This window comes from Pseudomonas sp. UC 17F4 (assembly GCF_900101695.1).
GTDB lineage: Bacteria > Pseudomonadota > Gammaproteobacteria > Pseudomonadales > Pseudomonadaceae > Aquipseudomonas.
This window is the reverse complement of the sequence record NZ_FNKV01000001.1, coordinates 3,601,919-3,659,589: the sequence shown is the minus strand read 5'-3', so window position 1 is coordinate 3,659,589 and position 57,671 is coordinate 3,601,919. Positions and strand designations below refer to the sequence as shown.

General features: G+C 64.4%; 43 protein-coding genes and 2 pseudogenes (1 of these 45 cut by a window edge). 16 read left to right on the top strand and 29 right to left on the bottom strand.

The features are described 5' to 3' along the window. The 6 genes and pseudogenes from BLR26_RS16820 to BLR26_RS16795 form a co-directional block, all read right to left on the bottom strand. Positions 1 to 1,288 carry the 5' portion of an aldehyde dehydrogenase gene (locus tag BLR26_RS16820; protein ID WP_093382848.1) on the bottom strand. 206 nt of this gene lie to the left of the window's left edge, so 1,288 of the gene's 1,494 nt are visible here — the first part of the coding sequence; it begins with the start codon at positions 1,286 to 1,288; the stop codon falls past the left edge of the window. Between the two features lie 16 nt (positions 1,289 to 1,304). Next, on the bottom strand, positions 1,305 to 2,468 hold the full coding sequence (argE, locus tag BLR26_RS16815) for an acetylornithine deacetylase (RefSeq protein WP_093382843.1): 1,164 nt from the start codon (positions 2,466 to 2,468) through the stop codon (positions 1,305 to 1,307). Further along, entirely contained in the window at positions 2,461 to 3,135 is a 675-nt protein-coding gene (locus BLR26_RS16810) for a DUF1028 domain-containing protein (RefSeq protein ID WP_093382838.1), read from the bottom strand. Before BLR26_RS16810 ends, argE begins: the two co-directional genes overlap by 8 nt. Positions 3,136 to 3,145: 10 nt before the next feature. Beyond that, entirely contained in the window at positions 3,146 to 3,556 is a 411-nt protein-coding gene (locus tag BLR26_RS16805; RefSeq protein ID WP_093382834.1) for a RidA family protein, read from the bottom strand. After that, entirely contained in the window at positions 3,556 to 4,872 is a 1,317-nt protein-coding gene (locus BLR26_RS16800) for a flavin-containing monooxygenase (protein ID WP_093382829.1), read from the bottom strand. The genes BLR26_RS16805 and BLR26_RS16800 overlap by 1 nt, the downstream gene beginning before the upstream one ends. Before the next feature lie 334 nt (positions 4,873 to 5,206). Further along, a pseudogene (locus tag BLR26_RS16795) lies at positions 5,207 to 5,413 on the bottom strand (transposase); the annotation flags it as partial. Between the two features lie 302 nt (positions 5,414 to 5,715). On the opposite strand from BLR26_RS16795, the gene BLR26_RS16790 reads away from it, so the two are divergent. Next, positions 5,716 to 6,276, top strand: coding sequence for a hypothetical protein (locus BLR26_RS16790; RefSeq protein WP_093382825.1), 561 nt, complete (start codon positions 5,716 to 5,718; stop codon positions 6,274 to 6,276). Here the strand turns inward: BLR26_RS16790 and BLR26_RS16785 are convergent. The 5 genes and pseudogenes from BLR26_RS16785 to BLR26_RS16765 all read right to left on the bottom strand — a co-directional run bounded on the left by BLR26_RS16785 (position 6,273) and on the right by BLR26_RS16765 (position 20,518). Beyond that, positions 6,273 to 6,906, bottom strand: a pseudogene (locus BLR26_RS16785) (IS5 family transposase). The gene BLR26_RS16790 and the pseudogene BLR26_RS16785 sit on opposite strands and share 4 nt — an antisense overlap. A gap of 90 nt (positions 6,907 to 6,996) precedes the next feature. Then, on the bottom strand, positions 6,997 to 8,184 hold the full coding sequence (locus BLR26_RS16780) for a beta-barrel domain-containing protein (protein ID WP_093382819.1): 1,188 nt from the start codon (positions 8,182 to 8,184) through the stop codon (positions 6,997 to 6,999). Beyond that, the gene (locus BLR26_RS16775; RefSeq protein ID WP_093382815.1) at positions 8,174 to 10,345 is read right to left on the bottom strand and encodes a type I secretion system permease/ATPase; all 2,172 of its coding nucleotides are present in this window, start codon (positions 10,343 to 10,345) and stop codon (positions 8,174 to 8,176) included. Before BLR26_RS16775 ends, BLR26_RS16780 begins: the two co-directional genes overlap by 11 nt. Further along, positions 10,335 to 11,609 carry a TolC family protein gene (locus tag BLR26_RS16770; RefSeq protein WP_093382810.1) on the bottom strand — a complete coding sequence of 425 codons (1,275 nt, stop codon included), beginning with the start codon at positions 11,607 to 11,609 and terminating at the stop codon, positions 10,335 to 10,337. The genes BLR26_RS16775 and BLR26_RS16770 overlap by 11 nt, the downstream gene beginning before the upstream one ends. Then, positions 11,609 to 20,518: an Ig-like domain-containing protein gene (locus tag BLR26_RS16765; protein WP_093382805.1), complete on the bottom strand. Its 8,910-nt coding sequence runs from the start codon at positions 20,516 to 20,518 to the stop codon at positions 11,609 to 11,611. Before BLR26_RS16765 ends, BLR26_RS16770 begins: the two co-directional genes overlap by 1 nt. Before the next feature lie 216 nt (positions 20,519 to 20,734). On the opposite strand from BLR26_RS16765, the gene BLR26_RS16760 reads away from it, so the two are divergent. Further along, entirely contained in the window at positions 20,735 to 21,256 is a 522-nt protein-coding gene (locus BLR26_RS16760) for a GNAT family N-acetyltransferase (RefSeq protein ID WP_093382802.1), read from the top strand. Here BLR26_RS16760 and BLR26_RS16755 read toward each other — a convergent pair. Continuing rightward, positions 21,241 to 22,212, bottom strand: a complete 972-nt coding sequence (locus BLR26_RS16755; protein WP_093382799.1) for a DNA-binding protein — start codon at positions 22,210 to 22,212, stop codon at positions 21,241 to 21,243. The two genes, BLR26_RS16760 and BLR26_RS16755, sit on opposite strands and share 16 nt — an antisense overlap. Positions 22,213 to 22,390: 178 nt before the next feature. Between BLR26_RS16755 and BLR26_RS16750 the strand changes: the two genes are divergently transcribed. Next, entirely contained in the window at positions 22,391 to 23,347 is a 957-nt protein-coding gene (locus tag BLR26_RS16750; protein WP_045202008.1) for a site-specific integrase, read from the top strand. Here the strand turns inward: BLR26_RS16750 and BLR26_RS16745 are convergent. Together BLR26_RS16745 and moaB are read right to left on the bottom strand one after the other, a co-directional pair. Further along, positions 23,338 to 23,811, bottom strand: a complete 474-nt coding sequence (locus tag BLR26_RS16745; protein WP_093382793.1) for a GNAT family N-acetyltransferase — start codon at positions 23,809 to 23,811, stop codon at positions 23,338 to 23,340. The genes BLR26_RS16750 and BLR26_RS16745 overlap by 10 nt on opposite strands. A 38-nt stretch (positions 23,812 to 23,849) precedes the next feature. Then, on the bottom strand, positions 23,850 to 24,389 hold the full coding sequence (moaB, locus tag BLR26_RS16740; protein WP_093387543.1) for a molybdenum cofactor biosynthesis protein B: 540 nt from the start codon (positions 24,387 to 24,389) through the stop codon (positions 23,850 to 23,852). A 212-nt stretch (positions 24,390 to 24,601) separates the two neighbouring features. On the opposite strand from moaB, the gene BLR26_RS16735 reads away from it, so the two are divergent. After that, positions 24,602 to 25,501 carry a LysR family transcriptional regulator gene (locus BLR26_RS16735; RefSeq protein ID WP_093382790.1) on the top strand — a complete coding sequence of 300 codons (900 nt, stop codon included), beginning with the start codon at positions 24,602 to 24,604 and terminating at the stop codon, positions 25,499 to 25,501. 3 nt (positions 25,502 to 25,504) lie between these two features. Here BLR26_RS16735 and BLR26_RS16730 read toward each other — a convergent pair whose 3' ends face one another. The 3 genes from BLR26_RS16730 to BLR26_RS16720 form a co-directional block, all read right to left on the bottom strand. Further along, positions 25,505 to 26,458, bottom strand: coding sequence for a Dyp-type peroxidase (locus BLR26_RS16730; RefSeq protein ID WP_093382787.1), 954 nt, complete (start codon positions 26,456 to 26,458; stop codon positions 25,505 to 25,507). 49 nt (positions 26,459 to 26,507) lie between these two features. After that, a complete protein-coding gene (locus tag BLR26_RS16725) occupies positions 26,508 to 26,957 on the bottom strand; it encodes a YMGG-like glycine zipper-containing protein (RefSeq protein ID WP_093382783.1) in 450 nt (149 codons plus the stop codon). An 83-nt stretch (positions 26,958 to 27,040) separates the two neighbouring features. Further along, positions 27,041 to 27,928, bottom strand: coding sequence for a putrescine utilization regulator PtrR (locus BLR26_RS16720; protein WP_093382780.1), 888 nt, complete (start codon positions 27,926 to 27,928; stop codon positions 27,041 to 27,043). A gap of 103 nt (positions 27,929 to 28,031) precedes the next feature. On the opposite strand from BLR26_RS16720, the gene BLR26_RS16715 reads away from it, so the two are divergent. Further along, complete coding sequence (locus tag BLR26_RS16715) at positions 28,032 to 29,423, top strand: aldehyde dehydrogenase family protein (RefSeq protein WP_093382776.1); 1,392 nt, start codon at positions 28,032 to 28,034, stop codon at positions 29,421 to 29,423. 12 nt (positions 29,424 to 29,435) lie between these two features. On the opposite strand, the gene BLR26_RS16710 is transcribed toward BLR26_RS16715, so the two are convergent. Next, complete coding sequence (locus tag BLR26_RS16710; protein ID WP_093382773.1) at positions 29,436 to 30,827, bottom strand: MocR-like pyridoxine biosynthesis transcription factor PdxR; 1,392 nt, start codon at positions 30,825 to 30,827, stop codon at positions 29,436 to 29,438. Positions 30,828 to 30,914: 87 nt separating this feature from the next. On the opposite strand from BLR26_RS16710, the gene BLR26_RS16705 reads away from it, so the two are divergent. Then, positions 30,915 to 31,376, top strand: coding sequence for a GNAT family N-acetyltransferase (locus BLR26_RS16705; RefSeq protein WP_045202028.1), 462 nt, complete (start codon positions 30,915 to 30,917; stop codon positions 31,374 to 31,376). Continuing rightward, positions 31,369 to 31,992, top strand: coding sequence for an FMN-dependent NADH-azoreductase (locus BLR26_RS16700; protein ID WP_093382769.1), 624 nt, complete (start codon positions 31,369 to 31,371; stop codon positions 31,990 to 31,992). Before BLR26_RS16705 ends, BLR26_RS16700 begins: the two co-directional genes overlap by 8 nt. A 34-nt stretch (positions 31,993 to 32,026) precedes the next feature. On the opposite strand, the gene BLR26_RS16695 is transcribed toward BLR26_RS16700, so the two are convergent. Then, positions 32,027 to 33,589 carry an arylsulfatase gene (locus BLR26_RS16695; protein ID WP_093382765.1) on the bottom strand — a complete coding sequence of 521 codons (1,563 nt, stop codon included), beginning with the start codon at positions 33,587 to 33,589 and terminating at the stop codon, positions 32,027 to 32,029. Between the two features lie 289 nt (positions 33,590 to 33,878). Here BLR26_RS16695 and BLR26_RS16690 point away from each other — a divergent pair, with 289 nt between their 5' ends. Beyond that, positions 33,879 to 34,757, top strand: a complete 879-nt coding sequence (locus BLR26_RS16690) for an alpha/beta hydrolase (RefSeq protein WP_093382757.1) — start codon at positions 33,879 to 33,881, stop codon at positions 34,755 to 34,757. Between the two features lie 265 nt (positions 34,758 to 35,022). On the opposite strand, the gene BLR26_RS16685 is transcribed toward BLR26_RS16690, so the two are convergent. The 3 genes from BLR26_RS16685 to BLR26_RS16675 form a co-directional block, all read right to left on the bottom strand. Next, the gene (locus tag BLR26_RS16685) at positions 35,023 to 35,340 is read right to left on the bottom strand and encodes a DUF2388 domain-containing protein (RefSeq protein ID WP_093382752.1); all 318 of its coding nucleotides are present in this window, start codon (positions 35,338 to 35,340) and stop codon (positions 35,023 to 35,025) included. Positions 35,341 to 35,408: 68 nt separating this feature from the next. After that, entirely contained in the window at positions 35,409 to 36,152 is a 744-nt protein-coding gene (locus BLR26_RS16680; RefSeq protein WP_045201988.1) for a hypothetical protein, read from the bottom strand. A 121-nt stretch (positions 36,153 to 36,273) separates the two neighbouring features. Next, positions 36,274 to 38,598 carry an FdhF/YdeP family oxidoreductase gene (locus tag BLR26_RS16675; protein ID WP_093382749.1) on the bottom strand — a complete coding sequence of 775 codons (2,325 nt, stop codon included), beginning with the start codon at positions 38,596 to 38,598 and terminating at the stop codon, positions 36,274 to 36,276. A gap of 341 nt (positions 38,599 to 38,939) precedes the next feature. Between BLR26_RS16675 and moaA the strand changes: the two genes are divergently transcribed. Further along, complete coding sequence (gene moaA, locus BLR26_RS16670; protein WP_093382746.1) at positions 38,940 to 39,944, top strand: GTP 3',8-cyclase MoaA; 1,005 nt, start codon at positions 38,940 to 38,942, stop codon at positions 39,942 to 39,944. 19 nt (positions 39,945 to 39,963) lie between these two features. On the opposite strand, the gene BLR26_RS16665 is transcribed toward moaA, so the two are convergent. Further along, the gene (locus BLR26_RS16665; RefSeq protein ID WP_093382743.1) at positions 39,964 to 41,112 is read right to left on the bottom strand and encodes a glycerate kinase; all 1,149 of its coding nucleotides are present in this window, start codon (positions 41,110 to 41,112) and stop codon (positions 39,964 to 39,966) included. Between the two features lie 110 nt (positions 41,113 to 41,222). After that, positions 41,223 to 42,323, bottom strand: a complete 1,101-nt coding sequence (locus BLR26_RS16660) for a sugar diacid recognition domain-containing protein (protein ID WP_045201980.1) — start codon at positions 42,321 to 42,323, stop codon at positions 41,223 to 41,225. Between the two features lie 161 nt (positions 42,324 to 42,484). Between BLR26_RS16660 and BLR26_RS16655 the strand changes: the two genes are divergently transcribed. Both BLR26_RS16655 and BLR26_RS16650 read left to right on the top strand, forming a co-directional pair. Further along, a complete protein-coding gene (locus tag BLR26_RS16655; protein WP_093382740.1) occupies positions 42,485 to 43,819 on the top strand; it encodes an MFS transporter in 1,335 nt (444 codons plus the stop codon). Between the two features lie 111 nt (positions 43,820 to 43,930). Continuing rightward, positions 43,931 to 44,938 carry an aldo/keto reductase gene (locus BLR26_RS16650; RefSeq protein ID WP_093382737.1) on the top strand — a complete coding sequence of 336 codons (1,008 nt, stop codon included), beginning with the start codon at positions 43,931 to 43,933 and terminating at the stop codon, positions 44,936 to 44,938. On the opposite strand, the gene BLR26_RS16645 is transcribed toward BLR26_RS16650, so the two are convergent. The 3 genes from BLR26_RS16645 to BLR26_RS16635 all read right to left on the bottom strand — a co-directional run bounded on the left by BLR26_RS16645 (position 44,916) and on the right by BLR26_RS16635 (position 49,923). Next, positions 44,916 to 47,495 (bottom strand): PAS domain-containing hybrid sensor histidine kinase/response regulator, encoded by a 2,580-nt coding sequence (locus BLR26_RS16645; RefSeq protein ID WP_093382733.1) that lies wholly within the window; start codon positions 47,493 to 47,495, stop codon positions 44,916 to 44,918. The genes BLR26_RS16650 and BLR26_RS16645 overlap by 23 nt on opposite strands. Beyond that, positions 47,425 to 48,588: a nitric oxide-sensing protein NosP gene (gene nosP, locus BLR26_RS16640; protein ID WP_093387540.1), complete on the bottom strand. Its 1,164-nt coding sequence runs from the start codon at positions 48,586 to 48,588 to the stop codon at positions 47,425 to 47,427. The genes BLR26_RS16645 and nosP overlap by 71 nt, the downstream gene beginning before the upstream one ends. Positions 48,589 to 48,741: 153 nt before the next feature. Then, entirely contained in the window at positions 48,742 to 49,923 is a 1,182-nt protein-coding gene (locus BLR26_RS16635; protein ID WP_045201972.1) for a porin, read from the bottom strand. Positions 49,924 to 50,262: 339 nt separating this feature from the next. On the opposite strand from BLR26_RS16635, the gene BLR26_RS16630 reads away from it, so the two are divergent. After that, positions 50,263 to 51,333: an enoyl-CoA hydratase/isomerase family protein gene (locus tag BLR26_RS16630; RefSeq protein WP_093382730.1), complete on the top strand. Its 1,071-nt coding sequence runs from the start codon at positions 50,263 to 50,265 to the stop codon at positions 51,331 to 51,333. A gap of 16 nt (positions 51,334 to 51,349) precedes the next feature. Continuing rightward, entirely contained in the window at positions 51,350 to 52,501 is a 1,152-nt protein-coding gene (locus BLR26_RS16625; protein ID WP_093382727.1) for an acyl-CoA dehydrogenase family protein, read from the top strand. Between the two features lie 84 nt (positions 52,502 to 52,585). On the opposite strand, the gene pedF is transcribed toward BLR26_RS16625, so the two are convergent. Continuing rightward, entirely contained in the window at positions 52,586 to 53,023 is a 438-nt protein-coding gene (gene pedF / locus BLR26_RS16620; protein WP_045201967.1) for a cytochrome c-550 PedF, read from the bottom strand. Positions 53,024 to 53,283: 260 nt separating this feature from the next. Between pedF and exaA the strand changes: the two genes are divergently transcribed. Further along, positions 53,284 to 55,155 (top strand): quinoprotein ethanol dehydrogenase, encoded by a 1,872-nt coding sequence (gene exaA / locus BLR26_RS16615; RefSeq protein WP_093382724.1) that lies wholly within the window; start codon positions 53,284 to 53,286, stop codon positions 55,153 to 55,155. Between the two features lie 78 nt (positions 55,156 to 55,233). Beyond that, positions 55,234 to 55,872: a pentapeptide repeat-containing protein gene (locus BLR26_RS16610; protein WP_093382721.1), complete on the top strand. Its 639-nt coding sequence runs from the start codon at positions 55,234 to 55,236 to the stop codon at positions 55,870 to 55,872. On the opposite strand, the gene BLR26_RS16605 is transcribed toward BLR26_RS16610, so the two are convergent. Beyond that, entirely contained in the window at positions 55,869 to 56,495 is a 627-nt protein-coding gene (locus BLR26_RS16605) for a response regulator transcription factor (RefSeq protein ID WP_093382718.1), read from the bottom strand. The two genes, BLR26_RS16610 and BLR26_RS16605, sit on opposite strands and share 4 nt — an antisense overlap. A 161-nt stretch (positions 56,496 to 56,656) precedes the next feature. Between BLR26_RS16605 and BLR26_RS16600 the strand changes: the two genes are divergently transcribed. Then, positions 56,657 to 57,322: a response regulator transcription factor gene (locus tag BLR26_RS16600; RefSeq protein ID WP_045201960.1), complete on the top strand. Its 666-nt coding sequence runs from the start codon at positions 56,657 to 56,659 to the stop codon at positions 57,320 to 57,322. The last annotated feature ends 349 nt before the right edge of the window (positions 57,323 to 57,671 follow it).

Here is a 57,671-nt window from a genome sequence, read left to right as displayed (position 1 = left end):
ACGCCGCCAGGCCATAGATGTGATCGTTGGCCATGGCCACCGCCTGGTCTTCGTCATCGAACACGCTGACCGCCAGCACCGGGCCGAACACTTCTTCGCGGGCCAGGGTCATGTCGGCGGTGACGCCGGTAAAAATCGTCGGCTCGATGAAGTTGCTCGAACTGTCGAAACTCAGCTGTCGACCACCACACACCAGTTGCGCGCCTTCAGCCTGGGCCTGCTCGATGTAGTGCATGATCCGCTGCGCCTGGCGGCTGTCGACAATGGCCCCGGCGCGGCTTGCCGGGTTCAGCGGGTTGCCCGGCAGCCACTGGCGCGCCTTGACGATCAGCCGCTCGATGAACGCGTCGGCGATCGAACGTTGCAGCAGCAGGCGCGAGTTGGCCGAGCAGACTTCGCCCTGGTTGAAGAAGATGCCGAACGCGGCTTTCTCGGCCGCCAGGTCCAGGTCCTGGCAATCGGCGAACACCAGGTTCGGGCTCTTGCCGCCGCATTCCAGCCACACCTGCTTGAGGTTCGACTGCGCGGCGTATTGCATGAAGTACTTGCCGACTTCGGTGGAGCCGGTAAACACCAGGGCATCGACGTCCATGTGCAGGCCCAGGGCGCGACCGGCCTCCTCGCCCAGCCCCGGCACCACGTTGAGCACGCCCTTGGGCAGGCCCGCTTCAATCGCAAGCTCTGCCAGGCGCAGCGCCGAGAACGGCGACTGCTCGGCGGGCTTGAGCACCACGCTGTTACCGGCGGCCAACGCCGGGGCGAGTTTCCAGGCGGCCATGTCCAGCGGGAAATTCCACGGCACCACCGCCCCGATCACCCCCAGCGGCACGCGGGTGATGGTCGCCAGGGCATTGCTGGCGGTCGGCGCCACCTGGTCATAGAGCTTGTCGAGGCTTTCGCCGTACCAGGTGAACACATGGGCCGCGCCCGGCACGTCGATGTTCCAGGCATCCATCACCGGCTTGCCCATGCTCAGCGAGTCGAGCAAGGCCAGTTCGGCGCGGTGCTCGAGCATCAACTGCGCCAGGCGCAACAGCACGGCCTTACGCTCGCCGGGCGCCATCTTTGCCCAGGGGCCTTGTTCGAAGGCCTGGCGGGCGCTGCGCACGGCCAGGTCAACCTCGGCCTGGCCGCAAGCGGTGACCTGGGCCAGCAATGTGCCGGTGGCCGGGTTGATCACCTCGAATCGTGCGCCACTTGCGGTCTGGCAGGCCTCGCCTTGAATAAATGCGCTGTCGATCAGGCGCTGCTGTTGCGCCAGGCTGGTCCACTGGTTGAAATCGTTCACTGCAGACTCCTTGTTGTTATCCGTTGTTGGAGAGGTATTCGGCCAGGCGATCCATCAGGCGGTCACAGGCCGCCATCTGCTCGACGCTGACAAATTCATCCGGCTTGTGACCCTGCTCCATGCTGCCCGGCCCGCACACCACCGCCGGGATTCCGGCCTCATCGAACAGGCCGCCTTCAGTGCCAAAGGCCACGGTGCTGAAGGCATCGCTGCCGCACAGTTGCGCGACCAGTTGCGCTGCGGAGCTTTGCGGTGCGGTGGCCAGGCCCGGGTAGGCCGAGATCGCTTCGAAGCGGATCGCCGTGTCAGCCTTGACCGCCTGCATGGCCGGCAGCAGGGTGTGCTGCGCGTAGGTGTGCAGCTCGTCCACCACCGCCTGCGGTTCGAACGCCGGCAAGGTACGCACTTCAAAGTCGAAGCGGCAATCGGCCGGGACGATGTTCAGCGCCGTACCGCCCTGGATCACCCCGACCTGCACGGTGGAAAACGCCGGGTCAAAGCGTTGATCGTGATGCTGCGGCGCGGCCAGGCGCTGGCCGATCTCGCCCAGGCGAGCGATCAGACGCGCCGCCTGCTCGATGGCGTTGACGCCATAAGGCGCATAGGCCGAATGGCACGGCGCGCCGTGTACATGGCAACGCATGGCCAGCTTGCCCTTGTGGCCAAGCACCGGTTTGAGCTCGGTCGGCTCGCCAATCAGGCACAAGGCCGGTTGCGCGATGCGCTGGGGCAGTACCTCGAGCAGGCTGCGTACGCCCAGGCAGCCGACTTCCTCGTCATACGAGAACGCCAGGTGCACCGGCCGGCGCAGCGGGCTTTTAAGAAACACCGGCACCGCTGCCAGTACCGAAGCCAGGTAGCCTTTCATGTCGGCGGCGCCGCGGCCGTACAGCTTGCCGTCGCGCTCGGTGAGGCTGAACGGCTCGACTGTCCACGCCTGGCCGTCCACCGGCACCACATCGGTATGGCCCGACAGCACCACACCGCCCGCCACTGCCGGGCCAATGCTGGCCAGCAGGTTGGCCTTGGTCCGCTGCGTGTTGTAGATCAGCTCGCAGCTCACACCCAGGCCGTGCAGGTAGTCGCGGACGAACTCGATCAAGGCCAGGTTCGAATCGCGGCTGACCGTGGCAAAGCCGATCAGGCTGGCCAACAATGCACGGCTGCGCAGCTCACTCATCGCCCGGCACTCCGTAGCTTGGCGCCAGGGTCGGGTTGAGGGCGCGGGTCAGGTAGTCCTGCAACTGCGGCTCATAGGCGTTCCAGAGCTTGCCCAATTCGCCGATGGGGTTGTCCTCAGCCCAGTCGACGCGCAGGTCAACGATCGGCCAGACCAGCTCGCCGACCACCGACAGCGCCGCCGAATGCACCGCCCCGGCTTCGCCGCCGGCGTCCTGGCCGGCCTCAAGGGCGGTCAGCAAACGCGCGGCCAGGCAGCCTTCGCTGCGCTCGAAGGCCTCGACCATGCGCTCGATCACCGCGCTGTTGGCCAGCAGGTTGCCGGCGGCCACGCATTGTTCGCCGGCCACGGCATGGTTGATGCCCAGCGCATGATTGCCGCTGAACACCGCGGTGCGGCCCTGGGCATCGACCACTGCCACCTGGCGGTACTGGCTGTAGCCGTTGCGGGTCAAGGCGCGGTCCAGGGCCTGGTGCGGCGCCAGGCCTTCGTCCAGGCCATCGAGGATCTGCGGGCCGAGGGCCGGCAAGGTGATGTTCTGGCTCGACACCGCACCGACGCCTGTGCGCAGCCACGGGCAGCGAGCACCGACGGCGATGCTTGAAGAGCTGATGGCAATGCCCAGCTGGCCGGTTTCGGCGCAGCGGCCAACGATGGAGAAGGTCATGGCACGCTCCTTATTCGGGGATGACCGCGATCACGTCGATTTCCATCAGCCACTGCGGCTGGCCGAGGGCGCTGACCACCAGGCCGGTGGAGATCGGGAACACACCCTTGAGCCATTTACCGACTTCCTGGTACACCGGCTCGCGATAGCGCGGGTCGATCAGGTAGGTGGTGGTCTTGACGATATGGCTGAGGTCGCTGCCGGCCTCCTCCAGCAGTTGCTTGACGTTGCGCATGGCCTGCTCGGCTTGCGCCCGCGGGTCACCCAGGCCGACCAGCTGGCCATTGAAGTCGGTACCCACCTGGCCGCGCACATACACGGTGTTGCCGGCACGCACGGCCTGGCACAGGTCGTTGTCCAGGGTCTGGTTGGGGTAGGTGTCTTTGGAGTTGAACATGCGAATACGGGTATGAGTAGGCATCAACGGGCTCCCATGAGGCTGGCTGGTTGGCTGGACGCTTGCTGTTCGGCCTGGCGCTGCGAAGCGTCGCGGTAATTGAGGTAGGTGCGCTGTTTGGCGATGTGATCGGCGATGTGCTTGGCGTCGTGCCACACCCCCCAGATAAACGCCGAGCCGCGCCGCGACAGCCAAGGCAGGCCGACGAAGTACACCCCCGGCTCGCTGGACACGCCGCGCTGGTGCCGGGGCTTGCCGTTGTCCTTGAAGGCGTCGACCTGCAGCCAGCTGTAGTCCACCGAATAGCCGGTGGCCCAGATGATGGTGCCGACCCCGGCCTTGGCCAGGTCGAGTTCCAGCAACGGTTGGGTCAGGCATTGCGGATCAGGGAGAATTTCCCGCGCTTGCGGCTCTTGCGGCAGGTCCAGGCCATTGCGGGCAATGTAGGCGTCGGCGGCATCGAGCAGCGCCAGGTAGTTCTCGTCGCCGCGGGCGATGTTCTCGGCCAGGTTGGCTTCAAAGCTGACCACGCCGTTATCAAAGCCCTTGGTCAGGCCGACCAGGGTCATGCCTTGTTGGGCCAGGCGGCGAAAATCCACGGTGTGGCCGCCGCGGGCACCGCTGACGGCGATAGTCACGTGCTCCTTGCCCGGCTGCATGGTCTCGGCATCCCACTCGCCGAGCACCCCCAGCCACCAGCAGAAGTCACGGTTGCGGTAGGCCCGTGGCGGCCGGTCGTGGGCGCCGACCGAGAGGTACACCTGCTTGCCGGCACGCTGCAGTTCATCGGCGATCTGCACCCCCGATGAGCCGGCGCCAACCACCAGCACCGCGCCTTCAGGCAACTGCTGCGGGTTGCGGTAGGCGGCCGAGTGCATCTGCAATACGTTCGACTGCTTCGGCGCAATCGGCGGGATCACCGGGCGCTGGAACGGGCCGGTGGCAACCACCACCTGCTGGGCCTCGATCACGCCATCGCTGGTGTGCACGGTGAACCCCGGACGATCGCTGTTGCGCAGCACCTGGGTAACTTCGACGCCAGTGCGGATCGGTGCGTTGAATTTGCGCGCGTAGGCTTCGAAGTAATCGGCCACCTGGTCTTTACCAGCGAAGGCGTCCGGGTCGAGGCCGTCGAACTCCAGGCCCGGGAAGCGGTCGTGCCAGGCCGGCCCATTGGCCACCAGCGAATCCCAGCGACCGGTGCGCCAGGCTTCGGCGATACGGTTGCGCTCCAGCACCAGGTGCGGCACGCCCAGGCGGCTCAGGTGTTCACTCATGGCCACGCCGGCTTGCCCGGCGCCCACTACGAGCGTATCGATCTTGGTTTTATTGGTTGTCATGTCTGCGCCCTACTGAGTTGTCCCACGCGGGTGGCCGTGGGAGGGTGTAGGTCGCATTCTGGGAGAGCGCGAAGAAAGGCGAAATTATGATTTTTGTGGTTGTTGGAGAGTAAAAAACTAAGGGCTGCGTTGCAGCCCTTCGCCGGCAAGGCCGGTTCCCACAGGAACCAGCTAGCTAGGTTCTGTACGAACAGAGATGTCGCAAACACCGCATGGAACAAGCCAGCGAGACCATAGCGACGTAGTGCTTCGGCGTCGTAGCCCTTGTCGGCAAGCAACCATTTACAGCGCTTACGCGGGCGGCCACGTTGGTTCGATGGAATGCTGACCTCGTCCAATAGGGAAACCGTTGATACACCGTTGACCACGGGCCAAAGCGCTCCGGCATATCTCGCCACGCAGCACCTGAGCAGAGCACCCAGAGCACGCCATCGAGCATCAGGCGGTCGCTCAGGCGGGGCCGCCCCCGGCCATGGGTTTCGGTGAAGAGATCAGCAACCACGGTCCAAGCCTCATCCGAGAGTTCGTAACGCTTTGCCATCACAGAATTTCTTTCCGTAGATGGCTGGAAACTCTACAAAATTTCAGCCTACGAGGGACGCCGATTGGGTTTCTCGGGATTTCGTACAGAGCCTAATGATGGGCGTTTTGACTTCAACTTGTGCCCGATGGCATGCCTGCAAAACAACTAAAAACGGTTTTTAAAAAAAAACACACACGCAAGAAAACGTTATAAAAAACTAGTAGTTTTATCAGTAGCGCCACCCCCGAAAAAGCTTAATTATTTCTACGCCCAAGGAAGAAAAACTTGAGCAAGAGACGTCCCGTCCAAAGGAGCACACCATGGCCAAGTCATTTATTGCCCGCTTATACGGCAAGGTTGATAGCAACCACCATAGCCGCATCCCCGTTACACTTTCAAAGTTTGTACGAGAGGTGGATTTTTACAACAACGTGAAATACAAGGTGGTCAATGATGACTGGCTAAATCTAAACTATCGGGACACCACCCCTGTCGAACTTAGATTTGAACATCAATACACTAACAACACGTACAGATTCATCATTGACTCAGGTGCCTTCGAAGGCTACACAATGGGCGTGGGTGAAAGCGGCCCCACTCTAGACATGGTCGGGGCCTGGAACAAAGTTTCATCCACTGACCCAACCACATTCTTTGAGATATCATACGATGGAAATATCGTAACCGGCGATCAACTCCCGGATACCGCTGGCTCCATTAAAATCCTGAACAACAACCGGAATGCATTGAAGTGGCGGCGACGCCCAGATGAAAATCCGAATGACTTTGAATATCCTAACTTCAATTATCAAATCGTGGATGGGGGTGACAATAACTTAGTACTTGAATTCTACCTTGAAATAACCAAGCGATTCGGCTAGGCACTGTACGAAAAGTAATGTCGTAGACATCGCTGCCAGCAGGCCAATGTGACCATCGCCGCATAGCTTTTCGCGAGCTTGCAGTAGCGTGTCGCCAGGCGGCGATGTTCCTTCAACCAGCCGAACAGCCGTTCGGTAAACTGGGTTTCGGATCGCTGGCTTGTCCGCCAGAAAGGATGAAGTGCAGTGGTACACCTCGAGCGTCGCAGACCATGTGAATTTTCGTTGTCAGCCCACCCCGGCTTCTCCCGAGTGCGTGGTCCGCTGGTTCTTCCGCTCCCCTTTTTGGCCTGCTCCAGATGAGGCCCGGGTCGCTTTGACTGCCGTCGAGTCAATGCACCAGGTGTCCAGATTGATCAGGCCTTGAGCGTTGAGTTTGACGTGCAGGCGCTTGAGCATCTTGTTGAAGGTGCCCTGGGTACGCCAGTCTCGAAAGCGGTGATAAACCGAGGACCAGGGGCCGAATCGCTCAGGCATGTCTCGCTATGCTGCGCCGGAGCAAAGTACCCACAACACACCATTGAGCATCAAGCGATCATTAGCTCTTGGGCGCCCAGTGCGCCGATGTGCAGTAAAAAGATCAGCGACTATTTCCCAATCAGCATCGGAAAGTTCGTATCGCTTGGGCATGGCAGAATCCTTCGCCTAAAAGGCGAGAACTCTACGGAAAATCAGGCCCCCAGAGGCCTCTACGACATTTCAAAGGTTTTCATACAGAGCCTAGTAAAGGCGCGCTTTGACCAGCGGCCTGATCAGATAATTGAGCACTGTGCGCTTGCCGCTGAGGATATCCACCTCGGCAACCATGCCGGGGATGATCGGCAGCACCTCATCGCCCTTCTTCAGCTGGCTGCCGTCGGTTTTGATCAGCACCTGGTAGTACGACTCTTTGCCGCGCGGGGTGTCTTCCTCGATGGTGTCGGCGCTGATCTGCTCCAGGGTGCCCTTGAGGTCGCCATAGATGGAGAAGTCGTAGGCGGTGATCTTGACCTTGGCCGGCATGCCCGGCACCAGGAAGGCCACGTCCCGCGGCTTGATTCGCGCCTCGACCAGCAGGCGCTCTTCTACCGGGATCACCTCCATGATCGCCTCGCCCGGCTGGATCACCCCGCCGCGGGTGTTGATCAGCACGGTGTTGACCCGCCCGCGCACCGGCGACAGGATCTCGGTGCGGCGCAACTGGTCCTGGCGTTGCTGGATGATCGGCTCCAGGGCGCTGAGGTCGGCCTTGCGCTGCGAGCGCTCGGTGTAGGCGTCCTGGAAGTAGGTGTTCTTCAGCTCGGTGAGCTTGCCGTTGAGGGTGGCGATGTCCTGGCTGAGTTTCAATGCCTCCATCTGGCTGACCGCGCGCTTGGCCACCAGCGGGCGCACCAGGTCGAGCTGGCTCTGGGCCAGGCGGATCTGCGCCTGGATCGAGCGGGTGTTTTCCAGCAACTTGCCGCGCCGCGACTTGAACAGCTCGCGCTCGGAGCGCGCCAACGGGCTGTCGGGGTCGACCCCGGGGCCGAACTCGATGCGTTCCTTGCCCAGCACCTCGGCATCCAGACGGGCGATCGCCGCGCGCAGGCCGTCGGCCTGGTTGGTCGACTCCTGGACGTTGGTCAGAAAGCGCGTTTCATCCAGGCGCACCAGCGGCTGGCCAACCTCCACCAGGTCGCCCTCCTTGACCAGCAGGCGGTCGAGGATGCCGCCTTCCAGGCTCTGGATCTTCTGGATGCGGCTGTACGGCACCACCCGACCATCGCCACGGGTGACCTCGTCGAGCTCGGCCCAGGCCGCCCAGGCGATAGCGATGAGGATGCAGGCCAGCAACAGCCACAACAGCGGCCGGTACACCGGGTGGGTCACCGCCAGCAGCGGGTCGGCCAGCTCGCGGCGCAGTTTCGCCGCCTTGCGCTCAGAGTCCATGTGCACCTCCTGCGGCCTGTGGGGCCTGTACCTGACTGCCCTGCACCACCTGGTCCAGCGGCCCATCCATGATCACCCGGCCCTGGCGCAGCACCACCGCGCGCTCGACCAGGGCAAGCATGCTTTTTTTGTGCGTGGTGATGATCAGGGTGCGTTTGCCCAGCCATTGCTGCAGGTAGTCGATCACCTGTTTTTCGCTGCTCTGGTCGAAGGCTGCGGTGGGTTCGTCGAGCAGCAGTATTGGCGGGTCCTGCAGCAGTACCCGGGCCAGGCCCACGGCCTGGCGCTGGCCGCCAGACAAACTGGCGTTGCCCTGCAGCGGCATGTCCAGGCCCAGCGAATGGCTGCGCACGAAAGCGCCGAGGCCGACGCCGTCGAGGGTTTCCAGCAGTTCGTCATCGCTCAGGGCGGCGCTTTCGAGGTTGAGGTTGTCGCGCAGGCTGCCCTGGAACAACGCCACCTCCTGGGGCAGGTAGCCAATACCGCGCTGGCGGTCGGCCGGGTCGATCTGGCTGAGGGCGACGTCATCGAGCAGCAGGCGCCCGGCCTGGGCATCGAGCAAGCCGCTGAGCAGGCGCAGCAGGGTCGACTTGCCGGCGCCGTTGCCGCCCAGCAGCGCTACCCGCTCGCCGGCCTGGATGGTCAGTGCCTGAATGTCCACCACCGGTGGGCTGTCACCGTGGCTCAGGCGCACGCCTTCAAGGCGAAAGTGCCCGTGCAGGTGCGGCTTGTGCACGAAGCGCTTGCCCTGGGGCCGCTCCTGCTCGGCGGCCATCAACTGGTCGAGGCCTTCCATGGCCACCTTGGTGTGCTGCCAGCGCCCGAGAATGCCAGCCGCCTGGGACAGCGGCGCGATGGCTCGCGAGGCGAGGATCGAACAGGCCACCAGGGCACCGACGGTCATCGCCCCTTCGCTGATGCGGTAGACACCGAACACCACCACGCCGACATAGCACAATTGCTGGACGATGCTCGAGGCGTAGCTCAGGCTCGAGGCCAGGGCGTGGGTTTTCATTGCCGTGCTTGAAAGCTCGCCGGTCAGGGTTTCCCACTGCTGCAGGCAACGGCCTTCGGCGCGGGTGGCCTTGACCGTTTCCAGGTGCTCGAAGGCTTCCAGCAGCACGCCGTTTTTCATCGCCCCTTCGCGCAGGTTCTGCCGCGACAGATTACCCAGCAGGCGCTGGGTCAGCAGCCCCGGCAGTACCATCAGCACACAGGCGACGATCGGAACCCAGACCACCTGGCCGCCGATCAGGGCAATGATCAACAAAAAGATCAGCACGAACGGCAAGTCGCTGATCAGCGCGGCGCTGGATGAGGTAAAGAACTCGCGCACCGACTCGAACTCGCGCACCTGGGTGCTGAAGGCGCCCATGGACGCAGGCTTGGCGGCGATCCGCGTGCTCAGCACCCGCGAGAACAACAGGCTGGAGAGCTGCAGGTCGAGGCGCTTGCCCAGCACGTTGAGCAAATGCCCGCGCATGATCCGCAGCACGCCGTCGAGGACAATCGCCAGGGCCACGCCGCTGGCCAGAATCCACAGGGTGTCGAAGGCGGCGTTGGGCACCACGCGGTCATATACCTGCATGGCGAACAGCGCCGAGGCAATCGCCAGGACGTTGGCCACCAGGGCGGCGGCGGCCACTTCGGCGTAAGAACGCCAGAGCTTTTTCAGCGGGCCGAAAAACCAGTGCTCGGGCACCGCCCTGGCGTAATCCCCTACCCGCTCGTCGGCGCGAAACCGGCACTTGGCGAACACCGCCGTGCCGCTGTACAGCGCCGCCAGTTCAGCCAGGGGCAAACGCTCGCCGCCGCCATCGCTCTGCGGTACCAGCACCTGAGCGTGCTCAGCGTCGAGCTTGACCAGCACCAGGCTGCGCCCGTCGTTGAGCAGCAACAGCGCGGGCAGCAGGTAGTTGTCCATCTGCGCCAGCGGCAGTTGATCGACCCGCGCGGTGATATCGGCGCGGCGCAAAGCCCGGGCGACCATGCGCAGCGGCAGGCGGCCGTACTCCAACGGCAAGCCGTCGACCAGCTCGGCATCGCCCAGCGGCCGCCCCAATTGCCGGCACAGCAACAGCAAGCCCTCGCGCAGCGGATCGTTGAGAGGGTCGTGGTTGAGCACCACGACGTTGTCGGCAATCCTGTTGTCAGCTTCCATTCAAGCGATTCTCCACCAGTGGGCCCAACAAGCCGACCTGTGCGGCCGCCCGGTACTCGATGCGTTTGCGTTCGATGTGCAGGTTGATCAGTTGCCGCTCGGCCTCGAAGCGTTCACGCTGGACGTTGAGCAGGTCGATCACATCGCGCCGGCCCACCTCGAACTGCTCGCGGTACAGCTCGCTGACCTGCGCCGACTCGGTGACCTGCTGCTGCAGCGACTTCTCCCGCCAACCCAGGGTTTCGCTGTTGTCGAACAAGGTCTGCAATTGGCGGCGGATGTCGCGCTGCATGGCATCGGCGGTAAAGCGCGCCGACTCCAGGCGTTGCTGCGCGGCGGTCGGGCGGCGGAAGTTGGACAGGCCCTGGAAGGTGTCCATGCGCAAGCGCAGGGCCACCACCGAGTCGCTTTCCGGATGCCCGCCGACTTCCCGGCGCAAGGCTGTGGCTTCGATATTCAGTTGCGGCAGCAACGACGCCTTGGCCTCGCGAACCTGGGCTTCGGCAACGTTGGCGTCTTCCAGCGCCTTGCGTTGCAAGGGCGCGTCGTGGATCACCCGGGTCAGGTCGCTTGAGGCCAGGTAGCGCTTGAGCGACAGCGGCTCGGGGTCGCTGAGGACATCGGGTTCCTGGCCAACCAGGAGGGCGTACTGGTTGCGGGCATCCTGCAGGTTGCCCTTCTCCAGCGCCAGTTGCTCCTGGGCCCGTGCCAGTTCAAGGTTGGCGCGGTCCAGCTCGCTGCGGTCGGCATAGCCGTCGCCGCCACGGTCTTCGGTCATCTGGCGGATGCCACCGAGGCGCTGCAGGTGCTCGCGCACCGCCTCGACCCGGCGCTCGGCCGCCAGTACATCCAGGTAGGTCTCGACGATATCCAGCGCGGCATCGTCGCGGGCCACCAGTAACGCCTGCGACAGTTTGCGCTGGGTGGCGCTGGCGCTGTCGACCTTGCTGTTGACCCGGCCCCAGTCATAGAGCATCTGCGAGGCGGTCAGGTCGTAGACCACATCGCCAAAATCGAACTCCTGCGGCCCGCCAGACACCGACACCGACGGGTAGTAGCCGCCTTTGGCAATCTCCACTTCTGTTCCGGCGCGATCGGCTTCGGCCATCGCCGAGCGCACCTCAGGGTGAATCGCCAGCCCTGCCCGGACCGCCTGGTCCAGTGGCATGGCTGGCGCAACCATCGGCAGGCCCAGCGCCAGCAGCCACAGGGCCACTTGCGCTTGCCGCCGTCCCTTGCGCGCGTACTGCATGCGCGCTGCCATCACACGACAACCTGAACCGTATTGTCCTCGACCAGCAAGATGTTGGCGCCAAAGGTGTAGACGTCGTAGTTGACGCCGTTGATCGCCTGGCTGGTCCCGGTGTTCACCGCCCCGACCACGTTCAGGGTGTCGTTGCTTTCACCGGTGATCTGCAGGGTGTTGTTGGCATCGGTAATGGCGTTGACCTCCGCTGCGGTCAGGGTCAGCACGCTGCCCGAATCGCCCTTGCCCAGGTCGATACGCTCGATATTGCTCAGCGTGCCGGCCCCCACCGAGTTGTAGTCCAGGTCGATGCCGTTGGCGAACAACAGGGTATCGAAGCCCGCCCCGCCGTCGATGCTGACAAAGTTGGTGGCGGTGATCTGGATGGTGTCGTTGCCGTCACCCGCCACCACATGATCGCCGGTGCCGACGTTGAAGATCAGGTCGCTGCCGGCCCCGCCATTGATATGCTCGGAGCTGCCGTTGGCCCCCGCCATCACGTCGTCGCCGGCGGTGCCGTTGACGTCGATCTGGCCAATGTTCAGCGACAGGCCGTTGGGCACCAGAGTGATGCCATAGGCGGCGCTGTCGTTGCCCTGACCATCGGTTGAGACAACGTTGAAGGAGATCTGCGAGCCAAGGTTGAGGATGTCGGTAATGTTCAGCCCCAACTGGGTGAGGACGCTCGGGCTCAGCAGGTTCAGGGCAAAGTGCCCAGTGCCATCGGCGTTGATTGGCAGCAGTTCGACGTTCAGCACCGGGGTGATAACGCGAATCACCAGGCTGGAACCGGCCTCGGTGGTACCGCTGAAGCCAAACCTGGGGTTCAGCGGGTTGAGGCTGACATCGACCCCGAAGCCGCCGATGGTCACCGGCTGCTCGATGCTGGCGCCAATGCCGATGCTGGCGACGTTGCTCGGGTTGCCGGCCGGGTCGCGGCCGACCACCGAGACCTGGGCACTGAGCAGTTGGTCCCAGCTGAAGTCGATGTCAAGGTCAGTGAGCAGGTTCAGCGACGCCAGCCCGCTGTTGTCGGCGGTTACCGTTACCGTAGCGACTACCCCGCCGACGGTCAGGTTGACGGTCAGCTCGGTGCCAGGTTCGGCTGAGATGGTCAGCAGGTTGCCGACCAGCGACAGCACCGGGGTGGCCGGCGGCACGGTGTCGATGGTGAACGGTGCCGGCGTCGAGGCGGCGCCGCCGTTGATGTCGGCCGTGACGGTCGAGGCGCCCTGCGGGAACGGCCCCTGCCCGCCTGGCGGGGTCAGGGTCAGGGTCACGCTGCCAGCGCTGATATCACCGGCCGTCAGGGTATGGCTGACCTCGGCTTCATAGCCGTTCTGGCCGGCGAACTTGACGGTGACCACCTGGCCGGCCTGCATGGTCGGCCGCACGCTCACGTTGACCTGGATGCCATCGCTGATTTCGGCGGCGTTGATCCAGGTATCGGCGGCTTCCGGCACGCTGATGGTTGGCGGCGCCAGGTCCGGGGCAATGACGCTGCCCGGGCCGCTGACGTTGCCGGCCGCATCCACCGCCACCGCCGACAGCAGCTCGCCGGTAATCAGTGGTGGTGCGAACGGCAGGCTGAAGTTGCCGCTGCCATCGACGTTGACCGTGATCGGGTTGGCGCTGTCGCCGTTGACCACGATGCGCACCTGGCTGTTGGCCTCGGCGGTACCGGTGAGCAACGCGCCGTCGGCACTGATGCTCAGCACCGGCGCGCCCGGTTCCACGCTGTCGACCGTGGTGGTTGCCGGCCCGCTGTCATTGCCGGCGGCGTCCTCGGCCACGGCATTGACCACGGTGCCGTTGGCCAGCGGGCTGGCCGGGGTGAAGTTCCAGTTGCCGCTGCCATCGGCGGTGGTCTCACCAATCGGGTTGCCGCCGCCATCGGTAAGGATGACCTTGGCGCCGATTTCGGCAGTACCGCTGATGACCGCGCCGTTGCTCGGGTTGATCACCGGTGCGGCAGGCGCCACGGAATCCACTGTGGTGCTAGCCGGGCCGCTGTTGTTGCCGGCGGCGTCCTGGGCCACGGCATTGACCACCGTGCCGTTGGCAAGTGGCGCGCCGGGGGTGAAGCTCCAGTTGCCGCTGCCATCAGCAGTGGTTTGACCGATCGGGTTGCCGCTGCCGTCAGTAAGGATGACCTTGGCACCGATCTCGGCGGTACCGCTGATGATCGCGCCATTGCTCGGGTTGATCACCGGTGCGCCAGGCGCCACCGCGTCAATGGTAGTGCTGACCGGCCCGCTGCTGTTGCCAGCGGCATCCTGGGCCAGCGCATTGATCACGGTGCCGTTGGCAAGTGGCACGCCTGGGGTGAAGCTCCAGTTGCCGCCGCCATCAGCAGTGGTTTGACCGATCGGGTTGCCGCTGCCGTCGGTGAGAATGACCTTGGCGCCGGCTTCGGCGGTACCGACAATGATCGCGCCGTTGCTCGGCTCGATTACCGGTGCGGCCGGCGCCACGGCGTCAACCGTGGTACTGACCGGGCCGCTATTGTTGCCGGCAGCATCCTGGGCCACGGCATTGATTACCGTCCCATTGGCCAATGGCGAGCCCGGAACAAAGCTCCAGTTGCCGCTGCCATCAGCGGTGGTTTGACCAATCGGATTGCCGCTGCCATCGGTAAGAATGACCTTGGCGCCGATTTCCGCGGTGCCGGTGATCACCGCACCATTGCTCGGGTTGATCACCGGCGCGGCAGGCGCCACGGCATCCACCGTGGTGCTGGCCGGGCCGCTGCTGTTGCCGGCAGCGTCCTGGGCCACGGCATTGACGACGGTGCCATTGGGCAACGGGCTGGCCGGGGTGAAGCTCCAGTTACCACTGCCATCGGCAGTGGTTTGACCAATCGGGCTGCCGCTGCCGTCGGTAAGGATGACCTTGGCACCCGCTTCGGCGGTGCCGCTGATCGCTGTGCCATTGCTCGGATCGACCACCGGCGCGCCGGGCGCCACGGCATCAACCACCGTACTGGCCGGGCCGCTGTTGTTGCCGGCGGCGTCCTGGGCGACGGCGTTGACCACCGTGCCATTGGCCAACGGCGGCAGCGGTGTGTAGCTCCAGTTGCCGCTGCCATCGGCGCTGGTCTGACCGATCGGGTTGCCGCTGCCATCGGTGAGGATCACCGTGGCATTGGCTTCGGCAGTACCGACAACAACTGCCCCGTTGCTGGCATTGATCACCGGTGTTGCCGGTGCCACGGCATCCACCGTGGTGCTGGCCGGGCCGCTGCTGTTGCCTGCGGCGTCCTCGGCCACGGCGTTGACCACGGTGCCATCGGGCAGCGGCGTGCCTGGCACGAAGCTCCAGTTACCGCTGCCATCGGCGGTGGTTTCACCAATCGGGTTGCCACTGCCATCGGTCAGAACGACCTTGGCGCCGATTTCGGCGCTGCCGCTGATGACCACGCCGTTACTGACGTTGACCACCGGCACCGCAGGCGCCACGGCATCCACCGTGGTACTGCCCGGGCCACTGCTGTTGCCGGCAGCATCCTGGGCCACGGCATTGACCACAGTGCCATTGGGCAGCGGGCTGGCCGGGGTGAAGCTCCAGCTACCACTGCCATCGGCTGTAACCTGGCCAATCGGGTTGCCGCCGCCGTCAGTAAGGATGACCGTGGCACCCGCCTCGGCGGTTCCGCTGATGACTGCACCATTGCTCGGGTTGACGACCGGTGCGCCGGGGGCCACGGCGTCGACCGTGGTGCTGCCTTGCAGACTGGTGTTGCCGGCAGCGTCCTGAGCTACGGCATTGACCACCGTGCCGTTGGCAAGTGGCGAGCCCGGGGTGTAGCTCCAGTTGCCGCTGCCATCGGCCGTCACCTGGCCAATCGGGTTGCCGCTGCCGTCGGTGAGGATAACCTTGGCACCGGCTTCAGCAGTGCCGACGATGACCGCGCCGTTACTCGGGTCGATCACCGGCGCAGCCGGGGCCACCGCGTCAATGGTAGTGCTGACCGGGCTGCTGGTGTTGCCGGCCGCGTCCTGGGCCACGGCATTGATTACCGTGCCATTGGGCAAGGGGCTTCCTGGGGTGAACGTCCAGTTGCCGCTGCCGTCGGCCGTTACCTGGCCAATCGGGTTGCCGCTGCCATCGGTAAGGATGACCTTGGCACCCATCTCGGCGGTACCGCTGATGACCGCGCCATTGCTCGGGTTGATCACCGGCGCGGCAGGCGCCACGGCATCCACCGTGGTGCTGCCCGGGCCGCTGCTGTTGCCGGCAGCGTCCTGGGCCACGGCATTGACGACGGTGCCATTGGGCAACGGGCTGGCCGGGGTGAAGCTCCAGTTACCACTGCCATCGGCAGTGGTTTGACCAATCGGGTTGCCGCCGCCATCGGTGAGCAGGATGGTCGCGCCGGCTTCGGCAGTACCGCTGATCTCGGCGCCGTTGCTCGGCTCGACCAGCGGCGCCGCGGGCGCAACGCCATCAATCGTGGCAACCGCCGCCGCACTGTCGACCCCGCTGGGGTTGCGCGCCACGACATTGATCACGGTGCCGTCCGGCAGCGGCACACCGGGGGTGAAGCTCCAGTTGCCGCTGCCGTCGGCCGTCACCTGGCCGATCGGGTTGCCGTTGCCGTCGGTGATGATGAGGGTGTTGCCGGCATCGGCGCTGCCGCTGATGACCGAACCGTTGCTGGGGTCGATCTGCGGGATCGACGGCAACGAGGTATCTACGATAGTGCTAGCGGGCGCGCCGGTGTTGCCGGCCGCGTCGGTGGCGGTGACATTGACCACGGTGCCGTTGGGCAGTTGCGCACCGGGGGTGAACGTCCAGTTGCCGCTGCCATCGGCGGTGGTCTGGCCGATCGGGTTGGCGCTGGCGTCGGTCAGGGTAACGGTGCTGTTGGCCTCGGCGGTGCCGTTGAGGGTATTACCGTTGCTTGGGTTGACCGCCGGCGCTGGCGGCGGCACGGCATCCACCGTGGTGGTGCCCGGGCCGCTGGTATTGCCGGCCGGGTCCTGGGCCACGGCATTGATCACCACGCCGTTGACCAATGGCGCAGCAGGCGTGAACGTCCAGTTGCCGCTGCCGTCGGCGGTGGTCTGGCCGATCGGATTGCCACCACCATCGGTGATGATGATCCTGGCCCCCGCTTCGGCAGTGCCGCTGATGGTGCTGCCATTGCTCGGATTGATGACCGGTGCGTCCGGGGCAACGCTGTCCACGGTGGTGGCGGCCTGCAGGCCCGTGTTGCCAGTCGGATCGGTGGCGGTGGCAATCACCACGGTGCCGTTGGCCAGCGGGCTGCCCGGGGTGAAGCTCCAGTTGCCGCTGCCATCGGCGGTCACCTGGCCAATCGGGTTGCCGCTGCCATCCTTGAGGACAACCGTGGCACCGGCTTCGGCGGTGCCGCTGATGGTGGCGCCATTGCTCGGGTTGATGACCGGGGCCGCAGGCGCCGAGCTGTCGACGGTGACGCTGGCCGGTGCGCTGAGGTTGCCGGCAGCATCCTGGGCGACAACGTTGACCACGGTGCCATCGGCCAGCGCCGAACCCGGGGTGTAGGTCCAGTTGCCGCTGCCGTCGGCAAAGACTTCGGCGATCGGGTTGCCGCTGCCGTCGGTGAGAATGACTTTGCTGTTGGCTTCGGCGGTGCCGCTCAGGCTGTTGCCGTTGCTCAGGTTGACCGTCGGGGCCGGCGGCGCGACGGCATCCACTACGGCAGAAGCCGGTGCGCCGGTGTTACCGGCCGGGTCGGTGGCCACCGCATTGACCACGGTGCCGTTGGGCAGCGGGCTGCCCGGGGTAAAGCTCCAGTTGCCGCTGCCGTCGGCGGTCACCTGGCCAATCGGGTTGCCGCTGCCATCGGTCAGGGTGACGGTGGCGCCGGCTTCGGCGGTACCACTGATGACGCTGCCATTGCTCGGGTTGAGTAGCGGCGCGCCCGGAGCGACGCTGTCTACCGTGGTGGCCGCTGGAGCACCGGTGTTGCCGGTCGGGTCGGTGGCCGTGGCCACCACCACCGTGCCGTTGGGCAACGGGCTGCCCGGGGTGAAGCTCCAGTTGCCGCTACCATCGGCCGTGACCTGGCCTATCGGGTTGCCGCTGCCATCCTTGAGCAGCACCGTGGCGCCGGCTTCGGCGGTGCCGCTGATGACGCTACCATTGCTCGGGTTGAGTACCGGAGCCGCAGGTGCCGAGCTGTCGACGCTTACGCTCGCCGGCGGGCTACTGTTACCTGCCGCGTCCTGGGCGAGCACATTGATTACCGTGCCATCGGCGATTGGCGTGCCCGGGGTGTAACTCCAGTTACCGCTGCCATCGGCGGTCACCTCGGCAATCGGGTTGCCGTTGCCATCGCTGATGATCACCTTGCTGTTGGCTTCGGCGGTGCCACTGAGGCTGCTGCCATTGCTCGGATTGATGGTCGGCGCCAGTGGCGCGACTGCATCGACAGTGACGCTGGCCGGGCCGCTGCTGTTGCCGGCGGCGTCCTGGGCCACGGCATTGATCACGCTGCCATCGGGCAACGCGGCGCCCGGAGTAAAGCTCCAGTTGCCGCTGCCGTCAGCAGTGGTTTCACCAATGGGGTTACCACTGCCGTCGCTGAGAATGACCTTGGCACCGGCTTCGGCAGTACCGCTGATGACCGCGCCATTGCTCGGATTGACCTGCGGTGCGGCCGGTGCCTGGGCATCGACGACAGTACCGCCGGGGGCGCTGGTGTTGCCGCTGGCGTCGGTGGCGGTGACGTTGACCACGGTGCCGTCGGGTAACGGGCTACCCGGGGTGAAACTCCAGCTGCCGCTGCCATCGGCGCTGGTTTGACCAATCGGGTTACCACTGCCGTCGGTCAGGATGACGGTCGAACCGGGTTCGGCAGTACCGCTGATGACACCGCCATTGCTCGGGTTGACCACTGGCGCCGCGGGCGCTACAGCGTCGACGCTGACCGTTGCCGGCACGCTGGTGTTGCCCGCCGCATCCTGGCTGACCACACTGACCACGGTGCCATCGGCAATTGGCATGCTGGGGGTGTAGCTCCAGTTGCCACTGCCATCGGCGCTGGTCTGGCCGATGGGATTGCCGTTACCGTCGCGGATGATCACCGTGCTGCCTGGCTCGGCGCTGCCGCTAAGCTCGCTGCCATTGCTCGGGTTGACCGTCGGTGCGCCAGGCGCTACGCCGTCGACGGTGGCGCTGGCCGGGCCACTGATGTTGCCGGCGGCATCCTGGGCCACGGCATTGACCACGGTGCCATCGGGCAACGGCGTGGCCGGGGTAAAACTCCAGTTGCCGTTGGCATCGGCAGTGGCCTGGCCGATCGGGTTGCCGCTGCCGTCGGTCAGGGTGATGGTCGCCCCGGCTTCGGCGCTACCGCTGATCTCGCTACCGTTGCTCGGGTTGATCTGCGGCGCTGCCGGCGCCACGCCGTCGACGGTGATCGACGCCGGCGGGCTGCTGTGGCCGCTGGCATCCTGGGCCACCACAGTGACCACGGTGCCATCGGCCAGCGCCGTGCCTGGCGTAAAGCTCCAGTTGCCATTGCCGTCGGCGACCGTCTGGCCGATCGGGTTGCCATTACCGTCGGTGATCACCAGGATTACGCCGGGCTCGGCAGTACCCGACAGCTCGCTGCCATTGCTGGCATTGACCTGGGGTGCATCCGGGTAATCGGGGGCCTGGACGCTGACGCCCGGGCTGCTGTTGCCGGCAGGGTCAGTGACCACCACGGTGACGGTCTGGCCATCGGTCAGCGGTGGATCAAGCGGCACCTGGAAGCTGCCATCGCTGCCGATCACCGCCGTGACATCCGGCTGGCCATCGCCATTGGTGTCGACACCAACGCTGGCACCGGGCTCGCCATTGCCGCTGACGCTGCTGCCGTCGGGCGCCACTTCGACATCCGTGGGCGCCGCCGGGGCGGTGGTGTCCGGTGCGCTGGCCTGGGCTGGCGGGCTGCTGTTGCCGGCCGGGTCGGTGATCACCACGGTCACCGTCTGGCCATTGCTCAGCGGTGGGTTAAGCGGCACCTGGAAGCTGCCGTCAGGGCCGATGATCACCGTGATGTCGGGATGACCGTCGCCATCGGTGTCGATGCCCGCCGTGGCTCCCGGCTCACCCTTGCCACTGACCAGGGTGCCATCGGGGGAGACTTGCAGATCGCTTGCCGGCGCCGGTGCGGTGGTGTCCGGTGCGGTGATCTGGGTCGGCGGGCTGCTGTTGCCGGACGGGTCGGTGACCACCACGGTCACCGTTTCACCGTTGGTCAGTGGCGGGTTCAACGGTACCTGGAAGCTGCCATCGGCGCCGACCACCACGGTTGCATCAGGCTTGCCGTCGCCGTTAGTGTCGATGCCGACGGTAGCGCCCGGCTCGGCCTTGCCGCTCACCGAACTGCCGTCGGTGGCCACCTGCAACCCCGTCGCTGCACCCGGCGCGGTGGTATCCACCGGTGGGGTTTCACTGCCGCCGCCACCACCGCCGCCGCCACCGCCACTGTTCGACACCGCAACGCCCGCACCAATCACCGCCGCGCCCGCCAGCAGCATCCCCCCTACCCCCAGGCCGCCTGCGGTCGCACCGGCACCGGCGCCCCCGGCAGCGGTCAGCGAGTCAAAGCCTGCAGCGCTTTCCTGGGCGACATAGGTGGCCGCCAGGATGCCCTCTGCGGCAACCGGCGGCAGGCTAACCGCCACCAGCTTGCCTTCATGGACCAGGAACAGCTCACTGGGTGGCTGGCCTTCGGCATAGAAATTGGCAATACGGACGCTCTCGCCGTTCTTGAGCTGCACCACCAGGTCGGCATCGCTTTTCGAATAGCTGGCAACCGCCTCGGGATCGATGTCGAGGGCGATTTCGCTGCTTTCGGTAAGTTTCAGGATGCCGTTGGTAGGGATTTCAGTGACAGCGGCGGACGAGACATTTTGATTGAGGGGGGAAACCTGCGCCTGGATCGACATGCTAGACAGTCCTTTTGCCCATAGATGACCGAAGGGGTCACACTGCTGCCTGAAGAAATAGCAGTTCTGGGAAAAAAAACGATTCTGGCTTTAGGCTTAATACCTAAGCGCACTTAAACGTTTTTGGCGTTAGTCCAAAAGGCTTGCAGCGCCCTTGCAGTTGCGAAAAAAACGGCGATTGACGACACTGCAAAGCCACCTTCAATAGCCTTCGCCATGTCAGTTACCCTGCGCCTTGCCCGCGTCGAAGACGCGCAACTGCTACCCGCCGTCGAACGTTCTGCCGCCCGGGTTTTTGCCGATCAGCCAGGTCTTGAGTGGATTGCCACGGGGCCGGTGATGAGCAGCGACGAGCACCGCCAGTTCATCGACCAGGGCCATGAGTGGGTGCTGGCCGACGCCGACGACGTGCCGCAGGGGTTCCTCTGCGCGCAACCCGCAGGCCGCGACCTGTTCATTCATGAACTCTCGGTTGCGCAATCTGCGCAAGGTCAGGGCCATGGCCGCCGGTTGATCGGCGCCGCCGCTGACTGGGCCCGCGAACACGGCTTCGAAGCCCTGAGCCTGACCACCTTTGCCTGCGTTCCCTGGAACGCGCCCTTCTATGCCCGCCTGGGCTTCGAGACACTCGCTGAACAGCAACTGAGCCAGGCTTTGCGCCAACAGTTGAACCGCGAACAACTGCAGGGACTGATCGGCCGCTGCGCCATGCGCATGAAACTTCAGCCGTTGTCCTGAGGCTGTTCGCGGGCACGCTCGGCCTGGCGCAACTGTGCTTCCTGCTTGCCGATCAGCTGCAGCTGGCGGCGCAATTCCGACACCCGTTCGGCCAGGCTCAAGGCCAGGTCCTGGTTCTGCTTCTCCAGCTCATCGCGTGAACCGCTGAGCTGCGCAAGCTTGACCTCCAGGCCGTGAATTTTCGCCTGCTGGCGATCGCCCTGGGTCTTGAGGCCGCGCTGGGCTTCCTTGAGGGTGCGAACCTGCACCAGCAGGCCTTCGTTGTCGCGGTTAAGGCGGGTCAGTTCGTCTTGCTTGACGATCAGGCTCTGCTGCAACTGGCGCACTTCCACCTGCAGCAACTGTACCTGCGCCTCGTGCCGGCGTTGATCCTGGTCGCGCTGTTCGCGGCTGGCGTTGCGGTAATGCTCAAGGGCATCGCGGGCGTGCTGGTGCTTGTCTTCCAGCGAGCGGACCTGCTCGTCCTTATCGGCCAGGCGCAGGTTCAGTTCGCCCACCGCCTGGTTGAGGGTGGCGTTGCGGGTCTGCTCGCTTTGCAAGCTGGTGCGGGCGGTGGCCAGGGCCTCTGACTCGCTGGCCAGCGCCGCCGCCTGGATTTCATATTGCTGTTGCAAGGCGGCCTGCGCCTGCTGGCTGATCTGCACCTGCGCCAGCAGGGTCTGGCGCTCTTGTTCAAAGGCACTACGGGCAAGGTCGATACGCGCCTCAGCCTCCTCCTGCAGCTGCGCGGCCAGTTGCTCGACCACTGCCGCCAGCGCATCGCTGAGGTTTGCCGTGCTGGCGGGTGCCGCCGGTTGCAGGCTTTCCAGCTCTTTGAGGTAACGATGAATGGTGGTTTTCGAGCCGGTATTACCCAGCTCGATACGTACGGCATCGATACTCGGATGCTCGCCCCGGGCCAGCAGCGCCTGCCGCGCCTTGTGCACTAACGCCTTGTTGATACCGCCACGGGCCATGTCAGCTCCTACTATTTCGTACTGTGATACGTACCATGTATTTACATACTATCCTATTGATCTTCCTCACGCTCAACCAATCAAGTCCTGAGATAAAATAATCACGGCTTATCGCATGTGAGGCGCTAGAATGGCAGGTAAATGTGCCCAGAGCGGTACGCCTGGCGGGAACGAGGCAATGAACACGATCGAGCGCTACCTGCAGGCCGCAGTGCGCGATAACACCCGGCGCAGTTACCAGGCTGCGGTCGAGCACTTCGAAGTGAGCTGGGGAGGCTTTCTGCCGGCCACCGCCGACAGCATCGCCCGCTACCTGGCCGAGCATGCGCACAGCCACTCGATCAGCACCCTCAAGCAGCGCCTGGCAGCGCTAGGGCAATGGCATGTCAGCCAGGGCTTTCCCGACCCGACCAAGGCACCGATGGTGCGCCAGTTGCTCAAGGGCATCCGCACCCTGCACCCGGCCGAACCAAAACAGGCGGCGCCGCTGTTGATCCAGCACCTGCAAACTGCCGTTGGCGTACTTGAGCAAGAAGCCGCTCAGGCCCGCGCCGGGCACGATTTGCCGGCACTGTTGCGCGCCAGCCGCGACAAGGCCTTGCTGTTGATCGGGTTCTGGCGCGGATTTCGCGGCGATGAACTGGCGCGCCTGCAGGTCGAGCATATCCAGGCCCAGGCGGGTATCGGCCTGTCGATCTACCTGCCGCGCAGCAAGGGCGACCGCCAGGCGCTGGGCGTGCGCCATCGGGCGCCGGCACTCAAAGTGTTGTGCCCGGTCCAGGCTTACCTGCAATGGCTTGAAGTGGCAGGCATTGCCCGCGGCCCGGTGTTTCGCAAACTCGACCGCTGGGGCAACCTCGGCGAACAGCCGCTCAACAGCAACAGCCTGATCGGCTTGTTGCGGCGCATCCTCGAACGCGCAGGCGTACCGGCAGCGTTATATACCGGGCACTCGCTGCGCCGCGGCTTTGCCACCTGGGCCACCAGCAATGGCTGGGAGCTCAAGGCGTTGATGAGCCATGTCGGCTGGAAAGACGCCAAGTCGGCGCTGCGCTATATCGATGCGTCGGTGTCGTTTGGCGAGCTGGCGCTGCTCGACGGCAGCGCCCCGGGGCAATTGACGGATCAGTCCTGAAGCGGGCGCTGCATCTTGACGATCTCGATCACCACGCGGCTGTTGCCGCGACTGAAGGTGCCGTTGCCGATCGGCACAAAGCCGTTGGCTTGATAAAAGCCCTGAGCGTTGCGCGTGGCTTCCAGGTAAACGCTGCTGGCCTTCGTCGCGCGGATGCGCTCGATCGCCAGGTTCAGCAGCCGCCCACCGATGCCCTGCCCGGCACCCGCACCGCAGACAAACAGCTTGCTGAGTTCAAAGCCGTCGATCTCGACGAAGCCGAGAATGCTCCCGGCTTGCGCGACCCACAGGTTGCCCTGCTCGATGGCCGGCAGATAAGTCGCCGGTGAGCGGCCATCGAGCCACATGTGAATCTGCTCGACGCTGTAATGCTCGCCACACTGAGACTCGACCGAGTCCTTGTGCACGTTGAAAATGGCCTGCGCATCGGCGGCCCTGGCCTGGCGAAGTACAATCGCGCTCATCTACCCGCTCCCTGCTTTTATGTGGACTGCCTGGCGTATCAGTTACGCGTCTTGCACAGTGTGCCAGGCTTGAGGTGGGCAACGAAGTTGCACGGGCGATGGCGAGCATCCAGTTGCTCGGCGAGGATACCTTCCCAGGCAGTGCGGCAGGCGCCGGTAGAGCCCGGCAGGCAGCAAACCAGGGTGCCATTGGCAAGGCCGGCCAGGGCACGGGTCTGCACGGTGGAAGTGCCGATATCGAGGATCGACAAGGCGCGGAACAACTCGCCAAAGCCATCGATGTGCTTGTCGAACAGGCAGGCCACCGCTTCGGGGGTGCTGTCGCGCCCGGTAAAGCCGGTGCCGCCGGTGATCAGCACCACCTGCACGTCGTCCTCGGCAATCCAGCCGGCGACCTGGGCGCGAATCTTGTACAGGTCATCCTTGAGCAGCACCCGCTCGACCAGGCGGTGGCCCATCTCCACCGCGCGGCTGGCCAGCAGCTCGCCGGAGGTGTCAGTGTCGAAGCTGCGGGTGTCGCTGACAGTCAGCACGGCGATGTTCAGCGGCACGAACACCGCGTCCAGTTTGATACTCATGCACAGCCCCTTGGCAGCAGTCAGGAAGTTGCGGCCAACGCTAGAGGCAAACACCATTAGCGTCCAATCGATAGATCCGACCGGCTTATCGAGGTGGTCTATCGTCTATTGATCAAGCGCCTCTATCAGCCGGTCACTAATGCCCATTGGACGGCCCGGGGGCATTGCTTTACCGTTTTGCCACCCGCCCTACTGACTTGCCAGGCTGCGCCATGGATATCAAACAACTGAAGTTTCTGCTCGCCCTGGACCAGACCCGCCACTTCGGCCAGGCCGCCGCGCTGTGCCATATCACCCAGCCGACCCTGTCGATGCGCCTGCGTAACCTTGAGGACGAACTGAACCTGGTGCTGGTAACCCGTGGCCAGCGTTTCGAAGGCTTTACCGAGGCCGGCGAGCGCATCCTGGCCTGGGCTCGCACCCTGCTGGCCGCCTATGACGGCCTGCAGGCTGAAGCCGCCAGTTGCCGCGGGCAGATCGTCGGCAGCCTGCGCCTGGGCATGGTGCCGCTGTCGAGCTTCAACCCCATGCAGTTTCTCCAGCCCCTGGCCCAGCGCTATCCGGAGCTGCAGTTCCAGCTGTCGTCCTTGAGCTCCGAACAGATCACCGATGGCCTGAGCCGTAACCAGCTGGACCTGGGTATCTGCTACCTGGACCAGATCAACAGCGCCTATTTCGAAGTGATCGAACTGGGCACCACGCGCATGGGCCTGCTGTATGACGTGCGCCATTTTCAGTTCGAACAGGCTGAACTGCCCTGGGAAGCGGTCAGCGCCGTGCCGCTGGGGCTGTTGAGCAAGGGCATGCACTATCGCCAGTCGGTCGATCTGAGCTTTCGCAGCCGCGGCCTGCAGCCCCATGCGGTGCTCGAAAGCGACTCCAGCTACCAGTTGATCCAGGCCGTTTGCGCCGGGATGTGCTGCGCGATCATGCCGCTCGATTACGGCCTCGAAGGCCTCAGCGAGCACCTGCGTATCGTGCCGATCAGTGCTGCCAGCGTGCATGCACCGATCGGCTTGCTGCTGCGGCGTACCGAGCCGCGTTCGGCCATCGCCGAGAAGTGTTTTGCCGAAGTTCGATCACTGCTCGACAGTGAATTGAAACCGGCATGAGCACTAGCCCGGGGTGCGCTCGGCCAGGTCTTCGAGCAGCTCGGCCGACGGCACGAAGAACAGGCCGCCGGTGACCGCGTTGCTGAAGTCCAGCAAGCGGTCGTAATTGCCTGCCGGGCGACCGACGAACATGTTCTCGAGCATCTGCTCGATCGGCGCCGGCGAGCGCGCATAACCAATGAAGTAAGTGCCGAACTCACCGGCGCCGGGGCGGCCGAACGGCATGTTGTCGCGCAGGATCTTCAGCTCTTCGCCGTTCGCGTCGGTGATGGTGGTCAGTGCGCTGTGGGAGTTGCTGGGTTTGGCTTCGTCACCCAGCTCGATGTCCGACAGCTTGGTGCGGCCGATCACCCGCTCCTGCGCCTCGACCGGCAGCGCGTTCCAGGCGCTCATGTTGTGCAGGTACTTTTGCACCAGCACGTAGCTGCCGCCGCTGAAGCCCGGGTCTTCGTCGCCGACCAGGGTGAATTTGGGCACCTGGCGGCCGACCGGGTTCTCGGTACCATCGACGAAGCCGATGATGCTGCGCATGTCGAAGTACCGAAAACCCTGCACTTCGTCCACCACCTTGACTGCATCGCCCAGGGCCGTGATCAGTTGGGTGGCCAGTTCGAAGCACAGGTCCATCTGCTCGGCGCGGATGTGCAAGAGGATATCGCCGGGGGTTGCCGGCGCGCGGCGCCCTTCGACGCCAAACTCGCGGAACGGGTGCAAGGCCTGTGGCCGTGGCCCGCCGAACAGCTGATCCCAGGCATTGGAGGCAAAGCCGCAGACGCACGACAGGTTGCCGGCCGGCACGCGCTTGCCGACCGAGCGGGTCAGGCCGGCGATATCGGCGCACCACTCACGCACGGTTTGCAGTGCCTCACTGCCTGGGGCCAGGGTGGCGACCATGAAAATCGCGCTGCTGGTGATCGGACTGCCCACCGCCTGGGGTTCGGGAATATCGTTGTTCATGGCTGCCTGCACACGGGTCAAAGCCTGCAGCCTAGCAGATCGGCAGCGGCTATGGCGTGACCTGGTAACCCTTGTTCTGCAGGCAACTGGTATAGGCCGAAGCGCTGGTCGCCTCATTGCTGCGTCGGTCCTGCCGACGCTCCTGGCGCTGGCGGGCACCACCGACAACCGCGCCGGCAGCGGCGGTTTCACCGGCACGGTTCTGCCGGTATTGCTGTTTGACGTCATCATCGACACGGTCGTAGACCTCATCATGCTGGCGTCCCCGTACCTCGGCGCCCGCGGCGCCGGCGGCCGCACCCACGGCAGCTCCGCGCACCCGGCCACCGACATGGGCATCGCTGCTGGCGGAACTCGCGGCGACGTTATGGCAATCGTTGATATCGACCTGCACCTGCTGGGCGCTCTGGCCCTTGAGCGGCACCACGGTTTCGGCCCAGCCCTGCGCACATACAGTCGATAACGCCAAGCACAGGCCAATGGAGGACAACCTGTTCATGATGGACTCCGGGATCGGACAGTAGCAACAGTGTAGCTGGCCAGTAGACGCTGGCTTGCCAGCGATGAGGCCAGCACATCAGGTCACACCGGTTCCTCGACCTTGAGTACCTCGCCGCGCTCTTCCAGCAGTTGCACGAAGGTCCTCAAGCTGCGCGATACCGTGCCGCGCCGCCACACCAGCCAGGTGCGCAGGTAGCGAAAGCGCTGGGACAGCGGCCAGACACTGACCGTGCTGCAGCCGGGCATGCTTTCGAGCATGCTGCGCGGCATCAGCGCCAGGCCGGCGCCGGCGCTGACGCAGGCAAGCATGCCGTGGTACGACTCCATCTCAATGATCTTGCCCGGCACCGCCTGGTCCTGGGCAAACCAGTTCTCGAAGTGATGACGGTATGAGCAGTTGGCGCGAAAGGCGTAGATGGTCATGCCGTTGACCTCGCCAGCGCGGGTGATCGGCGTGTGGTTGAGCGGTGCGATCAGCACCATCTCTTCGACGAACACCGGCACCCCCTCGAGCGCCGGGTGCAACACCGGGCCGTCGACGAAGGCGGCGCTCAGGCGCCCGGCCAGCACGCCGTCGATCATCGCCCCGGACGGCCCGGTGGTGAGGTCCAGTTCGACCTTGGCATAGGCCTGGTTGTAAGCCGCCAGCAGCGTCGGAATGCGCACCGCGGCGGTGCTTTCCAGCGAGCCGAGGGCGAAGGCGCCTTGCGGCTCGTCACCCGCCACGGTCAGCCGCGCCTCGGCCACCAGGTCGAGAATACGCCGGGCATAGTCGAGAAAGTTCCAGCCCGCCGGCGACAGGCGCAAACGGCTTTTTTCGCGGATGAACAGCTCGGCACCCAGCTCCTGCTCCAGCTGCTTGATCCGCGTGGTCAGGTTCGACGGCACCCGATGGATGTGCTGGGCCGCGGCACTGATGCTGCCCTGCTCGGCCACCGCCTTGAACATCTCCAGTTGCACCAGGTCCATAGTCATTCTCTCTGCGTGAATGTTTTGCTCAGTATTATTCAGTTTAAGGCAAAGGCACAACGCAGTAGTCTGAAACCGTTCCCCTCCCCTCAGGACCGCCGTGATGACCGCGATCAACTTGCACACCCACGCCTTGTCGATCAACCCCGCCAATGGCGAGCAGATCGGCCACTATGCCTACGAAAGCGACGCTGTCCTCGATGCTGCCCTGAGCCGCGCCGCCCAGGGCTTTGCTGCCTGGCGCCGCACGCCGGTAGCGGAACGCACCGCATTGCTGCTGGCCCTGGCCGGCGCCCTGCGCAACAACGCCGAGGCCATGGCGCGGATGATCACCGACGAAATGGGCAAGCCGGTGGCCCAGGCCAGGGGCGAGATCGAGAAATGCGCGCAGCTCTGCGAGTGGTACGCGGCCAACGGCCCGGCCATGCTCGAGGCTGAAGCGGCCCCGGTGCCCGTCGGCAAGGCGCGCATCGAATACCGTCCACTCGGCCCGCTGCTGGCAGTGATGCCGTGGAACTTCCCGATCTGGCAGGTGCTGCGCGGCGCGGTGCCGGCGTTGCTGGCCGGCAATACCTATGTACTCAAGCACGCGCCGAACGTGATGGGCAGCGCCTACCTGCTGCTCGAGGCGTTCCAGCGCGCAGGTTTCCCCGAGGGCGTGTTCGAGGTGATCAACGTCACCCCAGAGGGCGTGTCCAAGGCCATCGCCGACCCGCGCATTGCCGCCGTGACTCTGACTGGCAGCGTACGCGCCGGTACCGCCATCGGCCCCCAGGCCGGCGCCGCGCTGAAAAAGTGCGTGCTGGAGCTGGGCGGCTCGGACCCGTTCATCGTTCTAAACGATGCCGACCTTGATGAAGCGGTCAAGGCCGCCGTCATCGGCCGTTACCAGAACACCGGCCAGGTCTGCGCCGCAGCCAAGCGCCTGATCGTCGAGCAAGGCGTGGTCGAGGCCTTCACCCGCAAATTCGTCGAGGCCACCCAGGCCCTGGTCATGGGCGATCCGCATGCCAGCGAGACCTACATCGGCCCGATGGCCCGCTTCGACCTGCGCGAAGAGCTCGACCAGCAAGTCCAGGCAACCCTGGCCGAGGGCGCGACCCTGCTGCTTGGCGGTGGCAAGGTGCAAGGCAACGGCAACTACTACCAGCCCACCGTGCTGGCCGACGTCACCGACCAGATGACTTCGTTCAAGCAGGAGTTGTTCGGCCCGGTGGCCTCGATCATCACCGCCCGCGATGCCCGCCATGCCCTGCAACTGGCCAACGACAGCGAATTCGGCCTGGCCTCGACTATCTACACTGCCAATGCTGCGTTGGCCGAGCAACTGGCCGATGAGCTGGACACCGGCGGCGTGTTCATCAACGGCTACTGCGCCAGCGACCCGCGGGTGACCTTCGGCGGCGTGAAGAAGAGCGGCTTTGGCCGTGAGTTGTCGCACTTCGGCGTACGCGAGTTCTGCAATGCGCAGACTGTGTGGGTGGACCGCAACTGACAGCCGCCACGGCTAAAGGCCCATCGCCAGGCGTAACTGCCTGGCCAGCGCAACGGCTTGTTCGCGGCTGGTGACATTGGTAAAGCCGATCAACAACCCGCGCCGTTGCCCGGGTTGTCGGTACCAGCCTGAAAGCGGCTCGATCGCCAGGCCAAGCACCCGCGCGCGGCGGGCAATCGCACAATCGTCGAAGCCGCCGCGCACATCTGCCACCAGGTGCATGCCGCCTGCCTGATTGTCCAGTTGCAGATACTCACCGAGTTCGGCCTGCAAGGCCTCGACCAGTTGCTGGCGCCGCTGGGCATAGAGGCTGCGCATCTTGCGCAAGTGCCGGGCAAAATGGCCTTCTTCGATAAATGCGCTCACCGTCGCTTGCAACAACTGCGGGCAGTGGTTGTGCATGTCCCGGGCCACGCTGGCGAAGCGCTCTACCTGGGCCTGAGGAACCACCAGATAGGCCAGGCGTATGCCCGGCGCCAGTACTTTGCTGAAGGTCGCGCAGTACAGCACCCGCCCCTCGCTGTCGAGGCTCTTGAGTGCCGGCACCGGCCGGCCGCGGTAACGGTACTCGCTGTCGTAGTCGTCCTCGATGATCCAGCTGCCCTGGCTACTGGCCCAGTCCAGCAGGCGCTGGCGCCGCGGCAGCGACAGCGTGACGCCAAGAGGGCTCTGGTGATGGGGCGTGACCAGGGCAAAGCGCGCATCAGCAGCCCGAGCGATAGCGGCGTCGACATCAAGGCCGTCGCCATCCACCGGCACCGGCACCAACTGCACCCGGGCGTGCTCAAGAAAACGCCTGGCCTGGAAGTAACCCGGGTCTTCGAACCAGCAGCGGTCACCGTCCTCCAGCAGGCTGGAGCAGATCAGGTCGAGACAGGCACGGTAGCCTGCGCAGATGAAAACCTGTTGCGCAGTACAGCTGATGCCCCGCGACACCGCCAGGTAACCCGCCAATGCATGGCGCAGGGCAAGCTGCCCTTGAGGGTCCGGGTACGCCAGGCCCTCCACCCCGCTTTGGCGCAAGGTACGCCCCACCAGGCGCGTCCACAGCTTGCGCGGAAAGGCGTCCAGCGCCGGCAAGCCGATCTGCAAGGGCATTGGCAAATACGTTTGCGGCTCCGGGGCCAGCGCTGGCCCCGGCACATCGACATCTACTGCCCTGGTACTTAGCGACGGGGCGACCACCGTGCCTGCCGGGCCCCTGGATTGCACATAGCCTTCACCGCCGAGCATCTGGTAAGCCGCCTCGACCGTGCCGCGCGCCAGGTTGAGTTCCGCCGCCAGGGCCCGCACCGAAGGCAGGCGCTCACCCGGCTGCAAGCGCCCGGTACTGATGGCGTCGCGAAAACGCAAGTAGATCTGTCGATAGAGGGGCGTCATCGTCGGTGGGCTGGAGGCTGGCATGTCCTAGTCATTTGTGCATTTTTTGGACCTATAAGGTAGTCCGTTGCCGCCGTAAAGTAACGGCTCAAATTGATCTGGGAGAAACCCGTGGGCGAACAGGCAACCATCCGCTACCTGCAAGAAGGCACCGAGCAACGCGATGCCTTCGAGCTAATGCGCGAACTTCGGCCGCACCTGGTGGATGCCGACGCGTTCGCGCAGCAAGTCAGGCGCCAGGCGCTACAGGGCTACCGCTTGCTCGGGGCTTTCTACGGCAAGCAACTGCTGGGGCTGGCAGGGGTAAGGAGCAGCGAAAACCTGCTCTATGGACGCTTTACCTACGTCGACGACCTGGTGGTGTCCCCGGCCATGCGCGGCCTGCGGGTCGGCGCCGCATTGCTCGATGCCGCACGCGCCGATGGCCTGCGCAACGGCCATGCCTACCTGGTGCTCGATACCGGGCTGCATATGCCATTGGCCCAGCGCTTCTATTACCGCGAAGGACTTTTGGCCAAAGGCATGCATTTTGTTCAGGCACTGCCCGCCGCCGAGGCACAGCGCCATGGATAACCTGCTCCTGGTCAATGCCAGCATGCGCGGCAGCGCCTCGATCGGCTTGCGCCTGGCCGACGAAATGGTCGCTTGCATCCGCCACCAGTACCCACACCTCAAGGTGACCCTGCGGGACCTGGCGGCCACGCCACTGGCGCCGTTGAGTGCCGGCTACGCGACAGCGCTGACCGGCTTTGTACCGCCGCACGACCCGGTATTTGCAAGCTCCGAGGCACTGATCAGCGAGCTCGAAGGCTGTGACCTGCTGCTGATTGCCACGCCCATGCACAACTTCACCGTGCCGGCAGCGCTCAAGCTCTGGATCGACCATGTGCTGCGCATCCACCGCACCTTCATTGCCGGCCCTGAAGGCAAGGTCGGCCTGCTCAAAGACCGGCCGGTGTACCTGATCGTCAGTTCAGGCGGCTACCACCGCGGGGCACGGGCCCGCCAGCCGGACTTTCTCAGCGCTTACCTGCGCCACGTGCTCGGCACGTTGGGCCTGCAGAATGTGCACTTCGTCTACCTCGAAGGCATGGCCGTCAGTGATCAGGCGCGGCTTGCCAGCGTCACTCAAGCCAGGCTCGAACTCGCCCGGCAGCGCTGGTTTGGCGAATTGACCCTGGCCGACTGAGTGCGACAGTACGCCCCGCTCACAAGGTGCGGCGTTACTTCATCTTCGCTTCGATTTCCTTGTCGACCTCTTCGCGAATCTGATCGATGCTGAAACTCGCCGGGCGCTGGCTGGGCGGGTACTCGACGAAGGTCTTGAGGAATGCCGCAGCCTTGCGCGTGCCCTGGAACACCAGGTAGTCGTTCTTGGTCAGCCAGTCGTAATACTGGTCAGAGACCACGTCGGCGCGCTCATAGGGGTCCATGCGCAGGTTGAACAGCTTCGGCACCCGCAGGCAGGTGAAGGGCTCGCTCCACACCGTCAGCCCGCCCGGGGCGCGCTGCTCGCAAAACACCAGCTTCCAGTCGCCGAAGCGCATCGACACCAGTTCACCGTCGTCGTTGAAGTAGTAGAACTCGTCGCGCGCGCTTTTCGCCGCCTTGCCGGTCAGGTAGTCGAGCTGGTTGAAGCCATCCAGGTGCACCTTGAAGTTCTTGCCACCGACATCGGCGCCCTTGAGCAGGCGGTCCTTGATACCGCTGTCGCCGGCTGCCGCGAGCAAGGTCGGGAACCAGTCCAGGCCCGAGAACATCTGCCGCGAGACCTTGCCGGCCTCGACCTTGCCCGGCCAGCGGATCATCGCCGGCACCCGGTAGGCGCCTTCCCAGTTGGAGTTTTTCTCGTTACGGAACGGCGTGGTCGCCGCATCCGGCCAGGACCACTGGTTGGGGCCGTTGTCGGTGGTGTAGATGACGATGGTGTTATCGGTGATCTTCAGGTCATCCAGCGATTTGAGCAGCTTGCCGACATCGCCGTCGTGCTCGAGCATGCCGTCTGCGTAGTCATTGCCGGGCATGCCGCTCTGGCCCTTCATGGCGTCACGCACGTGGGTGAAGGCGTGCATGCGGGTGGTGTTCATCCAGACGAAAAATGGCTTGTCGGCCTTGGCCTGTTTCTCGATGAAGCTGATGGCCGCCTGGGTGGTTTCATCGTCGATGGTTTCCATACGCTTGCTGGTCAGCGCCCCAGTGTCCTCGATCTTGCCGTCGGCGCTGGCCTTGATCACCCCGCGAGGCGAAGCAGCCTTGAGGAACTCCTGGTCATCCTTGGGCCAGTACGGGCGCTCGGGCTCTTCTTCGGCGTTGAGATGATAAAGGTTGCCGAAGAACTCGTCGAAACCGTGGTTGGTCGGCAGGTATTCGTCGCGGTCGCCCAGGTGGTTCTTGCCGAACTGGCCGGTGGCGTAGCCCTGGGCCTTGAGCGCCTGAGCTATGGTTACATCGCGGGCCTGCAGGCCCACCGCCACCCCCGGCATGCCGACTTTGGACAAACCGGTGCGCAGCGGCGACTGGCCGGTAATGAATGATGAGCGGCCGGCGGTGCAGCTGTTTTCGGCATAGTAGTCGGTGAAGATCATGCCCTCCTTGGCGATGCGGTCGATGTTCGGCGTCTCATAGCCGACCACACCCATGGCGTAGGCGCTGATGTTGGTCTGGCCGATATCGTCGCCGAAGATTACCAGGATGTTCGGTTTGTCTGCGGCAGCGGCAGCCGCCGCGCCGAAGGTCGCCGACGCGGCAAGCGCCAGCGTCGATAGCCACTTGTTGTTGCGCTTCATAAGGCCTTGCTCCGTCTCACGTTACCGGCGTTTGCCACGCCACGTGCACGAGATGCCGACTGCCTTGCTGGAACCCGGTGCGCCTCTGGTACGGGTGTGCAATGTGATCGATCGATCAACTCGGTCCGGCGCTGCGTCCAAGCCCTGCGGGCGCGCCATGAACGGGCTGCAGAGAGTCTAGTAATGCGTTGCATTTCGCGAGGTGCAGTTCGTCGCCTGGCAAGTTCCCCTACAGCTTGGGCGGCGCTTCTGTTAAAACGCGTCTTTGTATTCAGACGAACGATTTACCATGGCCTTTTTCTCGCTCAAACACCCTCGCCGCTGGCTCTACGGGCTGGCCCTGACCAGCGTAGTGGTCGGCCTGCCGGTGGGTTGCGCGGTGCTCGAGCACAAGGAGCGCGAGTTGCTGTTTCGCATCGAGCCGGGCAATGCCAGCTGGTACCGGGGCATGCCCGCAGGCGTCCAGGAGCTTGAGTTACGGCCCGAGACCTTCAAGGCCGGGCAGAACATCCACGCCTGGTGGTGGCCAGCAAAAAGGCCGGATGCACCGGCCATCCTCTACCTGCACGGGGTGCGCTGGAACCTCACCGGCCAGCTGTTTCGCATCCAGCAACTGCATAACCTTGGCTATTCGGTGCTGGCGATCGACTACCGCGGTTTTGGCCAGAGCCGTGGCGGCCTGCCCTCCGAGGCGAGCGTCTACGAGGACGCGCAGGTGGCCTGGGAACGCTTGCAGGCGTTGCAGCCCGACCCGCGCAAACGGCTGATCTACGGGCACTCGCTGGGCGGTGCGGTGGCGGTCGAGCTGGCCGCGCAGTTGGGCCAGCAAGCGCACAAGGACCAGCGTCCGGTGCCGGCGCGCGGCTTGATCATCGAATCGACCTTCACCTCCCTGGGCGATGCCGCCACGGCAGTGGCCAAGACCTCGCTGCCAGTGCGCTGGCTGCTGTCGCAGAAGTTCGATTCAATCGACAAGATTGCCGCCATCGGCATGCCGCTGCTGGTGGTTCACGGCCTGGACGACCGATTTGTGCCGCCGCGTTTCAGCGAGCAACTGTTCGCTGCGGCGCAGCCGCCGAAAAACCTGCTGCTGGTGCCGGGGGCTACCCATAACAACAGCATGAGCCTGGCGGGGCAGCGTTACCGGCAGGCGATCGAGGCGCTTTGAGGTGGACCTGTAGCGGCCTCATCGCGGGTCAAGCCCGCTCCCACAGTGGACCTGTGTACTCCGAACCTGTGGGGGCCTTGCCAGCGCTCAACATCTGATGTGCTGACTGCACCGGCCTCATCGCGGGTCAAGCCCGCTCCCACAGTGGGCCTGTTTACACCGAACCGGTGGGAGCTGGCCTTGCCTGCGATCGAGCGCGCAGCGGTCGTAATCCAGGCGCCGCCTGCTGCATTGACTTCACCGGCCTCATCGCCAGCACTGGTGATTATTGCCCGGCGCCGAACTGCTCTTGCAGCAAGATCGCCCGCGCCAGCTCTTCGTCGCTGGCTTTGAGGTCGGGGTTCTGCGCGCGGATGCTCTGCAGCATCGACTCCAGGTACACGCCGCGGATCGCACCGTCACTGGCAATGAACGACGAGGCGTCGTCACGGGCGGGGATGATGCGTTTGTCGTCCTTGAAGGTCGAGTACAGCGAAGCGGATACCCCGGCCGAGGTGGCAACATCACCGGCGTCGACTTTGGCCAGGGCCGAGCCGAAGGGCAGACAGAGCACAAGCGAGGAAACGAGCAGTAAACGGCGCATGGTGATGCCTCCGGATAAAGAGTACCTACATCAACTAGGATTGCCGTAAGTACCTTGAGTTCCCCGGCCTATTGCACCGGCAGGAAGTTCATCAGCAGCAGGCTTTGCGCGTAGTTAAGGCCAATACGCCGATAGCGCTCGTCGAGCATCTGCGCCAGCAGGTCCAGGCGCGCGACGATCTTGCCGAATTCCACGGCAAAGCTCAGGTTGCTGCCCTCCTCCGATATTTCATTGGAAAACAGCAGCAGCACGCCATTGGCGTCCTGGCGCTGGCTGAGCAGCCAGGTGGCCTTTTCGATGTTGCGCGCGGCATTGCTGACGAACTGCGGGTCGATGGTGTCGGTCATGAAAAATTCGGTGCGCCCGCCATGGGCGGTGACCAGCATGCTGCCAATGGCATAGATGAAGGCGCCGACCCGATCGCCGCGAAACTCCGGGCTAAGCGCATAGCTGAGCGCAGCCAGGTCGCGGCGCTCGCCCAGTTGCGCCAACGGCTGGCGTTGCTCGATGGCCTGGCGGATCTGCCGCTCGGCGGTGCTGGCATCGACATAGCCGGACTGGCGCCACTGGTTGGGGTTGCGCTGGTACAGCTTGTTCATCAGCAGGTAAAGGCTGCGCAGGTTGTCGCGCATCGACAGCGTGGCCATGCGGTCGACGCTGGTCTGCAACAGCTCTTGAGGGCGGCCTTGGCTGAACTGGCTGACGATGTCGCGGCCTTGTTGCTGGCTGCAGGCGCTGAGGCTGGCAAGCAAGGCGCCCGCCATCACCGGCAGGCGCAGGTGTCGCAGGAAAACGAGAAACGGATCAACCATCGGCACCGGTCGGTAATCAGCGGCGACGCTGGGAGTCAGCGTCGCCTGGCCATGAATAGAGCCGACAAATCGGAAAAAGTGCGATGGTGGGCGCGATTGCCTCAGCGACTCGAGTACAGCGTCAGAGGTGCGCTGATGGAATCAGGTTGTCGGCGCTGGCTTTCTCGAGCTTGATGGCGATGAATTTCGAGGTCGGTGTGAAGGTGCGCTCACCGTAGCTTTCCAGCGGCACCAGCGGGTTGGTCTCCGGGTAGTAGGCCGCGGCCTGGCCTGGCGGAATGTCGTAGGCGACCAGGGTAAAGCCACTGACCCGTCGCTCGCGGCCGTCTTCCCACAGCGAGACCATATCGACCTTGTCGTTGGGCTTGAAGCCCAGGCGGCGGATGTCCTGCTCGTTGGCGAAGACCACCTCACGCAGGCCGAATACGCCGCGGTAGCGATCGTCGAGGCCGTACAGGGTGGTGTTGTACTGGTCGTGGGAGCGCAGGGTCTGCAGGATCAGGTCCGGGGTGTCGCCACGGGCCAGAACTTCTTCGTTGACCAGCTGCGCCGGCAGCACGCTGGCAGTGAACTGCGCCTTGCCGCTTTCGGTGTGCCAATCGCGCTGCGCCGCGGTGTTGCCCAGGTGGAAGCCACCTGGGTGCTGCAGGCGCGCATTGAAGTCCTCGAAACCCGGGATAACGTCGGCAATCAGGTCGCGAATGCGGCTGTAGTCGGCAACCGTCCACTGCCAGTCGATCGGCCGGTCACCGAGGGTGGCCTTGGCGATGCCGGCGACGATCGCAGGCTCCGAGCGCAGCAGCGGCGAGCAGGGTTTGAGCTGGCCGTGGGAGATATGCACCATGCTGAAGGTGTCTTCGACGGTGATGCCTTGCGGCCCTTCGGCCTGCAGGTCGATTTCGGTACGGCCCAGGCACGGCAGGATCAGGGCGTCACGGCCGGTGACCAGGTGCGAGCGGTTGAGCTTGGTGGCGATGTGCGCGGTCAGCGCGCAGTTGCGCAAGGCGTCGTGGGTGCGCGGGGTATCGGGGGTGGCCTGGGCGAAGTTGCCGCCCAGGGCGATGAACACCTTGGCGCGCTGCTCTTCCATGGCCTGGATCGCCAGCACCGCGTTGTGCCCGTGCAGGCGCGGGGCCTTGAAGGCGAAGCGCGCTTCCAGGGCATCGAGCAGGCGCGCCGGTGGCTGCTCGTCGATGCCCATGGTGCGGTCGCCTTGCACGTTACTGTGGCCGCGTACCGGCGACAGCCCGGCGCCCGGCTTGCCGACGTTGCCGCGCAGCAGCTGCAGGTTGATGATTTCCTGCACGGTCGGCACTGAGTGACGGTGCTGGGTCACGCCCATGGCCCAGCACATGATCACCCGCTCGGCGCGCCGGTACATGCGGGCAGCCAGCTCAAGCTCGGCCAGGCTCAGGCCCGACTGCTCGACAATATGCGCCCAACGGGTGGCATCGACTTCGGCCAGGTAAGCGTCGAGCCCTGAGGTGTGCTCGGCGATAAAGACGTGGTCGAACACTGCCGGCTCGCCCTTGGCCTGGGCCTCGCGTTCCCATTGCAGCAAAAACTTGGCGATGCCGCGCATCACCGCCATGTCGCCGCCCAGGGCCGGACGAAAGTACGCGGTGTTGGTCGACTCGGAGCCGTTGCTGAGCATCTCGAACGGGTGCTGCGGATGCTGGAAACGCTCCAGGCCACGCTCCTTGAGCGGGTTCAGGCAGATCACCTGGGCCCCGCGCTTGACTGCCTCGCGCAGCGGTTCGAGCATGCGCGGATGGTTGGTGCCGGGGTTCTGGCCGATAACGAAGATTGCGTCGGCGTGCTCCAGGTCGTCGAACACCACCGTGCCCTTGCCTACCCCGAGGGTTTCCGACATGCCGACACCGCTGGCCTCATGGCACATGTTCGAGCAATCAGGGAAGTTGTTGGTGCCGTAGGCGCGCACGAACAGCTGGTAAAGGAACGCCGCCTCGTTGCTGGCCCGGCCGGAGGTGTAGAACTCGGCCTGGTCAGGAGACTCGAGGCTGTTGAGGTGCTGGGCGATCAGCGCAAAGGCGTCCTCCCAGCTGGTTTCGACGTAGTGGTCGGTGGCGGCGTCATAGCGCATCGGATGGGTCAGGCGGCCCTGATATTCAAGCCAGTAGTCGCTCTGGCGGGCCAGCTCGGTGACGCTGTAGCGGGCGAAGAAATCCGCATCGACCAGGCGCCCGGTGGACTCCCAGTTGACCGCCTTGGCGCCGTTCTCGCAGAACTTGACCATGCCGCTTTCCGGCGACTCGCCCCAGGCGCAACCGGGGCAGTCGAAACCGCCGTTCTGGTTGGTCTTGAGCATAACGCGCAGGTTCTTGAAGGCGTTTTCGCTGCCCAGCCAGCTCTTGGTCACGCTTTTCAGCGCACCCCAACCGGCGGCGGGGGCGTCATAGTTTTTTATATGTTCATCTTGGCTCATCGCGGCTTCCTCGCTTGGCTCGCAGGGCATCTTTAACGTTTCACCGATTAACAACTTGTTATTGACAGGTTGATTAATGGCGAACTTCGTTTTCTACCCTTTCAGGCTATTGAGCGTGGACTCAGGCGTCTAATCAAAACAAATGACGAACCGATCAAAACCCTCTATCACGAAGCTGAAACCCTCGTAATACGGGGGCTGCAAGCTACCGATAGATGAGCCTTATCAGTTGGTCATTATTAGTGATTTGACCGACATGGACGATTTAAATAGCCTCGACCATCATCAAAGAACTAGTGCGCAAACGCATCCCAGACGCGCGATAAGAGGCCCAGCCCAGCATGAGTGCAAACGGCAAACAACTGGTCGACGGCTACAGTCGTAAAATCGATTACCTGCGCATGTCGGTCACCGATCGCTGCGACTTTCGCTGCGTCTATTGCATGGCCGAAGACATGCAGTTCCTGCCGCGCCAGCGCATCCTCACCCTCGAGGAGCTGTACCAGCTGGCCGAGCGTTTCGTCGCCATGGGCACCCGCAAGATCCGCCTGACCGGTGGCGAGCCGCTGGTGCGCGCCGGCATCGTCGAGCTGTGCGCACGCATCGCCGCCCTGCCCGGCCTGCGCGAACTGTGCATGACCAGCAACGGCTCGCAACTCACCCGCCTGGCCCAGCCGCTGTTCGATGCCGGCCTTTCGCGCCTGAACATCAGCCTCGACAGCCTCGATGCCGAGCGTTTCAAGGCTTTGACCCGCACCGGCGACCTGGCCCAGGTGGTTGCCGGCATCGACGCCGCCCATGCAGCCGGCTTTCGCCGCACCAAGCTCAACTGCGTGGTGCTCAAGGGCCGCAACGATGATGAAGTGGTCGATCTGGTGCGCTTTGCCATCGATCGCCAGCTGGATATTTCCTTTATTGAAGAAATGCCCCTGGGGGTGATCAGCGAGCACCAGCGCAGCGAGTCCTATTGTTCAAGTGACGAAGTGCGCGCGCGTATCGCCGAGCACTTCAGCCTGATCGAGTCGGCCGAATCAACCCAGGGCCCCTCGCGTTACTGGCGTCTGGCTGAGGCGCCGGATATCCGCATCGGCTTCATCTCGCCGCACAGCCACAACTTTTGCGCCAGCTGCAACCGCGTGCGGCTGACCGTCGAAGGCCGTCTGCTGCTGTGCCTGGGCAATGAGCACGCCGCCGACCTCAAGCAGGTGCTGCGTGCCCACCCGGGTGACAGCGAACGCCTGGACAAGGCCATCCGCCAGGCCATGACCCTCAAACCCTACAGCCATACTTTCGATATCAATGGCGAGGTGCAGATTTTGCGTTTCATGAACATGACGGGGGGCTAGCGGCGATGACGCCGGCCCGTCAGCCGGCGGGCAACGCCCGGGCGCGGCACCACAGGCGGGCGATGTCGCCAGCGCGGGCCTGGAGCAAGGCTGGCGCATTGGCACAGGCCGCCTCGAGGGTCATCGGCTCGCTGGTCAGGGCAAACGCGGCGTCGATGCCATGGGCATACAGCTGTTGGTAACCCTCGCCCAAGGTGCCAGCAATCACCACCACCGGCACCCCATGGCGCTGTGCTACCCGGGCCACGCCGAACGGCGTCTTGCCGCGCAGGGTCTGCGCATCAAAACGGCCCTCGCCGGTAATCACCAGGTCTGCCCCCTGCACCGCCGCTTCAAGCCCGGCAAGCTCGGCCACCACTTCGATCCCCGGGCGAAAGGCCGCCTGCATGAAGGCCTTGGCGGCAAAGCCCATGCCGCCAGCGGCGCCGCTGCCAGGGAAGTCACGCACATCAGTGCCCAGCAGTTGCCCGCAGTGGTCGGCAAAGTGTCCCAAGGCCTGGTCCAGGGCCCGGACCTGCTCGGGGCTTGCGCCCTTTTGCGGGCCAAAGATCGCTGAAGCGCCATTGCTGCCGCACAGCGGGTTGTCGACATCCGCGGCAACTTCCAGCTGCACCTCGCGCAAACGCCGGTCCAACGCGCTGGCATCGATGCGGGCAAGCTGGGCCAGGGCCAGGCCGCCTTCAGCGAGCGGCTGATTGTCGGCGTCGAACAATTGCAGGCCCAGCGCCCGCAACATGCCGCTGCCGGCATCATTGGTGGCACTGCCGCCGATGGCCAGGATAATCCGCCGGGCGCCGGCATCCAGCGCCGCAGCAATCAGTTGGCCGGTGCCAAAGGTGCTGCTGCGACAGGCATCGCGCTGCGCCAGGGTGAGCAGTTGCAGGCCACTGGCGGTGGCCATTTCGATGATCGCCGTGTGGCTGTCGGCCAGCCAGCCCCAACCGGCGTCGACCGGCTCACCCAGCGGTCCGCGCACGCGCAGGCTGCGCAGCTCGCCGGCACAGGCAGCGACGATGGCCGCCATGGTACCTTCGCCGCCGTCGGCCATCGGGCACTTGACCCGTTGCGCCTGCGGCAACACCAGGGCAATACCGGCAGCAATGGCGTCGGCGACGCCTTCGGCGCTGAGGCTGTCCTTGAACGAGTCGGGGGCGATGACGATTTTCATGGGGATTCTCCTGATCCAGATGCCTGCATGCTGACAGTTGGGCTGCAAGAGTGCGTCGGTCGGATGCACAAAAACCGCCCGCGCTTGTTTGGCACTTGGCCAAAACTGCCTCAGTTGCCGGCTGGCAGCAACTGCAAGCCCAGGTACAGGCTGAGCATCCCTTCCAGGCGCAACGGGTCGACTTCGCTCAGTTCGGCGATGCGCTCCAGGCGATAGCGCAGGCTGTTGCGGTGAATGCCCAGGGCATCGGCGCAGGCCTGGCTCTGGCCATCGTGGGCACACCAGGCGCGCAGGGTCGCCAGCAGCTGGCCGCTGTTGTCCTTGGCACGAATGCGCTGCAGCGGTTCGAGCAGCTCGTCGAGGGCGTCATCATTGCGATGGCGCCACAGCAACGCTGGCAGCCGGTAGCGGCTCAAGGTCAGCAGGCGCTCGGCCGGCAGCACTTCGCGGCCATAGGCCAGCAAGTCGCGCACCCGCCGATAACCCCGGCGCAGTTGCTCCAGGCTTTGCGCCGGCGAACCTGCGGCCAGGCGCTGCACCTGCCAGCCATGGCGTTGCAAACGCTCCAGCAGTTTCGGCTCATCCAGCACCACGGTGGCGGGCCGGCACCAGAGCAGCGACTGGCGCGCGGGGCTTACGCACCAGCTGTCCGGGTAGCGGCTCATCAACCAGCTGGCCAACGCCTCGGCCGCAGGCCCGGCGTCCAGCTCAAACAGGCAGGGAATGCGCGGCAGTTGCGGCTTGAGGCCCAGCTGGCGAGCCTCATCGACCAGCCGCGGCGAATCGCCAGAGCCGCCCAGCAGCAATGCCAGCAGGTCGTCGCAGCGCTGGCGCCGCCACTGCTGCTCGACCTGCAGGTGACGCTGGGCCAAAAGCATTTCGGCGGTCATCCGTACCAGCTCGCCATAGGTGCGCAACTGCTGCGGATCACCGGTCAGGCCCAGCACGCCGATCAAGCGCCCGTCGAGCAGCAGCGGCAGGTTGACCCCGGGCTGCACACCCTTGAGGCACTTGGCCGCTTCGACGTCGAGCTCGACGATTCGACCGTTGGCCAGCACCAGCTGCGCACCTTCGTGACGGGTGTTGATGCGCTCGGGCTCGCCACTGCCGAGGATCAGGCCCTGGCTGTCCATGACGTTGACGTTGCACGGCAGAATCGCCATCGCCCGCTCGACGATGTCTTGCGCCAGGTCATGGTCCAGTTCGAACATGGGAGGATCCTTGTTGTCGCAATGATTGGTCCGGGGCACAGCAGGCCGCACGAATTGCTGTGCAAAAGCACAAAGACAGCCACGGTCCGCTCACCGAGACTCGTCGCAGCAGCCGCCTCGATGCAGGCTGCGGCGATAAACATAACAACAGAGAGAGAATCATGTCATACAGCCCTGCCCCTGACCAAGGCCAAGACGTCACCCGCAATGCGCTGTATCGGCGCATCACCTTGCGGCTGATTCCGTTCATCTTCATCTGCTACCTGTTCAACTACCTGGACCGGGTCAACGTCGGCTTTGCCAAGTTGCAGATGCTCGATGCGCTCAAGTTCAGCGAAACCATCTACGGCCTGGGTGCCGGGATTTTCTTCATCGGCTATGTGCTGTGCGGGCTGCCCAGCAACCTGGCGCTCAACCGCTTCGGCCCGCGACGCTGGATCGCGCTGATGATGATCGCCTGGGGCACGCTGTCGACCTGCCTGCTGTTCGTCACCACGCCCATGGAGTTCTACGTCCTGCGCCTGTTCACCGGCGCCGCCGAAGCGGGCTTCTTCCCCGGCATCGTGCTGTACCTTTCGCGCTGGTTCCCGGCCACCCGTCGCGGGCGGATTATGGCCCTGTTCATGTCGGCGATCCCGGTGTCGGGCTTGCTCGGCGGGCCATTCTCGGGCTGGATTCTCAATCATTTCGCCGCCGGCCAGCATGGCCTGGCCGGCTGGCAGTGGATGTTCCTGATCCAGGGCCTGCCGACCGTGCTGCTGGGCTTTCTGGCGATCTTCCTGCTCAGTGATGGTTACGCCAAGGCCAAATGGCTAAGCCCGGCCGAACGCCAGATCATCGAAACCGACCTCAAGGCCGATGCCGCCAGCAAGCCGGTGACCAGCAGCGACAGCCTGCTGTCGGTGTTTGCCAACCCGCTGATCTGGACCTTCGGTTTCGTCTACTTCTGCATCCAGAGCGGGGTCTATGCGATCAACTTCTGGCTGCCGTCGATCATCAAGAACCTGGGTTTCAGCGACGCCCTGCTGATCGGTTGGCTGAGCGCCATCCCCTACCTGCTGGCCGGGGTGTTCATGCTGCTGGTCGGGCGCTCGGCAGACCTGCGCAACGAGCGCCGCTGGCATCTTGTCGTGCCGATGCTGATGGGTGCCCTGGGCCTGCTGATCGCGGTGAACTTCGGCCACAGCCCGGTGATTGCGATTATCGGTTTGAGCATTGCCACCATGGGCGCCCTCACCGGCCTGCCGATGTTCTGGCCGATGCCCACCGCACTGCTCAGCGCCGGTACCGCAGTGGCGGGCCTGGCGATCATCAACTCGGTCGGGCAGATGGCCGGCTTTCTCAGCCCCTACCTGGTCGGTTTCATCAAGGACCAGACCGGCTCGACCGATGCCGCGCTGTATTCGCTGGCGGGCTTGATTGTGTTTGGTAGTTTGGTGGCGCTGCGGGTTTCGCGGGTGCGGGCTGCCGGGGCGGCGGCCGAACCGGCGAACTGAGGCAAGCCCGCTCCTACATAATGTAGGAGCGGGCGTGCCCCGCGATGCTTTAAATCAGAGGTGGAACTGTGTAAAACAGATCGAATTCCAATCGCCAAAGGCCTTTCGATCATGATTTACCGTCCACTGGGCCAAAGCGGCCTGCAGGTGTCGGCACTGACCCTGGGCAGCATGATGTTCGGCGAGCCGACCAGCACCGAAGACTCGCTGCGCATCATCGCCAAGGCCTGGGACCAGGGCATCAATTTCATCGACACCGCCGACGTCTACAACGCCGGGCGCAGCGAGGAAATCGTCGGCGAGGCCATTGCCCGCCACCGCCACGACTGGATCCTCGCCTCCAAGGTCGGCTTCGGCCCTGCCGAGGGCCGGCCCAACCGTAGCGGCTTAAGCCGCAAGCACATCTTCAATGCCATCGAAGCCAGCCTGACCCGCCTGGGCACCGATTACCTGGACATCTACTACCTGCACCGCGAAGACCACAACACCCCGCTTGAGGTCACCGTCAGCGCCATCGGCGACCTGCTGCGCCAGGGCAAGATCCGCCATTGGGGTGTGTCCAACTTCCGCGGCTGGCGCATCGCCGAGCTGTGCAACCTGGCCGAGCGCCTGGGCGTGCCCAAGCCGGTGGTCAGCCAGCCGCTGTACAACATCGTCAACCGCCAGGCCGAACCCGAGCAGTTCAGCGCCGCCGCCCATCACGGCCTGGGCATCGTGCCCTACAGCCCGCTGGCGCGCGGCGTGCTCAGCGGCAAGTACGCGCCCAATGCCAGCCCCGATGCCAACAGCCGCGCCGGACGCCAGGACAAGCGCATCCTGGAAACCGAATGGCGCCCAGAATCGCTGCAGATCGCCCAGCAGATCCACGCCTACCTGCAGCCCAGGGGCATCGGCATGGTCGAGTTCGCCATCGCCTGGGTGCTCAACAACCGCGCGGTCAGCTCGGCGATCGTCGGCCCGCGCACCGAAGCCCAGTGGGACACCTACAGCGGCGCGCTGGCGGTGCAGATCAGCGCTGAAGACGAAGCCTTCATCGATTCACTGGTAACCCCGGGCCACGCCTCGACTCACGGCTACAACGACAGCGCGCACTACGTCAGCGGTCGCGCGGCGCGCTGAGTTCGGCGCCGAGCAGGTGGCTGATGGCGGCCTTGAGCTTCATCGGCCGCACCGGCTTGTGCATCAACGTATGGCCGCGCTCGCGCACCTGTTGTTTTAGCTCGTTGCTGTAGTTGGCGGTGATCATCAAGGCCGCCAGCGGTACAGGCCGCTGGGCATTGATCGCCGCCACCGCATCGACGCCGTTGCGGCCGTTGTCCAGGTGGTAATCGGCGATCAGCAGGTCGGCTTCGGCGCTGTTGCAGGCCACCTGGCGCGCCAGGTCCTGCTCACTCAAGGCCGTCACCACCTCGCAGCCCCACTGCTCGAGCAAGGTGCGCATGCCGGCGCAGATCGCCGCGTCGTTATCCAGCACCCAGATACGCGCGCCTTCCAGGCGTTCGCGCAGCGGCTCGCTGAGGTCGGGTTCGGCCAGCCGCCTGGGTGCCTGGAGGCTGCAGGGTACTTCGACGGTAAACACCGAGCCCTTGCCCGGCACTGAACGCAATTGCAGGCGGTGGCCGAGAATCCCGGCGATCTTGTCGACGATGGCCAAGCCCAGGCCCAGGCCGCGGTCCTGGTCCGGGCGCTGCGCATCACCACGACGAAACTCCTCAAACACCTCTTCGCGGCGCTCTTGGGCAATGCCGATGCCGGTGTCCCAGACCTCGATCGACAACGCCTTGGCGCGCCGCCGGCAGCCGAGCAGCACGCGGCCGCGCGGGGTGTAGCGGATGGCATTGCTGAGCAGGTTGCGCAGTATCCGCGCCAGCAACTGGATATCGCTGTGCACGCTCAGCCCACAGGGCACATAGGCCATGCGCAGGCCCGCGCTGGCGGCGGCATGAGCAAATTCGGCGGCGAGGTTGTCGAGCAGGTCGCTGACGGCGAAGCTGGCAAGGTCGGCCTTGATCACCCCGGCGTCGAGCTTGGAGATATCCACCAGGGTGCCGAGCAGGTTCTCGACGTCATCCAGCGAGTTGCTAACATTGCGCACCAGCGCAGGGTTAGCGCTGCTCTGTTCGAGCAAGGCACTGGTGAACAGCCGCGCCGCGTTCAAGGGTTGCAGCAAGTCATGGCTGACGGCGGCGAGGAACTTGGTCTTCGACAGGTTGGCCTGCTCGGCTTGCTGCTTGGCCTTGCTCAGTTCGGCGGTGCGTTCGCGTACCCGCACTTCGAGGTTCTGATAGGCCTGGTGCAGGGCCTCGGCACTGCGCCGGCGTTCGGTGATGTCGCGAATCAGCACGAAAATCCCAACCACCTCGCCACTGGCCAGGCGGTTGGGCACGTAGGAGCGCAGCATGTAGCGTTCCTGGCCGTTGACGTGGGTCTCGGCGCATTCGAACGTCACGCTCTCGCCGGCCAGCGCCCGCTCGATGTAACCCTCCAGGCGCTGGTAGTGCCCGGGGCTGTGCACCTCGCGCAGGTTCTGCCCGAGCATCACCCCCGGCGGCCAGCAGTACCACTGCTCGTAGACCTTGTTGGTGAACTCGTAGACCAGCTCGGCATTGAGGTAGGCAATCAGCGCCGGCACATGGTCGGTGATCAGCCGAATCCAGCGCTCGCTTTCGCTCAGGGCTTGCGCGTGCTGGTAGCGTTCGGTGATGTCGGTGAAAGTGTTGACGAAACCGCCGGTGGGCAACGGATGGGTACGGATTTCCAGCATGCGTCCGTCGAACAGGCGCTGTTCCAGTTCATGCACACAGCGGCCATTGCCGTCGCGGCTGGCCGGGGTCAGCAAGGCCAGTTCGCTGTCGGCGATCACTTCGGTAAAGGATCGGTGGGCGGCGATCGGCGCCAGGCCGCTGAGTTCGAGAAAACGCCGGTTCCACAGTTCCAGCACGCCGTCGGCATTGACCATGGCCACGCCCTGGGACAGGTTGTCGACCGCCCGTTGCAGCAAGTAGGACTTTTGCGCCACCGCCTGCTCGCGGCGCCGGGTTTCGCTGTGCTTGACTTCGGTGATGTCGGTGAACAGCATCACCCGCCCGCCGTCCTGGGTTGGCCGCTCGCTGACCTGCAGCCAGCGCCCGTTGTGCAGACGGTACAGCAGGTGTTCGTCGCTGACACCGCGCAGTTCTTCGCGCAACAGGCCGCTGCTGTGCATCAGGCGCTTGACCTCGGCCAGGCGCATGCCGCTGATGATGCGCAAGCGGCTGCCGGCCCAGAAGGCTTTGAAACGGCTGTTGAAGAGGACGATGCGCAAGTCCGGGTCGAACAGCACAAAGGCGTCGGAGATGCTTTCGATGGCATCGACCAGGTGCTGGTGGGCGGTTTCCGCGCGCAGCCGGGCCTCGCTGAGCAGGTGGTTGCTGGCCTTGAGCTCGACTAGGGTCTGGTTCAGGGCATCGGTGCGCTCGCGTACCTGTTCGGCCAGCACCACCGAATGCTGGAACGCCGCATAGGAATCGTCCGGGCGCGCCGCCCCCGACTCCAGGCGCTCGATCAGCGCAGCGTTGATGCGCAGCAGCTTGTGGTTGGCCCGTTGCAGCTCGGCCAGGCGCGGGTCACTGTTCACACTGGCCTCGGGGCCGGCCGATGGCAACGCCGGTGAAGGTCTGGTTGATGTGCATGCCATTGAACTGTTCCCCGTAGGAGTTGAAACCCAGCACCCGCTGTCTGCGCAGAAAACGGCCGACCTCGGCCAGGCTGTCGCTGCCTTCGAGCTCCAGGCGGCGCAGGAAGCAATCGCAACCGATGGTCAGCAGCAAGGGCCCGAGGCGTTGTTGCAGGCCGCTAAACAGGTGCTGCAGATTCGGCAACAGCGGCCCCGGACGCATGGCGGTGAGGACGATGCCGTTCTCCACCGCGCAGTAGAAACTCAGGCTCAGGTCCTCGTGCACCTGCTGGATGGCGCGCACGTAATAACGCTCGTTGATGCGCACCGCCAGCGGGTGGGCGGCGAAGGTGCGGTGATTGATCTGGCTGACCGGCACGCCGATCAACTGCGCGTATTCAAGCGCTGCCGGTTCGGCGTTGAGCTCGTAGACCCGGCGCAACTGGCGATCGGCGCGGGTGATTACCAGTTTTTCACTGCGCGGCTCGATGTGATGGGTGGTGAACACCTCGAACTCAAGCCCGGTGTTGACCAGCAGCACCACCGCAGCGCCACTGCGAAAGGCGCCGTCGAAGTACACATGGGTGTGGTGCAGATGATTGTCGTCACCGGCCGAGCCACCGAAATGCGGGATATCGCCCAACGCCGCACTGAGTGCCGCCAGCACGGTTTCTTCACGGCTGGACAGGCCGTCGAGCAGGGTCAGGGCAAAGCTGTGGCCCTTGATCGGCGCCAGGGTATTGCTACGACACTCGCCCACCAGGCGCTCGACCGTGGCCTGGGCCTGGATCAGGCTGAACGCCGGCATGGCGTCGATCAGTTCGGCGGCGATGGAAAACTGCCGGTGATCAAAACCCAGGGCGGTGATGCAGCCACGGCCGTAACCGTCGGGGGTAAGTTCGCCGGCACTGGTGCAACCGGCCAGGCGAATGCCGCCGAAGCTCTGTTGCAGGGCCTGGGCCAGGGCCGGCAGGTCGTACTCGGCGGAGCAGAAGAACAACACGAAACCCAGGTGCGGGTGCAGCAGCTGGCTGGCCAGTTCCTGGGCGGCAAGCTCGGCGGCGCTGGCCCGCGACACGGCACTGATCACGCCCTCGGCCGGGAACTGCTGCATGGGTGCCTCCTGGGTGGGCATTGATCGATGCAGGCAGTTTAGGCAGGCGCGGTAGCGCGCCGAATGCTACTTGGGTACTGGGTATGGGTGGCATTGGTTGTAGAGCGGGTAGCCTCATCGGGGGGGCGAGCCCGCTCCTACCGGTCAATGCGTTTACCAGGTCAGCACCGCGCCCACGGCGAAGGTATCGGTGTCTTCATTCTGCGCATCGCCTTCATGGCCGTCGATCTCGAACTGGTTGTACTCGGCGACCAGCTTGAGGTTGTCGTTGATGTCATGAAACAGCGCTATGCCACGGGTTTCATAGTCGGCGCCGGTGTTCACTGCGCCATTGCCGTCATCCCTGGTCTTGCCATACGACAGCGCCAGACGGTTCTTGCCGAGCTTGTACGAGCCCTGAAGCAGATAACCCTTGCTGTCGACCTCACGCAAGGTCGCCTCGCCGGCGTTGTTGGTGAAGAACGGGTTGATGCCCTTGGCGGTAAAACCTGAGCCGGTCAGCGACAACCCGCCGATCTTCGCCTGCACGCCATAGCCGAGGCCCTTGGAAGTCACCGAATCGACGCTGCTGTCGGTGTTGTCCGAGGTCTGGTAGGTGCCGTTGAGCCAGCTGTAAATCTGCGCGCCGCCGAGGTCGAACTGGTAGGTGATCTCGCTCTCGGTGCGCGGGTTTTCCTGGTAGGCCTTGCCCACCGCGCTGTCGTCGTTGGTGTCCACCGGGTCGAGGATCCCCACGGCAATGCGCAAGCCGTCCAACACCGGCGTGCGGTAGGTGATCTGCGAGGTCGGGAACGGGTACGGGTAGCCGCTGCCGATGTTGCCGAACGACACCCCGCCGCCATCGACCAGGCCCAAGGTGTCGCTGACCTGGCCGTAGCCGGCGAGCAACTCGTCGAGGAGGATGTTGGAGCGGGCGAACAGGCCAAAGTCCTTGCCGATCAACACCTCGCCCCATTCGGGGTTGGCCACGGTGCCGTAGAACTGGCGCACGTCGATGGCGGTGTCGGTGCCGTTGGTTTCGCTGTCGTTGATGGTCACCCAGAACGACGCCCGGCCGCCGAGCTTGAGATCATCAACCTGGCGAGTCATGTTGAAGCCCAGGTAATTGGGCAGAAAGCCCATCTTCACCCGCGACTGGCGACGGTCGTATTGCTCCCCGGCGCGGTCGACGTCGCTGTTGACGTAGAAGGCGTTGATGTAGCCGTCGGTGGAAAAGGTCGTCTGCTCCTTGTCGTAGAGCATGATCTCGGCGCCGGCCAGCGGGCTCAGGCCCAGGGCGGCAAGGCTTGTCAGCAACGGCAGGAAACGGCGATTGGCATTGTTATTGTTGTGCATGGCGCTCTCCGCAAAACGGGGGGACAGATGTCGGAGGCGATTATCGAAAGGCCCGGCAAGCGGCCATACCCTGCCTTGGCGGCGCTCCCGTGCTGCTTTGGCGCAACCGGCCCGGCTGCCCGCAGGCGGAACTAATCCCTTGCCCGTCAGTGTCACAAGGCTAAAGTGGCAAGACCCGGTGCGTTAGGCGCGCCCGCCCATGCAAAAATGCAGACTGAGCCTGCAGATTTACGGATTGTATTGGGCAAATTTGCACTGATACGATCCTTCGATCCTCTAGCGCCTATCCAGACCGTGTTAAAACACGTGGAAAATCAATAACAAAGCAGGGAGAAAGCGATGACCGCGCACGCTCAAGCGCCAACCGACGTCCATGTACTGGCCGAGGTTCGCAACCATATCGGTCACTTGACCCTCAACCGCCCCTCCGGCCTCAACGCCCTGACCCTGGACATGGTCCGCCGCCTGCAGCGCCAACTTGACGCCTGGGCCACGGACTCACAGGTGCATGCCGTGACCCTGCGCGGCGAAGGCCCGAAAGGTTTCTGCGCCGGCGGCGACATCCGTTCGCTGTACGACAGCTACAAGGCCGGTGACAGCCTGCACCGGGATTTTTTCGTCGAGGAATACGCCCTCGACCTGTGCATCCACCATTACCCCAAGCCGGTGCTGGCACTGATGGACGGCTTCACCCTCGGCGGCGGCATGGGCCTGGCCCAGGGCGCCGACCTGCGGGTGGTCACCGAGCGCAGCCGCCTGGCCATGCCGGAAACCGCCATCGGTTATTTCCCGGATGTTGGCGGCAGTTATTTCCTCTCGCGCATTCCCGGCGAACTGGGCATCTACCTGGGGGTCAGCGGCGTCCAGGTGCAGGCGGCCGATGCGCTGTACTGTGGCCTGGCCGACTGGTACCTGGACAGCAGCAAACTGGCCAGCCTCGATGAGCGCCTCGACACCCTGAGCTTTGGCGAACACCCGCTCAAGGACCTGCAAGGGGTGCTGGCCAAACTCGGCACTCAGGTGCTTGAAGACGCACCGCTGGCCAGGCTGCGCCCGGCCATCGATCACTTCTTCGCCCTGCCCGACGTTGCCAGTATCGTCGAGCAACTGCGCGCCGTGACCGTGGCCGACAGCCATGAATGGGCACTGAAAGCCGCCGATCTGCTCGACAGCCGCTCGCCGCTGGCCATGGCCGTGACCCTGGAGATGCTTCGTCGCGGCCGTCACCTGAGTCTTGAAGACTGCTTCAAGATGGAGCTGCACCTGGACCGCCAGTGGTTCGAGCATGGCGACCTGATCGAAGGCGTACGCGCACTGATCATCGACAAGGACAAGCAGCCACGCTGGAACCCCGCCACCCTCGCCGGCCTCGACCGCCAGCGCGTGGATCAATTCTTCGAAGGCCTCTGAGGCCTGGAGTACGCAGATGCAAGACCTGGAACTGACTGAAGAACAGATCATGATCCGCGACATGGCCCGGGACTTCGCCCGTGGCGAGATCGCCCCCCATGCCCAGGCCTGGGAAAAGGCCGGCAGGATCGACGATGGCGTGGTGCAGAAGATGGGCGAGCTGGGCCTGCTGGGCATGGTCGTGCCCGAGCAATGGGGCGGCAGTTACACCGACTATGTCGCCTACGCCTTGGCGGTCGAAGAGATCGCCGCCGGCGATGGTGCCACCGGTGCGCTGATGAGCATTCACAATTCGGTGGGCTGCGGCCCGCTGCTCGCCTACGGCAGCGCCGAACAGCAACAGACCTGGCTTGAGCGCCTGGCCAGCGGCCAGGTGATCGGCTGCTTCTGCCTGACCGAGCCGCAAGCGGGCTCCGAGGCCCACAACCTGCGCACCCGCGCCGAGCTTAAGGACGATCACTGGGTGATCAATGGCGCCAAGCAGTTCGTCAGCAATGCCCGCCGTGCAGGGCTGGCGATCGTCTTCGCGGTCACTGACCCGGAGCTGGGCAAAAAAGGTATTTCGGCGTTCCTGGTGCCCACCGACAACGAAGGCTTCGTGGTCGATCGCAGCGAGCACAAGATGGGCATCCGCGCCTCCGACACCTGCGCGGTGACCCTCAACAACTGCCGTATCCCGGCAGCCAACATGCTCGGCGAGCGCGGCAAGGGCCTGGCCATTGCCCTGTCCAACCTCGAAGGCGGGCGTATCGGCATCGCCGCCCAGGCCCTGGGCATTGCCCGCGCGGCATTCGAGGCGGCGCTGGTGTATTCGCGTGACCGTATTCAGTTCGGCAAGCCGATCAACGAGCACCAGAGCATCGCCAACCTGCTGGCCGACATGCAGGTGCAGATCAACGCCGCACGGCTGTTGATTCTCCACGCCGCACGCCTGCGCAGCGCCGGCAAGCCATGCCTGAGCGAAGCCTCACAGGCCAAGCTGTTCGCCTCGGAAATGGCCGAGCGGGTGTGCTCCAAAGCGATCCAGGTGCATGGCGGGTATGGCTATCTGGAAGATTACCCGGTCGAGCGTTACTACCGCGATGCGCGCATTACCCAGATCTACGAAGGCTCCAGCGAAATCCAGCGCATGCTGATTGCCCGGGAGTTGAAGCACTACACCTTGTAAACACGGCCTACTTTAGGAGCGGGCTTGACCCGCGATGCGATATCACTGTTGAATCGCTATCGCGGGTCGAGCCCGCTCCTACAGTCACTCCTCGACATGCACGCTGTCGAGGTAACTGCGCACCGCCCATAAGGCTTCCTGGCTGAGGTAGTCAGCCATCTTCGGCATGTACACCCGGCCATCGCGTACTGCGCCATTGCGCACCCGCTCGACAAACCATTCATCACCGGCAGCGCCTTCGTCGAGCAAGCGCAGGTCCGGGGCGATGCCGCCGGACTTGGCTTCAAGGCCGTGGCAGGCGGCGCAGTTCTGGTTGTAGGCCGAAGCACCGATGGACACCGCCTCGTCGTGGTCCTTGCTGTTGCGGTAGGGGTTTTCTGCGCGCCACTGCTCACCGAGCTTTTCCAGGTTGCCGGTGTTGACCGCGGTCGGCGTCACGTTGCCATGGGCAAAAGCCCCGGCGCTGCTCATCAGGCTGGCGCTGACGATCAGGCTCAACCAGGCGTTTTTTGCTGTTTTCATTGTTCTGCCCTCGACTGCTGTTTGCACGCAAAAACCTCTCGGCTGAAAGGTTGTGCCGGCATCTTAGAAACGTGCTGGCGAGGCCCCCATGCTGCTTTGGTGGCCGCAGCCTCCTCCCTTGGTAGTAGCGCTTGTGGGGCAGTGCCAAATCATGCCCGGCCTGGGAAATTTTCCCGTAAAGACCGGGAGATTTTCCGTATCGATCGCGCCCTTGGCGTTCCAGGCTATGCAGGCCAAAACCTTCATTGGGAACTCCAACCATGACAATAAGATCGTTACCCGCCGCACTTTCCCCGCTGACTGCTGCCGTGCATACCGTCCTCCTGCTGGGCAGCCTGGCCCTGGCCCCGCATGCCCTGGCGAAACCTGTGAGCTGGGAAGACATCGCCGACGACCACAAGAGCACCGGCAACGTGCTGCAGTACGGCATGGGCACCAATGCCCAGCGCTGGAGCCCGCTGGCCCAGGTCAACGACCACAACGTGTTCAAGCTGACCCCGGCCTGGTCGTACTCTTTTGGTGACGAGAAGCAGCGCGGCCAGGAGTCCCAGGCCATCGTCAACGACGGCGTGATCTACGTCACCGGCTCGTACTCGCGGGTGTTTGCCCTCGATGCCAAGACCGGCAAACGCCTGTGGACCTACAACCATCGCCTGCCGGACAACATTCGCCCGTGCTGCGACGTGGTCAACCGCGGCGCCGCCATCTATGGCGACAAGATCTACTTCGGCACTCTCGACGCCCAGGTCATCGCCCTGAACAAGGACACCGGCAAGGTGGTGTGGAAGAAAAAGTTCGGCGACCACAGCGCCGGCTACACCATGACCGGCGCCCCGACCCTGATCAAGGACCAGAAGAGCGGCAAAGTGTTGCTGATTCACGGCAGCTCCGGCGATGAATTCGGCGTGGTCGGCCAGCTGTATGCCCGCGACCCGGAAACCGGCGACGAGGTGTGGATGCGGCCCTTCGTCGAGGGCCACATGGGCCGCCTGAACGGCAAGGACAGCACCCCCACCGGTGACGTCAAGGCGCCGTCCTGGCCGGATGATCCGAACACCGAGACCGGCAAGGTCGAAGCCTGGAGCCATGGCGGCGGCGCGCCGTGGCAGAGCGCAAGCTTCGATGCCGAGACCAATACCATCATCGTCGGCGCCGGCAACCCGGGGCCGTGGAACACCTGGGCGCGTACCTCCAAGGATGGCAACCCGCACGACTTCGACAGCCTCTACACCTCGGGCCAGGTCGGTGTCGACCCCTCGACCGGCGAAGTGAAGTGGTTCTACCAGCACACGCCTAACGACGCCTGGGACTTTTCCGGCAACAACGAGTTGGTGCTGTTCGACTACAAGGACAAGGACGGCAAGCAGTACAAGGCCACCGCCCATGCTGACCGTAACGGCTTCTTCTACGTGGTCGACCGCACCAACGGCAAACTCAAGAACGCCTTCCCGTTCGCCGACAACATCACCTGGGCCAGCCACATCGACCTCAAGACCGGCCGCCCGGTGGAAAACCCCGGCCAGCGTCCGGCCAAGCCCGAACCTGGGCAAACCAAGGGCAAGCCGGTAGAAGTCTCGCCACCGTTTTTGGGCGGCAAGAACTGGAACCCGATGGCCTACAGCCAGGACACCGGCCTGTTCTATGTGCCGTCGAACCAGTGGAAAGAGGAGTACTGGACCGAGGAAGTCAACTACAAGAAAGGCTCGGCCTACCTGGGCATGGGTTTCAGGATCAAGCGCATGTACGAGGACCACGTCGGTTCGCTGCGGGCCATGGACCCGACCACCGGCAAGATGGTCTGGGAGCACAAGGAGCGCCTGCCGCTGTGGGCCGGGGTGCTGGCGACCAAGGGCAACCTGGTGTTCACCGGTACCGGTGATGGCTACTTCAAGGCCTTCAACGCCAAGACCGGCGAAGAACTGTGGAAATTCCAGACTGGCAGCGGCATCGTCTCGCCGCCGATCACTTGGGAACAGGACGGTGAGCAGTACATCGGCGTGACCGTCGGCTACGGCGGCGCGGTGCCGCTGTGGGGTGGCGACATGGCCGAGCTGACCAAGCCGGTGGCCCAGGGTGGCTCGTTCTGGGTGTTCAAGATCCCGGCCTGGGATACCAAGACGGCCCAGCGCTAAGCCCATCGCCGGCCAAGCCCGCTCCGTGTTGGAGCGGGCTTGGCCGGCGATAGCCATCTCACAGCCCAGGAGATCCCCATGAAATACCTCCCGCTCTTGCTCACCCTCGCCTGCACCGCCGCCCTCGCCGACGACGACGCGCCATTGATCATCAACGGCTGCACCATCGCCCAGGAGAGCCAGTGCCCCAACGCCAACCTGCGCAACGCCGACCTCAGCAACCAGGACCTGCGCAAAATGAACCTGGCCGGTGCCGACCTGCGCGGGGCGAATTTGCGCCACGCGCGCCTGGACCTGGCCAACCTGGAAAAAGCCCGACTGCAAGGCGCCAACCTCACCCGCGCCAGCCTGCAGCAAAGCAACCTGCGCCTGGCCGACCTGCGCGATGCCAGGCTGATTGCGGTACAGGCCTGGGGCATGTTCGCCCAGGGCGCCAACTTCGAAAATGCCGACTTGAGCGCCGCCTACCTGGAGTTCGCCCGCCTGTCCGGGGCCAAACTGCACAACAGCAAACTGCAGGCCGCCGACCTGGAAATGACCTGGTTGAGCAAGGCCGACCTCAAGGGCGCCAACCTTGCCGATGCCAATCTGCAAGAAGCCAAGTTCGGCGAAAGCAACCTGGAGCAGGCCGACCTGCGCGGCAGCCGCCAGCATTACGCCAACTTCCAGGACAGCAACATGCAAGGCTGCCAGGGCTGCCCGACCACCTGGGACTAGGCAACCACCCGCAGCAAGCCGGCCTCGATCGCCAGGCGCACCATCTGCGCCTGGGAGGCCACCTGCAATTTGCTTTTGAGCAGGGTCAGGTAGTTGCTCACGGTCTTGCTGCTGATGCACAACTGCTCGGCGATCAGCCGGGTCGGCGTGCCCTTGGCCAGCATCAGAAAGATTTCCGTTTCACGTTGGGTCAGGCCGTGAATGCCGGTATCGCCTGGCTGACAGACAAGCTCGGTGGCCAGTGCCTGTTCGATGTAGGCATGCCCGCAAAGCACCCGGCGCACCGCCTCAAGCAGCACGGCAGGCTCCGCCGCCTTGGACAGGTAACCACAGGCGCCGGCCGCCATGGCCTGGCGCACCAGGCCAAGGTCGGTGTGCTCGCTGAAAAACAGCACGCGCAGTTGCGGCAGGCGCTGGCGCAGGCGTCGGGTGGTTTCCACGCCGCTGATACCCGGCAAGTCAACGTCCATGATCACCAGCCCCGGCAACTGCTCGCCGACCTTGGCCAGCGCCTCTTCGCCACTGGCCGCCTCGATCACCGTCATGCCCTCCAGGCCCTGTTGCAGCGCCGCGACCAGGCCCAGGCGCAGCATCGGGTGATCATCCACCAGCAATATCGCCATCTTCGCAGCTCCCGCAGGTTTGCCCCATGCTAGAACGCACGCCTGGGCGCCCGCCTACTACTTTGGTACTGTTTTGCTTGTCGATGGTCGCATTCCCAAAGCGTTGCACCTGGCCTGTAATGAAGGGGTGCAGCACAACCACAACAATAAGGTGCAAAGCCATGTACAAGATTCTGATCGCCGACGACCATCCGTTGTTTCGCGAGGCCATCCACAATGTCATCAGCGACGGCTTTCCCGGCAGCGAGGTGATGGAAACCGCCGACCTCGACAGCGCCCTGGCGATCACTGGCGATCATGACGACCTCGACCTGATCCTGCTCGACCTGAACATGCCCGGCATGCACGGCCTGGGCGGCTTGATCAACCTGCGCAACGAGGCGCCGACCATCCCGGTGGTGATCGTCTCGGCCGAACAGGACAAGCAAGTCGTGCTGCAGGCCATTACCTACGGCGCCGTCGGCTTTATCACCAAGTCCTCGCCACGCTCGCAGATGACCGAGGCCATCGAGCAGATTCTCAACGGCAATGTCTACTTGCCGCCGGACATCATCCGCACGCAAAAGAGCAGCAGCCGGCGCAACCAGGGTGACCATCAGGGCTTTGCCCCCGAGCTGCTGCAAGCCCTGACCCGCAAGCAGTTGCTGGTGCTCGAACGCATGACCAAGGGCGAATCGAACAAGCAGATCGCCTACAACCTCGACATCGCCGAAACCACGGTCAAGGCTCACGTCTCGGCGATTTTGCGCAAGCTCAACGTGCACAACCGCGTGCAGGCGATCCTCAGTGCCGGCGACATCGACTTCACCGCTTACCTGCGGCGATAGTCACGCTCCATGACAATCATGCAAATTAGCCATTGAAACCTGGGCAAGGCCTGAAGTAAGCTCGGGCACATCAACTGGAGAGTCACATGTCGCACACCACCCTCACTCACGCTTGCAGCACTGGTCGCCTGTCGCGCCCCGTGGCCGCTGCCGAGTGCGCGACTGTCTCCCCGGCAGCGTTTTATTTTGGGTATTGGTTTAGCCACAGGCGCCGCTGATACCCTCACCGGCGCCCACTTTCAAGGGGCCGCCGAACACGAGAATACTCAACCCCCGGTCGGCCCCCCGACCGGGGGTTTTGCGTTTCAAGGCCCCGGCAATCAACGAATTACATTGAGGAACAGAACAT

Excerpts from the sequence above, each read along its gene's own strand:
- argE (WP_093382843.1), bottom strand. The coding sequence starts at position 2,468 with ATGAGTGAGCTGCGCAGCCGTGCATTGTTGGCCAGCCTGATCGGCTTT.
- BLR26_RS16810 (WP_093382838.1), bottom strand. The coding sequence starts at position 3,135 with ATGACCTTCTCCATCGTTGGCCGCTGCGCCGAAACCGGCCAGCTGGGC.
- BLR26_RS16805 (WP_093382834.1), bottom strand. The coding sequence starts at position 3,556 with ATGCCTACTCATACCCGTATTCGCATGTTCAACTCCAAAGACACCTAC.
- BLR26_RS16800 (WP_093382829.1), bottom strand. The coding sequence starts at position 4,872 with ATGACAACCAATAAAACCAAGATCGATACGCTCGTAGTGGGCGCCGGG.
- BLR26_RS16790 (WP_093382825.1), top strand. The coding sequence starts at position 5,716 with ATGGCCAAGTCATTTATTGCCCGCTTATACGGCAAGGTTGATAGCAAC.
- BLR26_RS16780 (WP_093382819.1), bottom strand. The coding sequence starts at position 8,184 with ATGGACTCTGAGCGCAAGGCGGCGAAACTGCGCCGCGAGCTGGCCGAC.
- BLR26_RS16775 (WP_093382815.1), bottom strand. The coding sequence starts at position 10,345 with ATGGAAGCTGACAACAGGATTGCCGACAACGTCGTGGTGCTCAACCAC.
- BLR26_RS16770 (WP_093382810.1), bottom strand. The coding sequence starts at position 11,609 with ATGGCAGCGCGCATGCAGTACGCGCGCAAGGGACGGCGGCAAGCGCAA.
- BLR26_RS16765 (WP_093382805.1), bottom strand. The coding sequence starts at position 20,518 with ATGTCGATCCAGGCGCAGGTTTCCCCCCTCAATCAAAATGTCTCGTCC.
- BLR26_RS16760 (WP_093382802.1), top strand. The coding sequence starts at position 20,735 with ATGTCAGTTACCCTGCGCCTTGCCCGCGTCGAAGACGCGCAACTGCTA.
- BLR26_RS16755 (WP_093382799.1), bottom strand. The coding sequence starts at position 22,212 with ATGGCCCGTGGCGGTATCAACAAGGCGTTAGTGCACAAGGCGCGGCAG.
- BLR26_RS16750 (WP_045202008.1), top strand. The coding sequence starts at position 22,391 with ATGAACACGATCGAGCGCTACCTGCAGGCCGCAGTGCGCGATAACACC.
- BLR26_RS16745 (WP_093382793.1), bottom strand. The coding sequence starts at position 23,811 with ATGAGCGCGATTGTACTTCGCCAGGCCAGGGCCGCCGATGCGCAGGCC.
- moaB (WP_093387543.1), bottom strand. The coding sequence starts at position 24,389 with ATGAGTATCAAACTGGACGCGGTGTTCGTGCCGCTGAACATCGCCGTG.
- BLR26_RS16735 (WP_093382790.1), top strand. The coding sequence starts at position 24,602 with ATGGATATCAAACAACTGAAGTTTCTGCTCGCCCTGGACCAGACCCGC.
- BLR26_RS16730 (WP_093382787.1), bottom strand. The coding sequence starts at position 26,458 with ATGAACAACGATATTCCCGAACCCCAGGCGGTGGGCAGTCCGATCACC.
- BLR26_RS16725 (WP_093382783.1), bottom strand. The coding sequence starts at position 26,957 with ATGAACAGGTTGTCCTCCATTGGCCTGTGCTTGGCGTTATCGACTGTA.
- BLR26_RS16720 (WP_093382780.1), bottom strand. The coding sequence starts at position 27,928 with ATGGACCTGGTGCAACTGGAGATGTTCAAGGCGGTGGCCGAGCAGGGC.
- BLR26_RS16715 (WP_093382776.1), top strand. The coding sequence starts at position 28,032 with ATGACCGCGATCAACTTGCACACCCACGCCTTGTCGATCAACCCCGCC.
- BLR26_RS16710 (WP_093382773.1), bottom strand. The coding sequence starts at position 30,827 with ATGCCAGCCTCCAGCCCACCGACGATGACGCCCCTCTATCGACAGATC.
- BLR26_RS16700 (WP_093382769.1), top strand. The coding sequence starts at position 31,369 with ATGGATAACCTGCTCCTGGTCAATGCCAGCATGCGCGGCAGCGCCTCG.
- BLR26_RS16695 (WP_093382765.1), bottom strand. The coding sequence starts at position 33,589 with ATGAAGCGCAACAACAAGTGGCTATCGACGCTGGCGCTTGCCGCGTCG.
- BLR26_RS16690 (WP_093382757.1), top strand. The coding sequence starts at position 33,879 with ATGGCCTTTTTCTCGCTCAAACACCCTCGCCGCTGGCTCTACGGGCTG.
- BLR26_RS16685 (WP_093382752.1), bottom strand. The coding sequence starts at position 35,340 with ATGCGCCGTTTACTGCTCGTTTCCTCGCTTGTGCTCTGTCTGCCCTTC.
- BLR26_RS16680 (WP_045201988.1), bottom strand. The coding sequence starts at position 36,152 with ATGGTTGATCCGTTTCTCGTTTTCCTGCGACACCTGCGCCTGCCGGTG.
- BLR26_RS16675 (WP_093382749.1), bottom strand. The coding sequence starts at position 38,598 with ATGAGCCAAGATGAACATATAAAAAACTATGACGCCCCCGCCGCCGGT.
- moaA (WP_093382746.1), top strand. The coding sequence starts at position 38,940 with ATGAGTGCAAACGGCAAACAACTGGTCGACGGCTACAGTCGTAAAATC.
- BLR26_RS16665 (WP_093382743.1), bottom strand. The coding sequence starts at position 41,112 with ATGAAAATCGTCATCGCCCCCGACTCGTTCAAGGACAGCCTCAGCGCC.
- BLR26_RS16660 (WP_045201980.1), bottom strand. The coding sequence starts at position 42,323 with ATGTTCGAACTGGACCATGACCTGGCGCAAGACATCGTCGAGCGGGCG.
- BLR26_RS16655 (WP_093382740.1), top strand. The coding sequence starts at position 42,485 with ATGTCATACAGCCCTGCCCCTGACCAAGGCCAAGACGTCACCCGCAAT.
- BLR26_RS16650 (WP_093382737.1), top strand. The coding sequence starts at position 43,931 with ATGATTTACCGTCCACTGGGCCAAAGCGGCCTGCAGGTGTCGGCACTG.
- BLR26_RS16645 (WP_093382733.1), bottom strand. The coding sequence starts at position 47,495 with ATGGCATGCACATCAACCAGACCTTCACCGGCGTTGCCATCGGCCGGC.
- nosP (WP_093387540.1), bottom strand. The coding sequence starts at position 48,588 with ATGCAGCAGTTCCCGGCCGAGGGCGTGATCAGTGCCGTGTCGCGGGCC.
- BLR26_RS16635 (WP_045201972.1), bottom strand. The coding sequence starts at position 49,923 with ATGCACAACAATAACAATGCCAATCGCCGTTTCCTGCCGTTGCTGACA.
- BLR26_RS16630 (WP_093382730.1), top strand. The coding sequence starts at position 50,263 with ATGACCGCGCACGCTCAAGCGCCAACCGACGTCCATGTACTGGCCGAG.
- BLR26_RS16625 (WP_093382727.1), top strand. The coding sequence starts at position 51,350 with ATGCAAGACCTGGAACTGACTGAAGAACAGATCATGATCCGCGACATG.
- pedF (WP_045201967.1), bottom strand. The coding sequence starts at position 53,023 with ATGAAAACAGCAAAAAACGCCTGGTTGAGCCTGATCGTCAGCGCCAGC.
- exaA (WP_093382724.1), top strand. The coding sequence starts at position 53,284 with ATGACAATAAGATCGTTACCCGCCGCACTTTCCCCGCTGACTGCTGCC.
- BLR26_RS16610 (WP_093382721.1), top strand. The coding sequence starts at position 55,234 with ATGAAATACCTCCCGCTCTTGCTCACCCTCGCCTGCACCGCCGCCCTC.
- BLR26_RS16605 (WP_093382718.1), bottom strand. The coding sequence starts at position 56,495 with ATGGCGATATTGCTGGTGGATGATCACCCGATGCTGCGCCTGGGCCTG.
- BLR26_RS16600 (WP_045201960.1), top strand. The coding sequence starts at position 56,657 with ATGTACAAGATTCTGATCGCCGACGACCATCCGTTGTTTCGCGAGGCC.